Here is a 57,671-nt window from a genome sequence, read left to right as displayed (position 1 = left end):
GCCGAGGTAGCTCAGGCCCAGGTACAGCGCGACGATCGCCACGCTGACCGAGGCGAAGAACTCCAGCACGGTGGACGACAGGAACGCGATGCGCAGCACTTTCAGCGTGCGCTCGCGCACGCCCTCGGCGGCAGCGGCGATCCCGCGCAGTTCGTCGTCGCCGCGCCCGTACAGGCGCAACAGGCCCAGGCCCTTGAGCCGGTCGGCGAAGTGCCCGCCCATCCGCGCCAACTCGCGCAACTGACGGCGACCGGCGGCCTCGGCGCCCCAGCCCACCAGCATCATGAAGATCGGCACCAGCGGCGCGGTGAACAACAGGATCAGACCGACCACCCAGTCGCTCCACGCCACCGCCAGCACGATCAGCAGCGGCACCACGCTCACTTCCCAGCGCGCGGGCCGGTAGCCGGCGTAGTAACCGTCCAGCGCATCGCCATGCGCCAGCAGCAGCTCGCCCAGTTCGCCGTTGCGCTGCCCACGCAGCCACAGCGGCCCGCGCTGCAGCAGTTGCCGGTACACGCGGCGACGCAGCTCGAGTTTGGCCGCATCGGCGACATCGCCGGCAGCCCGCTGCGCGGCGGCGCCGAGCCCGGCACGCAGGACCAACACCAGCGCCAGCAGGCCGAAGACCGGCAGTGTCTGCGCCAGGTCGCGGCGCTCGACCAGCAGCGCCTGCACCAGCCAGGCGATGGCGCCGGCCTGCACGATCAGCAGCGCGCCGGACGCGCTGATCGCCGCCGCAGCCAGGCGCTGGCGGCCGCGCGCGGCCACGGCCAGGGCCTCCAGCCAGCGCATGCGCTGCTGCCGCTGCTGCGGCGTATCGGCGGGCAGTGCAGTGGACGGCTCGGCGGAATCGGTCAAAACGGGCTCGGCGCGGCGAACGAAGTCGCCAGTTTAGCGGGAAGGCGCTTCCGGACCGGAACCGCCGTGGCCGCCACGATGCCGGGCACCCCGGTCCCGCACATTGATCTGAATCAAGGTCGAACGCGCCGCAGCGGCGGAAGATCGCCTCCAATCTCCCGCCACTCGGCCACCCAGATGCACATCTTCCACGAGGTAGCACAGCCATGATCGACACCACTGTCGTAGAGCTGTCGCGGCTGCAGTTCGCCATGACCGCGATGTACCACTTCCTGTTCGTCCCGCTCACCCTGGGCCTGTCCTTCATGATCGCGATCATGGAGAGCGTGTACGTCATGACCCGCAAGGACGTGTGGCGGCGCATGACCCTGTTCTGGGGCGTGCTGTTCGGCATCAACTTCGCGATGGGCGTGGCCACCGGCATCGTCATGGAGTTCCAGTTCGGCATGAACTGGTCCTACTACAGCCACTACGTCGGCGACATCTTCGGCGCGCCGCTGGCGATCGAAGGGCTGATGGCGTTCTTCCTGGAGGCGACCTTCATCGGCCTGTTCTTCTTCGGCTGGAGCAAGCTCACCCCGGTCAAGCACCTGATGGTGACCTGGCTGATGGCGCTGGGCACCAACCTGTCGGCGGTGTGGATCCTGATCGCCAACGGCTGGATGCAGAACCCGACCGGCGCGGTGTTCAACCCGGACACCATGCGCATGGAAGTGGTGGACTTCATGGCGGTGGTGTTCAACCCGGTGGCGCAGGCCAAGTTCGTGCATACGGTCAGCGCCGGCTACGTGACCGGTGCGGTGTTCGTAATGTCGATCAGCGCGCTGTACCTGCTGCGCGGCAAGCACCGCGACATCGCCCGGCGTTCGTTCGCGGTGGCCGCCGCGTTCGGCCTGGCCTCCTCGCTGTCGGTGGTGGTGCTGGGCGACGAGAGCGGCTACGCCGCCAACGAGCACCAGAAGATGAAGCTGGCCGCGATCGAGGCGATGTGGGAAACGGAGCAGGCGCCGGCCGACTTCACCGCCTTCGGCATTCCCAACCAGGCCACCGGCAAGAACGACTACGCGATCAAGGTGCCGTACCTGATGGGCCTGATCGCCACGCGCTCGTTGAACACGCCGGTGCCGGGCATCCTGGAACTGGTCAAGCGCGCCGAGCACCGCGTGCGCGGCGGGCAGATCGCCTACGGCGCGCTGCAGCGGCTCAAGGCCAACCGCAACGACGCCGAGGCGCGCGCGGTGTTCGATCGCCACTGGCAGGACCTGGGCCACGGCCTGCTGCTCAAGCGCTACCGCGAGGACATCCTCAACGCCACGCCGGAGGAGATCGCCAAGGCCGCGCTGGACACGGTGCCGCGCGTACTGCCGCTGTTCTGGACGTTCCGGGTGATGGCCGGCCTGGGCTTCTACCTGATCGCCTTCTTCGCCGCCGCGCTGTGGTTCTCGTGCAAGCACAATTTCGAGGACAAGCGCTGGTTCCTGAAGCTGGCGCTGTGGACACTGCCGATGCCGTGGATCGCGATCGAGTGCGGCTGGTTCGTGGCCGAGTACGGCCGCCAGCCGTGGGCGGTGGAAGGCGTGCTGCCGACCTTCTATGCCGCCTCCGGCCTGGCCCTGCACGACATCCTGATCACCCTCGCCGGCTTCGTGGCGATCTACACCACGCTGCTGATCATCGAGATCAAGCTGATGCTCAAGGCGATCCGCAAGGGGCCGGACGACCTGCCCGCCCTGCTGCAACCCGCCCCGCGTCCCGTCACCCCGATCGCCGCGCCTGCGGCCGCCGGCCACCTCTGATTCCGGCAGGAGACACACCATGGACTTCATTGCATTGGACTACACCACGCTGCGCGTGATCTGGTGGCTGCTGCTGGGCATCCTGCTGATCGGCTTCGCGGTGATGGACGGTTTCGACCTGGGCGTCGGCGCGTTGCTGCCGTTCGTGGCCAAGACAGACGCCGAACGCCGGCTGGTGGTCAACACCATCGGCCCGGTCTGGGAAGGCAACCAGGTCTGGTTGATCCTGGGCGGCGGCGCGATCTTCGCCGCCTTCCCGCCGCTGTACGCGGTGAGCTTCTCCGGCTTCTACCTGGCCATGTTCGTGATCCTGTTCGCGCTGATCCTGCGCCCGGTCGGGTTCAAGTTCCGCGGCAAGCTGCCCAGCCAGCGCTGGCGCAACGGCTGGGACTGGGCGCTGTTCGTCGGCGGCTTCATCCCGGCGCTGATCATGGGCGTGGCGGTGGGCAACGTGCTGCTGGGCGTGCCGTTCCATTTCGACGACACCCTGCGGGTGTTCTACACCGGCAGCTTCTTCGGCCTGCTGATGCCGTTCGCCCTGCTCGCCGGCCTGCTCAGCGTGAGCATGCTGGTGGCGCACGGCGCGGCGATGCTGGTGCTGAAGACCGACGGCCCGGTGGCCGAGCGCGCGGCGCGCTACGGCAGCATCGCCGCCCTGGCGGCCTGCGCGCTGTTCGCCGGCGCCGGAGTATGGGCGGCCACCGGCCTGCCCGGCTATGCGGTCACTTCGCAGGTGGTCACCGACGGCGCCACCAACCCGCTGCTGAAGACCGCCGTGCTCGGCGAGGTCGGCGGCTGGATGCACAACTACAAGACCATGCCGCTGACGGCCCTGGCCCCGGCCGCCGGCCTGCTCGGCCTGCTGCTCAGCGCGGCGCTGTTGCGCAAGCGCCGCGGCGGCCTGGCGTTCATCGCCTCCGGTGCGGCCATCGCCGGCATCATCCTGACCGTGGGCTTTGCGATCTTCCCGTTCCTGCTGCCGTCCTCCAGCCAGCCGGGCTCCAGCCTGACCGTGTGGGACGCCTCCAGCAGCCACCTGACCCTGTGGATCATGCTGCTGGCCACCGTGGTGTTCCTGCCGATCATCCTCGGCTACACCACCTGGGTGTACCGCGTGCTGAAGGGCAAGGTCACCGCCGCCTCCCTGGACGACAACCCCAACGCGTACTGACGCGCCCGCAAGGAGAAACGATCATGTGGTACTTCGCCTGGATTCTCGGTGTCGGCCTGGCCTCCACCGCCGCCATCCTCAACGGGATGTGGTTCGAGGCCCGCGAGCGCAACGCCGCGGACGCGGCCGACGCGACGGAGTAAAATTTTTTTGCAAAGGCGCTTGCCGAATGCGGAAGACCTCCGTATCATGTGCGGCTCCTTCGGGGTGTAGCTCAGTCTGGTAGAGCGCTACGTTCGGGACGTAGAGGTCGCAGGTTCGAATCCTGTCTCCCCGACCAGTTTCAAGGTCACAAGAAGCCTGGAAAACCACAGTTTTCCGGGTTTTTTTGTGTCTGCAATCCGGTGCGGCCACGCAGCGCGGCCACCCCCGCCGCCGCCCGCCTCCGTCTTCTCGAAGCAACCTGGCCTTGACGCCCGGGTCCGGCGCCTCGCCACAATGGCGACGGGGAACCGGCGCATGCATCACGACCTGCGTCTTCGGCGACGACACGCGCCGAAGACGAGGCGGCGGGCATGTCCGTTTCGACGCTCACGACTCAGACAAACGGACACGACACCATGAAACTGCAAGCGACGCTCTGTCTCTCACTGATCGCGCTCTACTGCACGCCCGCAGCCGCGGTGACCGAAACCGACAAGCAGGTGGACCGACTCGGCGTGCAGGGCGTACAGGGCGGCGCGACTGCCTACTTCAGCGTCAAGGATGCGCTCTCCACCACCTGCAAGTTCGACATCGTCTACCTCAACCTCGGCGACGAGTTCGGCAAGGCCGCCTATGCGAGCCTGCTCGCCGCGCAGACCTCGGGCAAGAAGCTCTCGCGCTTCGAGTATTGGCAATCCGCTCCAGGCGAAACATGCACGCTCTCGCTGGTCGAATCGCACAGCTGATCGGCACTGACTACGGCCGCGCTCAGCGCAACCGCGCCTTCAACAGCGGCCGCAGCAGGTAGTTCAGCACGCTGCGCTTGCCGGTCAGGATGTCGACCTCGGCCACCATGCCCGGGATGATCGGCAGCGCTTCGCCACCGCGGCGCAACTGGCTGCCGTCGGTGCGGATCAGCACCTGGTAGAACGACTCCTTCCCATGCGGGGTCTGCTCCTCGATGGTGTCGGCGCTGATCTGCTCGACCGTGCCGTTGAGCTCGCCGTAGATCGTGTAGTCGTAGGCGGTGATCTTGACCCGCGCCCCCATACCCGGCACCAGGAACGCCACGTCGCGCGGTTTGATCCGCGCCTCCACCAGCAGCCGCTCCTCCACCGGAATGATCTCCATGATCGGCTCGCCCGGCGGGATCACGCCGCCGCGTGTATTGATCAGCACGGTGTTGACCCGTCCACGCACCGGCGACAGGATCTCGGTGCGGCGCAACTGGTCGTGGCGCTGGCGCACGATCGGCTCCAGTGCACCGAGATCCGCCTTGCGCTTGGCCAGTTCGGTATACGCCTCCTGGAAGTAGCTGTTGCGCAGCTCGCCGAGCCGGCCCTGCAAGGTGGCGATGTCCTGGCTGAGCTTGAGCGCCTCGACCTGGCTGACCGCGCCCCTGGCCACCAGCGGCCGCACGATGTTCAACTGATCCTGGGCCAGGCGGATCTGCCGCTGGATCGCCTGGCTGCCTTCGGCCAGCTTGCTGCGGCGCGACTCGAACAGGTCGCGCTCGGAACGCTGCAAAGCCTGATTGGAGGCGACCTGCTCGGGGAACGCGATGCGGTCCTTGCCCAACACTTCGGCGTCCAGGCGCGCGATCGCCGCATGCAGCACCTGCTCCTGGTTGACCGACTCCTGATAGTTGGTCAGGAAGTGGGTGCGTTCCAGGCGCACCAGCGGCTGTCCCGGCTTGACCAGCTCGCCTTCCTGCACCAGCAGCCGGTCAAGGATCCCGCCCTCCAGGCTCTGGATCTTCTGCATGCGGCTGTAGGGCACCACGCGGCCATCGCCACGGGTCACCTCGTCCAGCTCGGCCCAGGCCGCCCAGGCCAGGAAGATCGCCACTGTCGCCAACACGGTCCACAACAATGGCCGGTACAGCGGATGGGTGGAGGCCAGCAGCGGATCGCCCAGCCGCCGCCGCAGCGCGATCGAGGTGCGCTCAGCCATGGCCGCCCGCCAGTGCCGGCGCCGGCACCTGTACCCGGCTGCCCTGCAGCACCTGCTCCACCGGTCCATCCACCACCACGCGTCCTTGCCGCAGCACCACGGCACGCCGGGTCAGTTCGAGCATGCTGCGCTTGTGCGTGCTCAGCACCAGCGTGCGCGTGCCCAGCCAGCGCTGCAGGTAGGCGATGACCAACTGCTCGCTGTGCTGGTCGAACGCCGCGGTGGGTTCGTCGAGCAGCACCACGCCGGGATCCTGCAGCAGCAGCCGCGCCAGGCCCAGCGCCTGTCGCTGTCCGCCGGAAAGACTGGTGTTGCCCTGTATCGGCAGGTCCAGGCCGAAGGGATGCGCGCGCACGAATGCCCCCAGCCCCACCCCGTCCAACGCCGCGTACAGCTCGTCGTCGCCCAGCGCCGCGCCGTGCAGGTTGAGGTTGTCGCGCAGGCTGCCGTGGAACAGGGCCACGTCCTGCGGCAGGTAGCCGATGTTGCGCATGCGGTCGGCCGGGTCGATCTGCGCGATCGCGACGTCGTCGAGCAGTAGCCGCCCCGATTGCGCGTCGACCAGGCCCGCCAGCAGGCGCAACAGGGTGGACTTGCCGGCGCCGTTGCCGCCTAGCAACGCCACGCGCTCGCCGGCGCCGATTCGCAGCGCCTGCACGTCCAGCGCCGGCGGCTGATCGCCATGGCGCAGCGTCACCGCATCCAGGCGATAGTCGCCCTTCAGCAGCAGCTTGTGCACGAAGCGTTTGCCGGCCGGCCGTTCCTGCGCTGCGCCCAGCAGCTGGTCCAACCCCTCCATCGCCACCCGGGTATGCTGCCAGCGCCCCAGCACCGCGGCCGCCTGCCCGAGCGGTGCGATCGCGCGCGCGGCCAGCAGCGAGCAGGCCACCAGCGCACCGACGGTCATCTCGCCCTGCTGGATCCGATAGACGCCGAACACCACCACACCGACGTAGGCCAGCTGCTGCACCACCGAGGCGGCATAGCTGAGCGCGGTAGTCAGCGAATGGGTCTTCATCGCCGAGGCCGCCAGTTGCGCTGTCAGCCCCTCCCACAGGCCCTGGCAGCGACCCTCGGCACGCGCGGCCTTGATCGATTCCAGATGCTCGAACGCCTCCAGCAGCAGGCCGTTCTTCATCGCGCCCTCGCGCAGGTTCTGCCGCGACAGCGCGCCGAGCAGGCGCTGCGCCAGCAGCCCGGGCAGCACCATCAACACGCAGGCGACCAGCGGCACCCACACCACGTGGCCGCCGATCAAGGCGATGATGGCCAGGAAGATCGCCACGAACGGCAAATCGCTGATCAGCGCTGCGCTGGACGTGGTGTAGAACTCGCGCACCGACTCGAACTCGCGGACCTGCGTACTGAAGGCCCCCATCGACCCCGGTTTGGCCGCCATGCGCATGGCCAGCACGCGCGAGAACAGCAGCGTGGACAACTGCAGGTCCAGGCGCTTGCCCAGCACCGCCAGCAACTGCCCGCGCAGGGTGCGCAACACGCCTTCCAGCACGATCGCCAGGACCACGCCGCTGGCGAGGATCCACAAGGTATCGAAGGCCGCGTTGGGCACCACGCGGTCGTAGACCTGCATTGCGAACAGCGCGGTGGCGATCGCCAGCAGGTTGGCGACCATCGCCGCCGTCGCCACTTCGGCGTAAGAGCGCCACAACTTCGTCAGCGGGCCGTAGAACCAGTGCTCCGCGTCGCTGCCGGCATAGCCGCCGATGCGTCCATCGTCGCGAAAGCGCGGTTTGGCGAATACCGCCGAGCCGCTGTACAGCCGCTCCAGTTCGGACAGCGGCATGGTCTGCTCGCCGCCACTGGCATGCGGCAGCAGCACCCGAGCATTCTCCGACTCGATCGCCTCCAGCAGCAGGGTGCGACCATCGTGCAGCAACAGCAGCGCGGGCAGCAGATAGGCGTCCATCCCCGCGAGCGGATAGTCCAGCACGTCGGCATTGAGATCGGCACGGCGCAGTGCCCGGGGGACCAACCGCAAGGGCAGTCGCCCCTGATCCAGCGCAATGCCATCCACCAGTTCGGCATCGGTCAACGGCCGCCCCAGGCGCTGGCACAGCAACAACAGGCCAGGCCGCAGGCCATCCACGTCCGCTGCCTGCGGGGCGCCGATCGACACCGCCGAATTGTCCTCAACCTGCATGGGCGCTCTCCCGGAACATGGCCTGCAACGCCCCGACCTGCGCCGCGGCACGGTAGCGCAGGCGCTTACGTTCGATCCGCAACGCGATCAACTGGCGTTCGGCCTCCAGCCGCTCGCGCTGTACGTTGAGCAGTTCGATCACCTCGCGCCGGCCCACGCTCAACTGCTCGCGGTAGAGCTCGGCCACCTCCACCGCCTGCTGCGCCTGTTGCAGCAGTGCCTGCTCGCGCCCGCGCAGCGCATCGCCGGCATCGGCCAGCGTCTGCACGGTGCGCAGGATCTCGCGGCGCACGGCATCCACGTTCCACTGCGCCGCTTCTAGGCGCTGCCGGGCGGCCTGCGGGCGCAGGAACGTCGACATGCCCTGAAAGACGTCCATGCTCAGACGCAGCGAAATGGTCGAATCGTTCTGCAGGCGCCCGCCGACGTCGCGGCGCAGCGCGGCGGCTTCCAGATTCAGTTGCGGCTTCAACGCCGCGCGGGCCTCGCGCACTTCCGCTTCGGCGGCACGCACCTGTTCGTTGGCCTTGCGCAGCAAGGGCGAAGCGTCCACCGTCCGCGGCAGCTGCGCCGGCGCCAGTTGCGGCAGGTCCGGCAGATCCGGTTCGAGCAGACCCTCGGCCTCCGTGCCAACCAGCAGCAGGAACTGATTGCGTACCTCCTGCAGCGTGCCCTGCTCGGACGCCAACTGGTCCTGCCCGCGCGCCAGTTCCAGCCGCGTGCGCTCCAGTTCGCTGCGATCGGCGTAGCCACCGCTGCGCGCTTCGCTGAGGTCGGCGATGGCCTGCAGGCGTTGCAGATGCGCCTGCACCGCCTGCAGCCGCTGCTGCGCCAGCAGTACGTCCAGGTACACGTCCACGATCGCCAGCGCGGCATCGTCGGCGGCGACCTCCACCCCGGCGTCCTGCCCACGCTGCTGCGCCCGTGCCGCCGCGACCCTGCTCGACACACGGCCCCAGTCGTACAGCATCTGCGAGAGGTTGACGTCATAGACCACCTCGCCGGGATCCATTGCCTTGGGCCCGGCGCCCACCGACAACGCCGGGTAGTAGCCGCTGCGTGCGATGCGCACGTCGGTGGCGGCACGTGCCGCCTCGGCCATCGCCGCGCGCAGTTGCGGCTCGCTGCTCAGGCCTTGTTGCACCGCCTGGGCCAGCGACATGGCGAAGGCACCTGGCGGTACCGCCAGCAACAGCCAGACGCAGGCGCTGGCCGCCCGGCCAGGCCGGCGCACGCGCCGGCCGTGCGTGCAGGTCTCCCCCATCAGGCCGTCACCACCGCAAGCGTGTTGTCCTCCACCAGCAACGTGGCGCTGCCGAAGCTGTAGACGTGGTAGGTGATGCCATCGATCGCCTGTGTTGTGCCGCTGTCGACGGCACCGACGACGTTGAGCACATCCGCGCTGTCGCCGGTGATCTGCAAGGTATCGTTGCCGTCGGTGATCGCCAGCACCTCCGACGCGGTCAGGGTCAGGGTACTTCCGGAGTCGCCCTTGCCCAGGTCGATACGCTCGATGTTGGACAGCGTGCCCACGCCTGCCGCGTTGTAGTCAAGGTCGATGCCGTTGGCGAACAGCACCGTATCGAAGCCGGCGCCACCGTCGATGCTGGTGAAGTTGGTCGCGGTGATCTGGATGGTGTCGTCGCCATTGCCGGCCAACACCTGATCGCCGCTGCCGATGTTGAAGATCAGGTCGCTGCCGTCGCCGGCGAGGATGCGCTCGCTGCTGCCGTCGGCGCCGGACAGGATGTCGATGCCGCCGGTGCCGTTCACGCTGATGGTGCCGATGCTCAGGGCCGCGCCGCTACCGGACAGGCTGATGCCATAGCGCGCACTGTCGTTGCCCAGCGTGTCGGTGGCGACCACTTCGAAGGCGACCTGCGCGCCAAGGTTGAGCACGCCGGACGCGGTGAGCCCGAGTTGGCTCAGGACGCTGGGACTGAGCAGGTTCAAGGCGAAGTCACCATTGGCGTCGGCCTGGATGGGCGTGAGTTCGACATTGAGCGCCGGAGTGATGACGCGGATCGCCAGGCTGACATTGGGGTCGGCGTTGCCGCTGAATCCGAAGGTCGCCGGCAGCAATGCGAAGTCCACCCCGAAGTCGCCCAGCGTCAGCGGCTGCGCGATGTTGGCGCCAACCCCCAGCGAGGCGACCGAACTGGTGTTGCCCGCCGGATCGGCGCCCACCACGGACACCTGCGCGTTCAACAACTGCGACCAGCTCAGGCCGATATCCAGGCCGGTGAGCAGATCCAGCGAGGCCAGGCCGCTGTTGTCGGCCGTCAGCGTGGCCGTGGCCTGCACGCCGCCCACATTGACGTTGACCGTCAGTGCAGTGCCCGGTTCGCTGGAAATCGTCAGCAGATTAGCGACCAGCGACAGCACCGGAGTGGCCGGCGGGATCGTATCGATGGTGAAGCCGACCGAGGACGAGGCCGGGCCCCCGTTGAGATCGGCGGTGACCGTCGCGGCGCCCTGCGGCAACGCGGCGCCGCCGCTCGGCGGCAGCACCGAGACCACCACGTTGCCGGCAGCGAGGTCGCCGCTGGTGAGCGTATGCGGGACATCCACCACGTAACCGTTCTGGCCGGCGAAATGCACGGTGACCACCTGGCCGACCAGCATGTTCGGCCGCAGTTGCACCACCACCTGGATGCCGTCGCCGATTTCCGCAGCGTTGATCCAGGTATCGCCGGCCTCGGGCACGCTGAGCAGCGGCGGCGACAGATCCGGGGCAGTGAGCAGTGCGGGCGGGCTGACGTTGCCGGCGGCATCGACCGCCACCACCGACAGTGCCTGCCCGATCACCAGCGCCGGCACCAGCGGCAGGCTGAAGGCGCCATTGCCATCGGCCTGGATCAACAGTGGATTGGCGGTATCGCCGTTCACCACCACACGCAGTTGCGCGTTGGCTTCGGCGGTGCCGGTGAGCAGGCTGCCGTCCAGGCTGATCGTGACCAGCGGTGCCGCCGGTGCCAGCGCATCCACCGTGGTGGTCGCCGGAGGACTGACATTGCCGGCGGCATCGGTGGCCACGGCATTTACCACCGTGCCGTTCGGCAAGGCCGTGCCCGGTGTGACGCTCCAGTTGCCGGCGCCATCGGCGGTGGTCTGCCCGATCAGCGTGCCGTTGCCGTCGGTCCCCGTGACGGTCGCACCCGCCTCCGCCGTACCGACAATCGCCGTGCCATTGCTCGGCTGCAGCACCGGCGCGGCCGGTGCCAGCGCATCGACCGTGGTGGACGCCGGCGGGCTGGCATTGCCGGCCGCATCGGTCGCCACGGCATTTACCACCGTGCCGTTCGGCAAGGCCGTGCCCGGTGTGACGCTCCAGTTGCCGGCGCCATCGGCCGTCGTCTGCCCGATCAAGTTGCCATTGCCATCTGTGACGGTGACCGTCGCACCCGCTTCGGCAGTACCAACGATCGCCGTGCCGTTGCTCGGCTGCAGCACCGGCGCCGCCGGTGCCAGCGCATCGACCGTGGCGGAGGCCGGCGGGCTGGCATTGCCGGCCGCGTCGGTGGCCACAGCATTCACCACCGTGCCATCCGGCAACGCGGCGCCCGGGGTCACGCTCCAGTTGCCGGCGCCATCGGCCGTCGTCTGCCCGATCAAGTTGCCATTGCCATCTGTGACGGTGACCGTCGCACCCGCTTCGGCAGTACCAACGATCGCCGTGCCATTGCTCGGCTGCAGCACCGGCGCCGCCGGCGCCAGCGCATCCACCGTGGTCGTCGCCGGCGGACTGACGTTGCCGGTCGCATCGGTGGCCACGACGTTGACCACGGTGCCATCGGGCAACGCGGCGCCCGGGGTCACGCTCCAGTTGCCCGCGCCATCGGCAGTGGTCTGTCCGATCAGCGTGCCGTTGCCGTCGGTCACCGTCACCGTCGCCCCCGCCTCGGCGGTACCGACGATCACCGTGCCGTTGCTCGGCTGCAGCACCGGTGCCGCGGGTGCCACCGCGTCCACCGTGGTGGTCGCCGGCGGACTGACCGTGCCGGCGGCATTGCTGGCGACTGCCGTGATCACCGTGCCGTCCGCCAGCGGTGTGGCCGGGGTGAAGCTCCAGTTGCCGGACGCATCGACGATGGCCTGGCCGATCGGTGCGCCATTGCCGTCGGTCAGGGTGATGGTCGCACCCGCTTCCGAGGTACCGGCGATGACGCTGCCGTTGCTGGCGTCGATGACCGGTGCCGCCAGCAGATCCGGCGCCTGCACGCTGGCCGGCGGACTGGTGTTGCCGCCCGGATCGGTCACCACCACGGTCAGGGTCTCGCCATCGGTCAGCGGCGGCTGCAAGGGCACGGTGAAGGTGCCATCGCTGCCGACCACGGCCGTGACGTCCGGCACGCCGTCGCCATTGGTATCCACGCCCACTGTGGCGCCCGCCTCCGCGGTGCCGGTGAGGCTGCCGCCATCGGCCGAGACCTGCAGATTGCCGGCCGCCGCCGGCGGCGTGGTGTCGGGCGCGTTGACGCTGGCGCCGGGGCCGATGTTGCCGGCCGTGTCGGTCACCACCACCGTCAGCGGTTCGCCATTGGTGAGTGGCGGCTGCAGCGGTACCGTGAAGGTGCCGTCGCTGCCGACCACGGCGGTCACGTCCGGCACGCCATCGCCATTGGTATCCACACCCACCGTCGCGCCTGCCTCCGCCGTGCCGGTGAGGCTGCTGCCATCGGGCGCCACTTGCAGATTGCCGGCCGCACCGGGCGGGGTGACGTCCGGCGCCTGCACCATCGCCGGCGGGCTGGTATTGCCCACCTGATCGATCACCACGACCGAGACCATTTCTCCATCGATCAACGGAGTAGGCAGGGCAACAATGAAGGTGCCACTGCTTTCGGTCATCACGATATGGTCCACCTGTCCGTCGCCATCGGTGTCGACGTGTACCCAGGCACCAGCCTGCGCGGCTCCGGTCAACTGCAAGCCGTTCTCCGCGATGCGCAAGTTGCTGGCGGCCGCTGGCGGCACGGGCGACGCTGGGGGCGGCGAGGCCGGCGGCTGCGCGATCAGGTTGCTGTCGTCCTGCTTGCTCATGCTGCCCAGTGCGCCAGCGCCCGCCGCTACCCCGCCAGCCAGCAGCAATGGCCCGAGGAGGCCGCCAGATGATGCGCCTATGCCCGCCGCAGTCAGTGACTCGAATCCTGCCTCGACACTCAATGGCGCATATGTGCCCAGCAATGCGCCTGCTTCGCCAGTGCCGGAGAACTGCACCGCAACCAGACGCTCTTCCTGAGTCAGGAACAATTGGCTTGGTTCAGGGGCTGGATCAAAGAAGTGGGCAACGCGCAGCATTTCGCCGCTTTTCATCCGCACGATCAGATCATCGCCCTCACGCGTGTACGCCGCGATAGCATCAGGCGGCATGTCAAGCACCACACGACTGGGCTGATCCAGATGAACTACACCGTCTGATGGCAGCGGGATAGCCTGGGCGCGCGCGGGGTCCGCATCGTGCGGGACAACCTTGACCTGGATACTCATGACGAACACTCCTTTCGCGAGGATGGGCGGAAGCGGGCGAGCGTGAGCCGATGGCCTGGGGCAATCGACGCGCCTGGGCGCCGTGCCGGCCGATGCGCAGGCAACACCTCACCTACGCGGCCCTATCGGTCCACGACAAGCTTTGGATCGGTGATCAAGCAACGCAGCGCACGCACTGCCGCGCGCCACGTCGGGGTGGACGCAGCTAGCGTCGGGGTCGTTGCGAGGGAGAAACCCGGGGATGAGGCCGGCGGCGGCGCTGGGCCACGTGACGGGGCGAACGAGACAAACGGGCGGTGTCCAATGACATCACGGGCACTCCTTGTGAAAGCAAAACAGTTCGAACGGCAGGACGGCAACACCATGTGCAGTGACTCTGCGCCGACATGCCTCGCCTGCATTGCGAGGTGCCACCTTCAGGTCCGGATCGATCGTGCCGCATACCCGCCAAAGAACTGGCGTTACGCGGTCCCCCCTTCCGTTTGCACGCACCGATCTTTGCCAACGACGACACACATGGGCAATAAATCGGCACAAATACGTGACACAACTGTGTTTAGCACCACACTCCAGCGACGCTTTTTTCACAAAGCCCGCTGCGGGTTTTTCAAGGTTATTGCGCAAAGCAATAAAAAAATGACGCCACCGGCATGGCCCGGTTCTGCGCGGCTGCGTGCGTCCCTCCATCGGCTGCGTTCGCCGAACCGCGCCGGCAAACGATTGCATCGACAGGCGCAGGCGACACCATGCGGCCAGCGCGCCTGCGCAGCGCCCGGCCCTGTCATGACGATCGGCCCACCGAACCTGGACGGTCGGCAGCGCGACGCGTGGCGTCGCGCGCCGCCGGTGCGGCACTCTCTGGCTCAGTACACCGGCAAACTGATGAAACTGGCCTGCTGCGGCGTGTGCCAGATCCGCTGCGTCGCCTTCTGGTAATCGCCGGGCTTGGCGAAGTAGATGTTGGGCACGTAGGTCTGCGGATTGCGGTCGTACAGCGGGAACAGGCTCGACTGCACCTGCACCATCACCCGGTGGCCGCGCTCGAAGGTGTGATTGGCCGTCGGCAGGCCGAAGCGGTAGGCCAGCGGCTGGTTCGGAGTGAGGGGCGCCGGATGCTCGAAGCTTTCGCGGTAGCGGCCGCGGAAGATCGCCAGCGACACCGGCAGCTCGTAGCCGCCCAGCTTCGGTTCGGAGGCCATCTGGTCCGGGTACACGTCGATCAGCTTCACCACCCAGTCGCTGTCGCTGCCGCTGGTGGAGGCCTGCAGGTTCACCTGCGGCGCGCCGGCGATGCGCAGCGGTGCCTGCAGCGGTTCGCTGACGAAGGTCAGCACGTCCGGGCGGCCGTCGACGAAGCGCTGGTCGTGCACCAGCCAGGTGGTCCACATGTCGCGGTCGCCGAAAACAACCGGGCGCGGCACGAACGGCACCGGCTTGGCCGGGTCGGACACGTACTCGGTGTACTCGCCCTGCCCGGCCTGGGGCGCCTCGAACGAGACGCGGCCGCCGGCCTCCAGGTACAGCGGCTTGCTCTGCGCCGGGCAGCCCTGCGCGCAGCTCAGCGGCCAGCGCTGCAGGCGGTCCCAGTGGTTGGCGCCGGTATCGTAGATCAGCACCGGCGGCGTGTCGGCCTTGGGCGCGCCGTCGACCAGGTACTGATCGAAGAACGGCTTGAGCACGTCGCGGCGGAACTGCAGCGCGGTGTCGCCGTCGAACTGCAGCGCGCCCAGCGAGGCGCCCTCGTAGTTGACCTGACTGTGCCGCCACGGCCCCATCACCAGGTAGTTCTTGTCGTTGCCGGTGTCGCGCGGCTCCATCGCCTCGTAGCTGTGGATCGCGCCCCACATGTCTTCCTGGTCCCACAGCCCCTGCAGCCACATCGTCGGCACCTTCAGCGGGGTGCGCGCCATCACCTTGTCCAGCGCCTGCTCCTGCCAGAACGCATCGTAGGCCGGGTGCTCGGTGAGCTTGCGCCACCACGGCAACTGCTCCAGCCCGGCGGCCTTGGCGTAATCGCCGGCCGAGCCGGCGCGCAGGAAATTGCTGTAGTCGTCGTAGCCCTGGCGCGGAATGCCCTCGCCCTTGCCGCGCCGGGTCATCTGGCCGGTGAAGTAGTCCAGGTTGACCTGGCGGAAGGCGCCGTAGTTGAGCCAGTCGTCGCCCATCCAGCCGTCGATCATCGGGCTTTCCGGCGCGGCCACCTTCAGCGCCGGATGCGGATCGGCCAGCGCCATCACCACGGTGAAGCCCTCGTAGGACGAGCCGATCATGCCGACCTTGCCGTTGGATTCGGGCACGTGCTTGACCAGCCAGTCGATGGTGTCCCAGGCGTCGGTGGCATGGTCGACCTTGGTCGGGTTGAGCGGCCCGCGCAGCGGCCGGGTCACCACGTAGTCGCCCTCCGAGCCGTATTTGCCACGGATATCCTGGAACACGCGGATGTAGCCGCCGTCGACGAACACCTCGTCGCCCTGCGGCAGCAGATCGCGCATGTGCGGCGAGGCCAGCCGGCTGGCACGGCCGCTGGCGTCGTAGGGCGTGCGGGTCAGCAGCATCGGCGCGCCGTGCGCGCCCTTGGGCAGCACGATCACCGTGTGCAGCTTGACCCCGTCGCGCATCGGGATCATCACCTCGCGCTTGACGTAGTCGTTGGCCGCGGTCGGCGCGACGAAGGGCTTGCCGGTGATGTCCGGGGTCATCGGCGCGGTCTGGGCGAACGCGGTGCCGGTGGTGGCGAGGGCGACGGCAGCGGCGAGCAGGCAGGGAGCGAGGCGGCGCATGGGCATTGGATCCCGAAAGGAGGCGAATCCGCGACGCTAGGCGACGGCGCCTCACTCGGCAAGTGACAAAGGCTGGGTCGCCGACCCTCGCCGTTGGCGCCGCGGGCACGCGAGCGCGCAGGCACGCCATGCCAATCAGCTCAGGTGGCTGCCCTGCCCCAGCTCCACCGACGCGACGCAGATCACTCCCTTGCCAGGCAGCTCAGGCGCCCGACCGACCAGGATCGCAGCGCCTCAGTGCCGCACCTGGCCTTCGCCGCGCACCACGAAGCGCTCCACGGTCAGCGCTTCCAGGCCCATCGGGCCGTAGGCGTGCAGGCGCGTGGTGGAGATGCCGATCTCCGCGCCCAGGCCCAGTTCGCCGCCGTCGGAGAAGCGCGAGGAGGCGTTGACCATCACCACCGCCGCGCGCAGCGCCTGCACGAAGGCCTCCGCTTTGGCCGCATCCGCGGTGGCGATGACTTCGGTGTGATCCGAGCCGTAGCGGCGGATATGCGCGATCGCGGCGTCCAGGTCGGGCACCACCGCGACCGCCAGGATCAGGTCCAGGTACTCGGCGGCGTAGTCGTCGTCGCTGGCAGGGTCGATGTCCGGCAGCAGCGCGCGGGTGGCGGCATCGCCGCGCAGGGCGACACCGCGTGCACGCAGCGCCTGCGCCGCCAGCGGCAGAAAGCGCGCGGCCACGTCGGCGTGCACCAGCAGCGTTTCCAGCGAATTGCAGGCGGCCGGCCGCGTGGTCTTGCCGTCGATGAGCAGCTTCGCCGCCAGCGCCAGGTCGGCCGAGGCGTCGACGAACAGATGGCACACGCCCTTGTAGTGCTTGATCACCGGCACCCGCGCATGTTCGGCGACGAAGCGGATCAGGCCCTCGCCGCCGCGCGGGATCGCCAGGTCGACGATGTCGTTCAGCTGCAGCAGCTCCAGCATGGTCTCGCGGCGCAGATCCTCGACCAGGGTCAACGCGGCCTCGCCGATGCCGGCGGCGCGAAGCGCCCGGCGCAGTGATGCGGCGATGGCGGTATTGGAGTGGATCGCCTCGGAGCCGCCGCGCAGGATCACCCCGTTGCCGGCCTTGATGCACAGCGCCGCGGCGTCGGCGGTAACGTTGGGGCGCGCCTCGTAGATCATCGCCACCACGCCCAGCGGCACGCGGATCTTCTGCACGCGGATGCCGTTGGGGCGCACGTCGTCGCGGGTTACCTGCCCCACCGGGTCGGGCAGGCCCGCCACCTCGCGCAGCGCCGCGGCGATGCCGTCCAGGCGTTTGCGGTCCAGCGCCAGCCGATCGAGCATCGCGCTGCCGACCTCCTTGGCCCGCGCCGCCTCCAGATCGCGCGCATTGGCGGCGAGGATCGCTTCGGCATCCGCCTCCAGCGCCGCCGCCATCGCCTCCAGCAGCGCCTGTTTGGCCGGCGACGACAACTGCGCCAGCGCTTGCGCGGCATCGCGGCAGTGCAGGGCCTGGGTGCGGATGGAGGTCATTGGGCGGCTCCGGTGGATTCGGGATTCGGGATTCGGGATTCGGGATTCGGGATTCGAAAAGGCTAGGCGCTACGTTGGGAAATGAAAGGCGGCGCGCACATTGGAGCAGAATCCGCGGCGCCGTCGCGGCTGGTGCGGGGCTCGACGCAGTTACGCCGACTCCCCATTGCCGACTCCCGATTCCCGCACCACCACCAGATCGTCGCGATGGATCACGTTCTCGCCGTAGTTGTAGCCCAGGATCGCCTCGATGTCGCGCGAGTGGCGGCCGGCGATGCGGCGGATGTCCACCGCCGCGTACTGGCTGACCCCGCGCGCCAGGCAGCGTTCCCCGGCCGCGTCGCGCAGGCGCACCTCCACCATGTCGCCGCGGCGGAACTCGCCCACAGCACCGGCCACGCCGCCCGGCAGCAGCGAGGCGCCCTTGTCGAGCAGCGCGGCGGCAGCGCCAGCATCGATCAGGATCGCTCCCGGTTCCACCGGCACGTGACGCAGCCAGTACTTCCGCGCAGCGATGCGGGTGCGCGCGGCATGGATGCGGGTGCCGCGCAGGCTGTCCTGGGCCAGGCCGCGCAGCACCTCGGCGCTGCGGCCGTTGAACAGATAGGTCTCGATGCCGGCGGCGCCGGCCTTGGCCGCGGCCTCCAGCTTGGTGCGCATGCCGCCGGTGCCCACGCCGCTGCCGCTGCCGCCGGCCATGGCCAGCACCGCCGCGCTCAGTTCCTGCACCTCGTGCAGCGGTTGTGCCTGCGGGTCGCGGCGCGGGTCGGCGGTGTACAGGCCGTCGATATCGGTGGCGATGAACAGCGCATCGGCATCGACCAGGGCGGCGACGATCGCGGCCAGATTGTCGTTGTCGCCGAGCTTGAGTTCGTCCACCGAGACGGTGTCGTTCTCGTTCACCACCGGCAGCGCGCCCAGCCGCAACAGTTCGCCCAGCGTGGCGCGCGCATTGAGGTAGCGGCGACGGTTGCGCAGGTCGTCGTGGGTCAGCAGCACCTGCGCCACCGGCCGCTCGAAGAAGCGCTGCCACAGCGCGATCAACTGCGCCTGGCCGAGCGCGGCCAGCGCCTGCCGTGCCGCCAGCGCCGCACCGGCCTCGGCGGCCTTGGGCACGATGGCGCGCCCGGCGGCGACCGCGCCGGAGGACACGATCACCAGTTCGCGCCCGGCCGCCAGGTTGGCCGAGACGAACTGCGCCAGGCCCAGCGCGAAGCGCGGGGTCAGCCCGCCGCCGTCGGCGGCCAACAGGCTGCTGCCGACCTTGAGCACCGCGCGCCGCCACGGCGGCAGGCGTTGTTCGACGAAGGGCGATGGCGTCTGCGAGGTCATGGGATCAGCGCGTGTTCCATTCGTAGACGGTGAGGTCGGAGCTGCCGTGGATCGCCAGCGGATCGGCGGCGACGATCGCCTGCGCCTGCGCCAGGTCGTCCACGCCCTGCAGCAGGTAGGCGCCGCCGCTGCGATCGCTGAAACCGCCGGTCAGCGCCAGCAGGCCGCGTGCGCGCAGGTCGTCGAGGAAGTCCTGATGCGGCGCGACCACGCGCTCGTCGAAGCTCGGTTTGCGCATCGCCAGGACCAGGTAGTGCTTCATCGTACGGTGTTCCTTCTGCAATCGGTTTGCATGTTCGGCGTCGCAGCGAACGCTTTTTGTGGGAGAGGCTTCAGCCCCGACGCGTTATAGCGCCGAGGCGTCGCGGTTGAAGCCCTCCCACAGGCAATCAAGCGTCCAGCGCGCGCCAACGCGCCTGCAGCTCGTCCAGGCGCAGATCGGCAGCGGCGCCCGGCGAGACCCGCGCGGCCAGGCTGCCTTCCGGCGTGCGCCCCTGCCCTGCGCTGTCGGCGGATGCGGCGGCGGCCTGATAGGCCTCGCGGAACGGCACACCGGCCACTGCGGCTTCCACCGCCACGTCGGTGGCGTACATGCCCGAATCGATCGCCGCGCGCAGCCTGTCCTCGCGCCACTCCAGGTTGGCCAGCAGCGCCGGCAGCAGCTCCAGCGCGGCCAGGCCGCGGCCGAAGCCGTGGAAGATCGCGCCCTTGCTGCTCTGCAGGTCGCGGTGATAACCGGACGGCAGCGACAACAACTGTTCGATCTCGGTACGCGCGGCGGCCACGCTGGCGTGGGTGGCGCGCATCAGCTCGATCACGTCGGGGTTGCGCTTGTTGGGCATGATCGAGCTGCCGGTGGTGTACTGCGCCGGCAACGCGACGAAGCCGAACTCGCCGCTGGTGAACAGCGACAGGTCCCAGGCCAGTCGGCGCAGGTCCAGGGTGGCGCTGCCCAGCGCTTCCAGCGCGGCCATCTCGAACTTGCCGCGCGAGAGCTGCGCGTAGATCGGGCTGACCTGCAGGCGCGCGAAGCCCAGCGCGGCGGTGGTGTGCGCACGGTCCAGCGGCAGGTTGACGCCGTAGCCGGCGGCGGTGCCCAGCGGATTGCAGTCGACCAGGCGCAGGGTGTCGCGGGCGCGCAGCGCGTCGTCGATGAAGGCCTCGGCCCAGCCCGCCCACCACATGCCCGCCGAGGACACCACGGCGCGCTGGATGTGGGTGTAGCCGGGCACCGGCAGGTCGCGCTCGGCCCGCGCGCGGTCCAGCGCCACCTTGGCGATCTCCGCGCTCAGTTGCGCCAGCCGCGCCAGCTTGTCCTTCAGCCACAGCCGGGTGGCCACCAGGATCTGGTCGTTGCGGCTGCGTCCGGTGTGGATCTTGCGCCCGGCATCGCCCAGGCGTTCGGTCAGCCGCGCCTCGATCGCCGAGTGGCCGTCCTCGAAGCGCGCATCCAGCACGAACGCGCCGCTGCGGAAATCCTCGGCCAGCACCGCCAGCTCGCGCTGCAGCCCGGCCAGTTCGTCGGCGGACAGGATGCCGATGCGCTGCAGGCCTTCGGCGTGCGCGCCGCTGGCGGCGATGTCGTGCAGGAAGAACTCGCGGTCCAGGAGCACGTCGTCGCCGGCCAGGAAGGCCTGGATCTGCGTGTCGACGGCGACACCGGGTTTTTGCCAGAGGAGATTGGTCATTGGAGAGCCGGGATTGGGGAATGGGGATTGGGGATTCGGGAAGCGGCGCGCTGCGGCGGTGATGGATGCCGTGCTGAGGTGGCGCCCTACGCCGGCGTGTCCATCCGGGGAATCGAGGTCAGTTCGTCCACGCCCAGCGCCAGGTTGAGGTTCTGCATCGCCTGCGTCGCGGCGCCCTTGAGCAGGTTGTCGAGCGTGGCCACCAGCACCAGCCGCTTGTTGCCCGGGGCCAGGGTGAAGCCGCCGAGCTGCACGCCGTGACGGCCGGCGATGCGGCTGACCCAGGGTGCCTCGTCGATCACCTCGATCAGCGGCTCACCGGCGTAGCGCGTGCGATACAGCTGCTGCACCGCCTCCAGCTTGAGCGGCTGCTGCAGCCACAGGTTCACGGTCATGGTGATGCCGCGGAAATGCGGCGCCACGTGCGGCATGAATTCCACCGGCACGCCGAGCTGCGCGGACACCTCGCGCTCGTGCATATGATCGGTCAACGCGTACGGCATCAGGTTGTCGTGCAGCAGCGCCGGGTTGTTCTTGTCCGACGGCGTGGTGCCGGCACCGGAATAGCCGGACACGCCGAAGCACTGCGGCGGCCCGGCGAGTTGCTCGCGCAGCGGCGCGATCGCCAGCTGCATCGCGGTGGCGTAGCAGCCCGGATTGCTGATGCGGCGCTGTCCGGCATAGCCGGCGCGGGTCAGTTCCGGCAGGCCGTAGTACCAGGCCGGATCGAAGCGGTAGTCCGCGGACAGATCGACCACGATCGGGTCGGGCGCACCGGCGGCGACCGCCGCATCCAGCGCCGCCACGTAGGGCGCGGCCTTGCCGTTGGGCAGCGCCAGCACCACCACGTCGGCGCGCTTGGCCGCCACCGCGTCCGGGTCGAGATTCTCGTAGCGCAACTCGCCTTCGTAAGCGTCGTGGTGCGCATCGACGCGCTGCCCGTCCAGCTCGCGCGAAGACAGGAAGGCCAGCCGCAACTGTGGATGCGCGGCGATCAGGCGGATCAGTTCGGCGCCGGTGTGGCCACGGGCGCCGACGATGCCGATGGAATGAATGGAAGTGCTCATGCGTGCGAATCCAGGCGGAACTGCAGGTGGCGTTTCACCCCGGCCCATTCCGTATCGATGATGGAGAAGATGACGGTGTCGCGCGGGGTGCCGTCGGCGTGGCGCTTGTGGTTGCGCAGCACGCCGTCCTGCTTGGCCCCCAGCCGCGCGATCGCGGTGCGCGAGGCATGGTTGAACCAGCTGGTCTCGAACACCACGCTGAGGCAGCCGAGCGTGTCGAAGGCATGGCCAAGCAGCAGCAGCTTGGCCTCGGTGTTCAGGCCGCTGCGCTGCACCCGCGGCGCGTACCAGGTGTAGCCGATCGACAGCGTCGGCACCTGTGGATCCAGGCCGTAGAAACGCGTGCTGCCGACGATCTCGCCCTGCGCATCGCGCACCACGAACGGCAGCACCCGGCCCAGCGCCTGCACCTCCAGCGCGGCAGCGACGTAGGCGTCCACCCGCTCCGGCGCCGGCACGTTGGTGAACCACAGCGCGTCCAGGCCGCTGCCGCGCAGCGCGGCGCGCAGCCCCTCGGCATGCGCCGCCTGCAGCGGCTCCAGGCTGACGTGGCGGCCGCGCAGCGTCGGCACCTGGCGCCAGGATTCGGGAAGCTCGGGATCGATGCTGGACATGGCCTGGGTTCTCTGGACGATTCCGCTCAACCCTGCAGGGTCGGCGTGCGCGTGGCGCAGTGCGCCACGCAGTGCTGGATCTGCTCGAAGGTCTCCAGGCCGTACCAGAACACCTTCCACTTCTCCTGCTTGAAGCAGCCGTCGGACTCGGCGTAGTAGAAGATGTTGACCTGGTTGTTGTGGCGCGAGCGCCAGAACAGCTGCGGCGTCTCCTCGCGCATCACGTTCCACACCGCGCGGCCCAGGCCCTCGCCCTGCGCGTCGTCGAGCACGGCGAACTTGTCCAGATAGGTGTAGCCGCCCTCGTCGGTCAGGATCACCGCGGTGCGGTAGTTCTCGCTGACGTAGGCGCGCAGCAGCTTGGTGGTGTCGAAATAGTCCGGCACCAGGGTGCGGCCGAAACTGGATTCGATCAGGGTCTTCAGCCGCGGCAGGTCCAGCTCGCTCCACGCCGTGGCGCGCAGCACCTTCTCGCCGCGCCGCACCAGGGTGCCCGAGCCCTTGTGGGTGAACAGCTCCTTGGCCAGGTCGGCCGGGCGCGTGATCGACACCGACGACTCCAGCGGCAGCCGGTCCAGCAGGTCCTTGATCTGCTCGATCTTGACCTTCATGCCGCCATGAATCCACGGCTGCGCGATCAAGTGGTCGTACTCGGTGGACAGGTTGATCGAATCGATCACCGTGCCCTTCTCGTCGAGCAGGCCGCCGGTGCCGGTGAGGAAGATGATCTTGTACGGCTGCAGTTCCTGCACCAGTTCGTTGGCGGCGAAATCGGCGTTGATGTTGAGGATCTGCCCGCTGGGGGTCTCGCCCAGGCTGGTGATGACCGGGATCGAGCCGGCCTGCAAGCTGGCCTCGATCGGTGCCAGGTTCACCGCGGTGACCTCGCCGACCAGCCCGTAGGTGTCGCGGTCCAGGTACTGCGCCTCGAACACGCCGCCGGTGATCGAGGTGGCGCGCGCGCCGTTCTGCTGCAGCGCCTCGACCAGCTTCAGATTGGAAGCCTGGAACACCCGGCGCACGATCGCCAGCGCTTCCGGCGAGGTCACCCGCAGGCCGTTGACGGTCTGCTTGTCGATGCCGGCGGCAGACAGCTCCGCGTCCAGCTGCGGGCCGGCGCCGTGCAGCACGATCGGAGTCAGGCCCACTTCCTGCAGGAACGACAGCGAGGAGGTCAGCGCCTCAAGGTCGTCGCGCAGCACCGCGCCGCCGACCTTGACCACGGCGAAGCGCTTGGCGTCCAGTTGCGAGAAGCGCTTGAGGTACTGGCTGATCTCCTTCGCGCTGGCCATGCTCGAGAGCAGGCGCACGATGGTCTGGCGGGTTTGGCGGTTGGCGTGCATGGCGTGGGGCGATGTCCGAAGGAATCCAGGGTGGAGCCGATCGCAGGATCGGTCCGGGCGACGTGGAAAGGCGCGCGGCTCAGCGCGCGCCGTTGATGATGCGGTGCACCGAGGCGGCGTAGCGCTGCAGTTGCTCCAGCGTCACGAACTCGTCGGCGGTATGCGCCTGGGCGATGTCGCCCGGGCCGTAGACCAGCGCGGTGTAGCCGCCGGCGGAGAACAGCGAGGCCTCGGTCCAGAAGTCCACCGCGTTGCCGATCGGCAGCTCCAGCGCATCGGCGACGTCGCGCGCGGCCAGGCGCTTGTCCTCGGCGCGCGCAATGTCTCCCGACGGCAGGCTCGGCCCGCGGAAGGTCTCCTCGAAATGCGCCGCGGCCGGCTCGGCGAAGCCGGCGAAGGTCGCCAGCAACGCATCCACATCCATCGACGGCAGCGGCCGGAAACCGAAGCGCAGCTCCGCCGCCGGCGCGATCATGTTGGCCTTGATCCCGCCCTCGACCCGGCCGATGTTGAAGCGCAGCCCGGTCAGCCCGCCGAAGCGCGCGTGCGCCAGCGACTCCACATGGTCCAGCGCACGTCCGCCCCAGCGCATTGTCTGATGCAGGGCGCTGGCCGCGGCATCCTGCTTGCCGGAGGCATGCCCGGCGCGGCCGGCGAAGCGCATCAGCACCGAACTGATGCCGCGGTGCGCCAGCACCGCCTCGCTCATGGTCGGCTCGGCCACCAGCACTGCCTCGTAGGCGATGCCGCGGGCCAGGAACGCAGCGATGCAGCGCGGGTCGTTGGCTTCCTCGTCGCTGGAGAACAGGAACGCGGCATCGCCGTCGCCGGCATTGGCCGCGGCCAGCAGCGCCGCCGCCGCGCCCTTGATGTCGCACACGCCCAGGCCGACCACGCGATCGTCCAGGCGCCGCATGACGTGCGGATCGGCGCTCCAGTGCGGCGAATCCGGCACCGTGTCCAGGTGCACGTTGAACAGGTACTTCGGCGTGCCGCGCACCGCGTACAGGCTGACCGCGCCGGCGCCGTGGTCGATCACCTCCACCGCGAAGCCGGGCAGCTGCGTGCGGAGGTAGTCGAAGATGCCATCGGTGCCGATCGCCCGCGGCGGATTGCGGGTGTCGAAGGACACCAGCGTCTGCAGGTGATCGAGCGTGGAGGTGAGCAGATCGGTCATGGTGTGTCAGGCTGCCGTGGTGCTGGTGCGGTAGAGATCGGGATAGGCGATTTCCATCAACGACTGCGGCCGCGCCGGCGCGGCGAAGCCGTACTGCGCATACAGCGCATGTGCGTCGGAGGTGGCGAGCATGAAGCGACGCAGGCCTTGCAGTTGGGGGTGTGCCATCACCGCCGCCACCAGTTGCTTGCCGTAGCCGCGGCCGCGATAGGCGTCGAGCACGAACACGTCGGCGAGATAGGCGAAGGTCGCGCCGTCGGTGATCACCCGGGCGAACGCCACCTGCCCGACGCCATCGAGATGGCCGCCGAAGCACAGCGAACCGGCGATCGCCCTCTGCACCGTGTCCAGCGGGATGCCCAGGCTCCAATAGGCCTGCTCGCTGAGGAAGCGATGGATCAACGGCAGATCCAGTTCCTGCTTGTCGGTGCTGATGCGCAGTGCGTGCATGAGGTCCATCAGACAGGTCCTTCTCCCCTCGGGAGAAGGTGCCCCGCAGGGGCGGATGAGGGTACGAGCGAAGCCTGGTGAAGCCAATCGCGCTAGCAGGTGAAGATCCTGGCGAAGCTCGCGCAACCAACTAGTGCGAGGCTTCGCCCGGACCCTCACCCCAACCCCTCTCCCGGGGGAGAGGGGCTTTAAGCGTCAGCGATTCACTTGCGCGTACAGCGTCGAGCTCATGCCGAACAGCTTGATGAAGCCCTCGGCCTCGGCCACGCCCCAGTCCGCCGACTGCGCGTAGGTCGCGCCCTTGGCGTTGAGCAGGTGCGGCGACTTCACCGCCACCGCGTCGACGCGGCCGCCGCGGGTCTCCAGCGTCACCTCGCCGTTGACCATCGCCTGCGACGACTTCAGGAAGGCCTCCAGGTCGGTCTTCAGCGGATCGTGGTAGAAGCCTTCGTAGACCAGCTCCACCCACTTGCGCGCCACGTCCGGCTTGAAGCGGTTCTGCTGCTTGGTCAGCACCGCGTCCTCCAGCGCGCGGTGCGCGGCCAGCAGCGCCACCAGGCCCGGCGCCTCGAACACGATGCGGCCCTTCAGGCCGATCACGGTGTCGCCGGTGTACACGCCGCGGCCCACGCCGTAGGGCGCGAACAGCTTGTTGAGCCTGGCCAGGATCTGTTCGCCCGGCAGCGCCTTGCCGTCGAGCTCGACCGCCTCGCCCTGCACGAACTTCAGCTTCACCGTCAGCGGCTCGGTCGGCCACGCGCTGCGCGGCGCGCACCAGCCGCGGGCGCCCTCGCCCGGCGCTTCCCAGCGGTCGATCTCGCCGCCGGACATGGTCAGGCCGAGCAGGTTCTCGTTGATGGTGTATGCCTGCTGCTTGGCGCGCACGCCGAAGCCGCGCTCCTCCAGGTACTTCTGCTCGTAGGCGCGGGTCTGCGTGTGTTCCTTCTGGATCTCGCGGATCGGCGCGACGATCTCGTAGTCGCCCAGCGCCTTGACCGCCAGGTCGAAGCGCACCTGGTCGTTGCCCATGCCGGTGCAACCGTGGGCGATGGTCTTGGTGCCCAGTTCCTCGGCGCGCTTGAGCGCGGCATCGACGATCAGATAGCGGTCCGACACCAGCAGCGGATACTGGCCCTGGTAGCCCTCGCCCGCCCACACGAACGGCTTGACAAAGCCGGCCCAGATCGCCGGGCCACCGTCCACGGTGACGTGGCTGGCCGCGCCCAGTTCCGCGGCGCGCTTCTCGATGAAATCGCGCTCCTCGGCATCCACGCCGCCGGTGTCGGCGAACACGGTGTGCACCGCATAGCCCTTGGCCTGCAGGTAGGGAATGCAGAAGCTGGTGTCCAGACCACCGGAAAAGGCGAGGACGATGTCCTTGGTGCCGGGAGTGGGGATTGGGGAGTCGGGATTGGTGGAAGCGGTGCTCATGGTTGTTTCCTTATCACGCGTAAAAGTGGGGGCTAACGCTGTTGCTGTACCGATTCTCTATTCCCGATTCCCGATTCCCGCTTGCGAAGCAAGCGCCGCCATGATCGCCTTCTGCACATGCAGACGGTTCTCGGCTTCGTCGATGGCGATGCAGTTGGGCGAGTCCATCACCGCGTCGGTAGCCTTGACGTTGCGGCGCAGCGGCAGGCAGTGCGAGAACACGCCGTTGTTGGTCAGCGCCATCTTGCGTTCGTCGACGATGAAGTGCTGGTACTGGTCGCGGATCGGCTTCTCCGGGCCCCAGTTGCCGAAGAACGGCAGCGCGCCCCAGCTCTTGGCGTAGACCACGTCGGCGCCGGCGTAGGCGCTGTCGATGTCGTGGCTGACGCTCAGCGAACCGCCGCTCTCGGCCACGTTCTGCGCGGCCCAGCCCATGTAGCGCTCGTCGAGCACGTAGTCCGGGGTCGGGCACAGCAGGGTCACGTCCATGCCCAGGCGGGTGGCGATGGTCAGTGCGGAATTGGCCACCGCGGTGTTCAGCGGCTTGGGATGGTAGGTCCAGGTCAGCACGTACTTCTTGCCGCGCAGGTCGCGGGTGCCGAAGTGCTCCTGCAGCGCCAGCGCATGCGCCAGCTCCTGGCAGGGATGGGTGATGGTCTCCATGTTGATCACCGGCACCGGCGAATATTTGGCGAAGCTCTTCAGCACCAGGTCCTCGCGGTCCTTGGCCCAGTCGACGAACTTCGGGAACGCGCGCACGCCGATCAGGTCCACATAGCGACCCAGCACCCGCGCCACCTCGGCGATGTGCTCTTCGGTGTCGCCGTCCATCACCGTGCCCAGGTCGAACTCGATCGGCCACGCGTCCTTGCCCGGCTGCAGCACCACCGCGTGGCCGCCCAACTGGAACGCGCCCAGCTCGAAGCTGGTGCGGGTGCGCATGGACGGGTTGAAGAACACCAGCGCGATCGACTTGCCCTTCAGCTCGCTGCCGAGGCGGTTGCGCTTGAACAGCGCCGCCTGGGTCAGCAGCGCGTCGAGCTCGGCGCGGCTCCAGTCCTGGGTGTTCAAGAAGTGCTTCAGAGACATCGATCGATCCTTTGCAGCGGTGGGGACGCGGGGACGCGCGAGGCGTTCTACAGGGAGGTTCTTTACGGGTGAAACTTTTCCGGCCGATGAAAACGAAAAAACCCAGCCTCGGGCTGGGTTTTCAGAACGAACGGCACGACGCTCCGGTTACCCAGCGAGAATGTGGGATTCCGGTCGACGCGCGCGCGACGTCATGCCCGAGGCCATGCGTGCGGCGCTGAGATCGTGCTGGGGCAGGTTCGCTTTCATCGGCGCGCATCCTCGCACGCGCACGCCACAGGCGCAAGCGCGCGCGGCGCTCAGCGCGGGGGCACCACCACCGCGTCGGGCACGTACGGCGCCACCGAGACGCGGATACGCAGGCGGTTGCCCGGATCCTCGGGCAGCCGCGAGCGGTACTTGGTGCCCTTGTAGACATAGTCCACGTCGTAGGCGATGGGCCGGCGGAACTCGCGGCCGACCTCGACCATCCGGCAGTTGCGTCCGCCCTGCGGCGCCGTGGCCGGCGCAGCGGCCGGGGCCGGCTCCTCGTGGCGGCGGCTGAAGATGTCCTTCACCGAATCCATCAGCCGGTTCAAGCGGCTGTCGTCCTCGGCCGGCTTGGGTGCCGGCGCCGCCGGGGCCGGCGCGGGGGCCGGGTCGCACTGCTGCTCGGTGCGGGTGGCGCGTAGGGTCTGGTAGACCGGCTCCACGTTCAGCACCTGGGCGTAGTCCAGCTTGACGTTCTCGATCACCACCACCCGATTGCGCGCCTCGGAGTCCTGCGCCCAGGCCGGCGCGGCGGCGCAGGCAAGGAGGCCGACCAGCGGCAACAACGGGTTCGGGCGCATCGGCAGCAGCTTCGCAAGGGCAGACCAATGAGTGTAGGCATGGCGGCTTGCGTCGGGCTGAACGCGAGCCGACAGGCGCGACGCGCGCCCGCCTGGCGACGGCTGCCGGTAGAATCGGACGGTTTCCCCACCGCCGATGCCGATGAGCCTGCGCCTGCACAACAACCTGACCCGCCGGGTCGATGCCTTCGAACCGCTCGATCCGGTGGCCGGCCCGACGCTCTACGTCTGCGGCCCCACCGTCTACAACTACGCGCACATCGGCAACGCCCGCGGCCCGGTGGTGTTCGACGTGCTGGCGGCACTGCTGCGGCGCCGCTACGGCAAACTGCGCTACGCCCGCAACATCACCGACGTGGACGACAAGATCAACGCCGCCGCGCAGGCGCAGGGCGTGCCGATCTCGGCCATCACCGACCGCTTCGCGGCCATCTACCGCCAGGACATGGCCGCGCTGGGCGTGACCCCGCCGGACATCGAGCCGGCGGCCACCGCGCACATCCCGCACATCGTGGCGATGATCGAGCGGCTGATCGCCGGCGGCCACGCCTATGCCGCCGAGGGCCACGTGCTGTTCGCGGTGGCCAGCTTCGCCGATTACGGCAAGCTGTCGCGGCGCGACCCGGAGGAGATGCTGGCCGGCGCCCGCGTCGAGGTCGCCCCGTACAAGCGCGATCCGGGCGACTTCGTGCTGTGGAAGCCGTCCAGCGACGACCTGCCGGGCTGGGACTCGCCATGGGGCCGCGGCCGCCCCGGCTGGCACATCGAGTGCTCGGCGATGGCTGCCGCGCACCTGGGCGAGACCATCGACATCCATGCCGGCGGCGTCGACCTGCAGTTCCCGCACCACGAGAACGAGATCGCGCAGAGCGAATGCGCCCACGGCGGCGCCACCTTCGCCCGCGTGTGGCTGCACAACGGCATGCTGACCTTCAGCGGCGCCAAGATGAGCAAGTCGCTTGGCAACATCGAGACCGTGCACGACCTGATCGAGCGCCACCCGCCCGAGGCGCTGCGCTGCGCACTGCTCAGTGCCCACTATCGGCAGCCGCTGGACTGGTCCGACGCCCTGATCCAGGCCCAGGTGGCCCGGCTCGACGGCCTGTATGGAACGCTGCGCGATCTGCAGGCCATCGACGCCGAAGCCGTCATTCCGGCCGAGATCGAAGAGGCCCTCGACGACGACCTCAATACGCCGCTGGCGCTGTCGGTGCTGTCGAGCCTGGCGACCCAGGCGCGACAGGCACTGCGCGAGGCGGCGCCGGCCGGCGGCCCCGACCCCGCCGACGCCACGCAATGTGCGGACACGCTGCGCGAGGCCAAGGGCCGCCTGCTCGGCGCCGGCCTGGCCCTGGGCCTGCTGCAGCAGGATCCCCAAGTCTGGTTCCAGGGTGCCGGCAGCGACGACGACGCCCGCATCCAGGCGCTGATCGACGCCCGCAGCGACGCCAAGCAGGCCCGCGACTTCGCCCGCGCCGACGCCATCCGCCAGGAACTGGCCGACGCCGGCATTGTCCTGGAGGACACGCCGCAGGGCGTACGCTGGAAGCGTGGGTGATCGAGCCCTCGTAGAAAGAGGACGCACGGCTTTTCCCTTCTCCCTTCGGGACCACGGCCCCCTTTTGGGGGGAAGGTGCCCCGAAGGGGCGGATGAGGGTACGGGCGAAGCCTAGAGAGATGAGGCCGAGCGAATGGCCTCGACAGTTCGCGAAGCTTCGCCCGCACCCTCACCCCAACCCCTCTCCCGGAGGGAGAGGGGCTTTACATCGCTTGATCTTGGACTGCTATGACCGACACCGACTTTCCGCTCGAACCCACGCCCGCCGACGCCCAGGCCGCCATCGCCGAGGAGTTCGGCTTCTTCGGCGACTGGTCCGAGCGCTATCAGTACCTGATCGACCTGGGCCGCAAGCTGCCCGCCTTCCCCGAGCACTGGAAGACCGAGGAGCACCGTCTGCACGGCTGCCAGTCGATGGTGTGGATCGTGCCCGAGGGCAATGCCGAACGCCTGGTGTTCCATGCGATCAGCGACTCGGCGATCGTCTCCGGGCTGATCTATCTGGCGCTGCGGGTCTATTCCGGGCGCAGCGCCGCGGACATCCTCGCCACCGCGCCGGACTTCGTCGCCGCCATCGGCCTGGGCAAGCATCTGTCACCGACCCGCAGCAACGGCCTGGCCGCGCTGCTGGCCTTCATCCAGGACACCGCGCGCGCCCAGCAGGCATGAGCGCGCCGCTGCCCACCCCACCGCAGACCTTGCGCACGCTGCTGGCGCACCCCGGCTTCGCCCTGGTGCTGGCCTACCGCATCCTGGCGATGCTGTCCTACCAGGTCGTCGCGGTCACGGTCGGCTGGCATATCTACGAGATCACCCGCGATCCGTTCTCGCTGGGCCTGATCGGGCTGGCCGAGATCCTGCCGTTCTTCTGCATCGCCCCGTTCGCCGGCTACCTGGTCGACCACCTGCCGCGCCGCTACCTGGGCATGCTCGCCAGCGTCGGCCTGGTCGCCACCGCCGCGGTCCTGCTGGCGGTGAGCCGCGGCTGGCTGGCGGCGCAGGGCGTGTGGCCGATCTACGCGGCGATCGCCCTGACCGGCGCCGCGCGTGCGTTTCTGTCGCCGGTGTACAACGCGCTGTTCGCCCGCGTCCTGCCGCGCGAGGCCTATGCGCGCGGCGCCAGCGTCGGCAGCGTCGCGTTCCAGGCCGGCATGGTGATCGGCCCGGCGCTGGGCGGTCTGCTGGTCGGCTGGGGCGGCAAGAGCCTGGCCTACGGCACCGCCATCGGCGCCTCGAGCGCGGCGCTGTTGGCGCTGTGGCTGCTGCGCGTGTCCGAGCCGGTCCACGAAGGCCCGCGCGCACCGATCTTCCGCAGCATCGCCGAAGGCGCGCAGTTCGTGTTCTCCAACCAGATCATGCTCGGCGCGATGGCCCTGGACATGTTCTCGGTGCTGCTGGGCGGCGCGGTGTCGATGCTGCCGGCCTTCATCCACGACATCCTGCACTACGGTCCCGAGGGCCTGGGCATCCTGCGCGGGGCGCCGGCGCTGGGTTCGATCCTGGTCGGCGTGTGGCTGGCACGGCACCCGCTGCAGCGCAATGCCGGACGCGTGCTGCTGCTGGCAGTGGCCGGTTTCGGCCTGTGCACCATCGCCTTCGGGTTGTCGCGGCACTTCTGGCTGTCGGCGGCGATCCTGCTCGCCTATGGCATGTGCGACGGCGTCTCGGTGATCGTGCGTTCGACCATCCTGCAACTGGCGACACCAGACGCGATGCGCGGACGCGTGTCCTCGATCAACGGCATCTTCATCGGTTCGTCGAACGAACTGGGTGCGTTCTACGACGGTGTCATGGCGCGGCTGATCGGGTTGGTGCCCGCCGTGGTACTTGGCGGCTGCGTGACCTTGGGCGTGGTCGGCGTCACCAGCTGGAAAGCGCCCAAGCTGCGCAATCTGGATCTGCGCGACCTGCAGTAGGGGTGACTGATGGCGAGTGCGGGTCGGACGCGAGACAGCCCGGCCCGGTCGTGCATCACGCACCCTGGCGCCGGCGCGTGCGCACCGCGCCAGTCATCCTTCCATTCGCCACAACGACCGCGCTCAGCGCGCGGCCGCCACCGCGCGCACCTGCGCCTCGTCGTCGGCCCAGGCATGCGCGCAATCCGGCACGCCGGCCGGCTGCACCAGGCCGCCCTGCCCCGCCAGGAACCGGCAGGTGGCGGCGAACACCGCCGGCACGGCGTGCGAGCGGATCGGCGAGGCCAGCACGTGATTGTCCGCCCCAGGAAAGTCCACTGCCTGACGCAAGGCCGGTGGCGTTCCCAACTGCTTGAACATCGCCTGCAGCGCCGCCACCGACACCGTGCGGTCCTGGTGCTGCGGGTCGCGGTAGTAGTAGCCGAGGAACACCGGCACATGGATGCGCGCATAGGTCGCCGGCCGCATGCCGCCGCGGGTCAGCGCCGCCAGCGCGCGGTAGCCGTCCAGGTGCGTGGCGTCGGCCCAGTAGGCACTGTCGACCGGATAGCGGAGGATCGGATCGCCACCGTTGTGCGTCCACGCCAGCAACTGCGCGCCCCACGGCCACAACATCGGCTGCAGCTGATCGCCGTATTCGCGCACCAGCGGCGACCACAGCACCAGCGCCTGCACCTGGCGCGGATTCGCCGCCACCGCCTGCGTCGCCAGCGCACCGCCCATCGAATTGCCGATCACCACCACCCGGTCGCCCAGCACCCGGGTCACCGCCAGCGCCTCGGCCGCACCCGCGAGCAGGCGCCCGGCATCGACGCCGCGCAGCGCATCGGCCGCGACCAGGCCGTGCCCGGGCAGGCGCGGCAGATACAGATTGCAGCCGAAGCTGCGCGCCAGCCGCACGTGGGTGGGCGCGCCCTCGCCCTGGCTGGCGGTGAAGCCATGCAGATAGACCATGGCGCACGCGCGTCGCCCGGGATGCGCCGGATCGGCCCAGACGATCCGCGCCTGGTTGTCCGGGCGCAGCCCCGGCGTGGCACGTTCGCGCGCATCGATCCAGGCCTGCAGCGCCAGCGGATCCTGCGGCACCGCCGGCGCCGCCACCTGCGGCAGGGCCACGCTGACCCGTGGACCCAGCGCAATGACCGCGAGCAATGACAGGGCGATCAGGATCGGCCAGCGCCAGCGACGACGGGGTTTGCGCGCACCCGATCCGGCCACGTCGGAATGACCGTTCAAGCGCGACGCTCCGTTATCGAACTGAGCGAGGATACATAATGGAAATAATTTTCAAGCAGTGACATTGATTGTCGGCGTCGACATGGCGATGTACCACAGTCGCCATTATGCGACACCGTCATGACAGGCGCATTTAAAGCCTTTCCAAAGCCACGCGCAGCACTGAAATTCCGATGACAAGCGACTGAATTTCATGGCGTATTTTTTCACCAACCAGTACCGGTAAAACGCATTTTGTAGACAAGATGGAAAGCCAGCAAACACAGAAAGGAAGGCGAAAGAAGGCCCCGAAATTATCTCCTCCGAATTAAGTTTCAGCCCGCTTCTAGAAAATGGACGCGCCTCGAAACGCGCGGCTCCCATATGAAACACGGATGGAATCAGCCGAATGGAACATTCGCTTTTTCGTGACGCGGCAGTGGACGCCCGGAGCCAGGCATGGCTGGGGACGGTACGACTGGCAACGCCGCTTTCGACCCGGGCCTGGACCTTCGTCGCCCTCGGCATGGCCGCCGCCATTGTGCTGTGGCTGTTCTTTGGCCATTACACCCAGCGCGTCCATGTCACCGGACTCCTGGTTCCGCGCGCGGGCTTGATCAGCCTGACCGCCAATACGCTCGGCGTGATCGATCACGTCGGCGTCGCCGAAGGCGATCGGGTCGCGAGCGGACAGGTCCTGGTCTCGCTGTCGGGCGAGCACACCAGCAAGGCACTCGGCAACACGGCGGCCAGCGTCAGCGCGCAGTTGCAACGCCAGGCCGGCAGCCTGCGCCAGGACATCGGCGATACCCTGCAGTTGCAGGACAAGCAGGCAGAGGACAACCGCACGCAGCAATCCGCGCTGAAGGAGCAACTGGTTCAAATCGATGCGCAGATCGCCATCGAGAAAAAACAGATGCAGTTGGTGCAGGAGCTGGTGGACAAGTGGTCGGGCCTGGTCGCCGGTGGCTACATCCCGGCGCTGCAGGTCGAGCAGGAGCAATCGGCGTTGCTCGCCGACGAGTCGCAGCTGAGGTCGTTGCAGCAGCAACGCGCCAGTACGCAGCAGCAACTGAGCGTCCTCAACGATCAACTGACCCAACTGCCACTGGCCGTGTCCGCCAAGCTCAACGACCTGCGCCGGCAACTCGCGCAGGTCGAACAGACCCTTGCGCAGAACGAAGCGGCACGCGCCAGCGAACTGCGTGCGCCGGCCAGCGGCACCGTCTCCACCTTGCTGGTCAAACCCGGCGCTTCGGTCGCACTTGGCCAACCGCTGCTCGCCATCGTCCCGGACGGCTCGACCCTGCAGGCGCAGATCCTGGTTCCCAGCCAGGCGGTCGGCTTCGTCCATCCGGGCATCCAGGTCACCCTGCATTACCAGGCATTCCCTTACCAGAAATTCGGCCTGCACCACGGCGTGGTGCGCAGCGTCTCGCGCAGCGCACTGACGCCGGGCGAAGTCACCTTGCTGCTCGGCGGCGGCAATCCGCCCTCCTCCGACCCCCTGTACCTGGCCCGCGTGGATCTGGCGGATCAGAACGTCGAAGCATATGGACGCAAGGAACCCTTGCGCCCGGGCATGGCGCTGGACGCGGACATGTTGCTGGACCGGCGCCGGATCGTCGAATGGATCTTCGAGCCGCTGTACGGCATGGGCCATCGCTGGAGCAGTGGCGCGTGAACGCGGCCCCCACGCATCACGGCACGACGGCACAGACTGCGAGCGCGCAGGACGCGCGCGCCGCGAAACTGCGCTTCTGGCGTACGCGCGTCCTGCCAAACGTGCTGCAGGCCGAAGCCGCAGAGTGCGGCCTGGCCTGCATCGCGATGATCGCCGGCTATCACGGACACCATACCGATCTGCCCGCGCTGCGACGCCGCTTCAGTCTGTCGCTGAAGGGCATGACCGCGCGACGCCTGATCGAGATCGCGCATGCGCTTGGGCTGCAATGCCGGCCACTTCGGCTGGACCTGGAAGAGCTCGGTCAGTTACAGACGCCCTGCGTGCTGCACTGGGACATGGATCACTTCGTGGTGCTGCGCAGCGTCGGCAAGCACGGGATCGTCGTACACGACCCCGCGGTCGGCGTGCGCAACTTGAGCATGAGCGACGTCGGCAGGCACTTCACCGGCGTGGCAATCGAGTTTTCCAGAGGGCCGACCTTTCAGCGCCAGCGCGAGACGCCGCCGGTGTCGCTGCGCGCGCTCGCCGGCTCGGTGCAGGGCCTGGGCCGCGGACTGGCGCAGATCTTCGGGCTGGCCCTGGTCCTGGAAGTCTTCGCGCTCCTGGCGCCCTTGTTCATGCAACTTGTGGTGGATCAGGTGATCGCCGATGGCGACCACGACCTGCTCACGTTCCTCGGCCTGAGCTTCGCACTGCTGATCGTGCTCGAAACACTCGTCTCGGCCTTGCGCAGCTGGACCGTGATGTGGCTCAGCACGCACTTCAACCTCGGCTGGACCGGTAATGTGTTCCAGCATCTGTTGCGTCTGCCGCAGTCCTACTTCGGCACGCGCCATCTCGGCGACATCGTGTCCCGCTTCGGTGCGATCGACACGATCCAGCAGACGCTCACCACCCGCTTCGTCGAGATCCTGCTCGACGGGCTGCTCGCCAGCGTCACCCTGGTCGTGCTGTTCGTCTACAGCCCATTGCTGTCGGCCATCGTCCTCGGTGCGGTCGCCGTGTATGCGGCACTTCGGCTGCTGTACTTCCGCGTCTACCGCGAGGCCAACCTCAGCCAGATCACCGTCACCGCCAAGCAGCACAGCCGATTCCTGGAGGCGGTCCGCGGCGTGCAGACGATCCGCCTGAACAACCAGGAGGCCGAGCAGACCGCGCGCTACCTCAACGCTGCGACCGACACGCTGAACACGTCCATCGCCGTGCAACGCCTGGACATGCTGTTCACCGCATTGCAGAACCTGGCGGCAGGCGCGCAGCGCCTGGGCGTGCTCTGGCTGGGTGCTTGGCTGGGATTGAAAGGCCAGTTCACCGTCGGCATGTTGACCGCCTTCGTGGCCTACGGAGACCAGTTCAGCAGCCGCGTCGCCAGCCTGGTCGACTATGCGATCGAACTGCGCATGCTGCGTCTGCAGGCCGAAAGACTGGCCGACATCGTACTGACGCCACCCGAGGCCCACGCCACCAGCGAGCACGCGGGTCCGCTGCCGCAGCCCAGCATCGCCTTCAACAAGGTCAGCTTCCGCTATGCCGAAGGCGAGCCCTGGATCCTGCGCGAGTGCAGTTTTGCGGTGCAGGCAGGCGAATCGGTCGCCATCGTCGGCCCATCCGGGTGCGGCAAGAGCACCCTGGTGAGAGTACTGCTCGGCCTGCTCGATCCGCAACAGGGCGCGATCGAGATCGGTGGCCTCGATCTGCGCCGGCTCGGCAAGTCCCGCTACCGCGCGATCACCGGCAGCGTGATGCAGGACGACCATCTGTTCACCGGTTCGATCGCCGAGAACATCAGCATGTTCGACGTACTCGCCACGCCGCAGGACATCGAGGAGGCCGCCTGCCTGGCCGGCATACACGAGGACATCATGGCCATGCCGATGGGCTACCACAGCCTGGTCGGCGACATGGGATCCTCGCTCTCCGGCGGCCAGCAACAACGCCTGTTCCTGGCGCGCGCGCTGTACCGGCGCCCGCACATCCTGGTGCTGGACGAGGCGACCAGCCATCTGGATCTGGCGCTGGAACGCCAGCTCAACCAGGCGATCAAGGCCCTGAACATCACCCGCATCGTCATCGCGCACCGCCCCGAAACGATCGCGCACGCCGATCGCGTCATCGAATTGCACGAAGGAGCAGTCCGCACACGCCAGCCTGCGGCGCATGCGCCACGCGCGCCCGTCACCTCCTAGCTTGCCGCCGGCACGGCGGCCAGTTCGCCGTGCCACATCGTCCCATCCCGTATCGCCAACGTGAGGTCGCCATCGTGTCAGCGCCGGAAGCGTCGTCCCTGCAAGTCGTCAACAATTTCGTCGAAGTCCAGCATCTGCCGGAACTGCTGCGCGGTCGCGGCGGCTGGTCCTACGGCATCTATCCAGGATTGCTCGGCGACGCCGCGCCGTCCTGGCATATCCATCTGTGCGGCAGCCGCAAGGCGCACGAGCGCGCCATCCACGACGACGTCCTCGCGGCGACCCCGGGCATGGAGGCGCTCCACGAGGTCTGGACGCAGATCAAGGACAACCTCGCGCAGGACTACGGCCTGGTCCGCGCCTACGTGACCGGCCACACGCATGGACAGGACGGCGTGGCGCATCACTACGCCAAGCCGTCGGATCAGGAGCGTGTCGCCTTGCTCTATGCCAGCGCCGAATGGAAAGACGACTGGGCGGGTGAAACCGTGTTCTACGACACTGCGCGCGAGTGCATCTCGATCCGCCCGCGCCCTGGTCGGCTGGTGTTGTTCGACGGCGCCGTCACCCGTGCCTCGCGTGCCCCGGCGCGGGAGTGCCCGACGCTGTGCTCGACCATTACCTTCCATATGCGGCGTGTCCGGCGCTGATACCGACCCACCGGGAACATCCACCATGTCGTCTGCCTGCCTGCGCTGCATGTTGACCACGACCGCACTGCTGTCATGCGCCATGGCGCCCTGCATCGCCTCGGCGAGCGGTTTGGGCGGCACGCGTGCCGATCTTGGTGAACCGTTGCAGATCCCCATCGCCGATCCGGACGGACATCCCTGGACCTTGCAGGGACGGCTGTGCCGCCCTGTCGGTGTCCGCCGCCCGCGCGTCGTGGTCATCGCACACGGCTCACCGGCCAAGGCATCCGATCGACCCGGCATGACGCTGGAAACCTGCGATGGCGAATCGGCGCGCTGGTTCCTGCGACGCCACTACGCCGTGGCATTGGTCCTGCGCCTCGGCTACGGCGCCACCGGCGGTCCCTGGAGCGAGGGCTATGACGGCTGCGACCGCGCCGACTACGTCAAGGCCGGCTTGGAAACCGCACGCCAGCTCAAACGCATCGTGGACGTCCTGACCGCGCTGCCCGACTACAGCCCGACCGGCGCCGTCGTGGTCGGCCAGTCGGCGGGCGGCTGGGGCACGTTGGCGTACGAGACCCTGCCGCATCCCAACGTCGGCGCATTCGTCAACATGGCCGGCGGGCGCGGCGGCCACTTCCACGACCGGCCCAACAGCAACTGCCATCCTGACAGGCTGATCGCGGCAGCCACCACGTTCGGCCAACAGGCCACCACGCCGATGTTGTGGATCTACACGGCCAACGACAGCTTCTTCGGGCCTGAACTCGCCGCGTCGCTGCATCGCGCCTTCACCGAGGCAGGCGGCCATGCCGTCCTGGTGACGCCGGCCGCCTTCGGCGATGACGGTCACCACCTGTTCTTCGGCCACGGAGGTTCCACGATCTGGGGACCGGCCGTGGAGCGCTATCTCGGCTCGGTCGAGGCTCCGGCGTCTCCCTGATCCGCCATCACCCACATCCTCCCATTCCCAGCAGGGCTGCACGATGACCATGCAATCGCTTCGGGACCTGATCCAGACCGTCGGCCTGCACACCAGCGCCGAGAACATCCCCCTCATCACCAAGAAGGGTGGCTCCTACCTCTGGCTGTTCGATCTGCGCCGGGTGTTCATGCGACGCGCTGCGCTTGAGCAGATCGCCGCAGCGTTCTGGGAGCGCAACGCCGCGCGCCCACCCTTCCAGCTCGGCGGCCTGGAAACCGCGGCAATCCCGCTGCTCACCGCGCTGCTGTTGACCGCCCCCAAAGAACGCGGCCCGGTCAACGGCTTCATCATTCGCAAGGATCGCAAGACCACAGGGATGGGCAACGCCATCGAGGGCGATGTGCTCGACCTGCCCATCGTGCTGGTCGACGACTCGCTCAATTCCGGCAACAGCGCTGAGAAGGCGCGTGCGGTGATTGCGGCGGCCGGACACGCGCTCGACGAGGTGTTCGTGGTGGTCGATTTCCTGTCCAAGGCCGGCATGCAGTGGCGCAAGACGCACGCGATCTCGGTGCAAACACTGTTCACGCTCAAGGATTTCGACCTGCCGCCGGAACAAAGCGCGCCGCCGCCCACCCAGGCGTATCGCGAACTGTGGCGGACGGCGACGCCGGGAGGCTTCGCCTTCCACGTGGTCCCCAAGTCCGCGCCGCTGCTGGTCGGCGACATGATCTACCGCGGCTGCGACGCCGCCAAGATGCAGGCGTTCTCCGCCGAGACCGGCGGGTTGGTCTGGGAATACCCGGTGACCGGTGCGGCGTACACCAAGAAGGGCATCTGGTCTTGCCCCGCCTACCATGACGGACGCCTGTACTTCGGCGCGTACAACGGCACCGTCTACTGCCTCAATGCGGCCAGCGGCGAGGAGATCTGGACACATCCGGACGGCGACTGGGTCGGGGCTTCGCCGCTGCTGGTGCCGCGCCACAAGCTGATGTACGTGGGCATCGAATATGTCCGCCCATGGGCGCAGGGCAGCCTCGCCGCCTATGCGATGGACACCGGCGAAAAGATCTGGGAGCACCAGGTGCAGAAGCTGCAGCACGGATCGCCCGGTTACTGGGAAGGCGGCGACCTGGTGATCTGGGGCAGCGCGGACCATGAGACGCTCGCGCTCGACGCCAGGACAGGACGCATCGCCTGGCGCTTCAAGACGCGGCGCTCGGTGAAGTACGCGCCGGCGGTGGACGAACGTCGCGGGCTGACCGCCTTCGCCTCGTTCGACAAGTCCATCTACGTGCTGGATGTCGCCACCGGCGAAAAGCGTGGCGAGTGGCAGACAGACGAAATCTGCTACACCACGCCGCTGTTCGCCGGCAACAAGCTGTTCTGTGGCTCGGGCGACCGCCATCTGTACGTGATCAACATCGACACGATGCAACTGATCAAGAAGATCAACCTGCGCTCGCGCGTGTACGCCTCGCCCAAGCGGATCGGCAACCGGGTGATCGTCGGCAGCAACGGCGGCCGCGTCGTCGAGATCGACATCGACACGCTCGAAACCGTGGGCGTGCTGCAGTTGCCAGACGCAGTGACCAACGGTGTCGCGATCTCGCCTGACGAACGGCGCATCTACGTGTCCACCTACATGAACCATCTCTATGCCTTTGAGCGCCTGAGCGACGTGCACGCGCAGTCCGCGTGCCCCGCCCTCGCCGCATCCTGACGTGCGGCACGCGTGAACGGGATCGGTCCACGCATGCGGCGCCTTCGTCGCGTACGCGGATCAGCCGAAGCGAGGACGGCCTCTTCCCCGCATACCTGTTCGAGGATCACCATGAGAACACTCGATATCATCGAAATCGACCTGGTCGCAGGCGGGACGCGCACATCGATCGGCGCACACCCGCTGTCCAGTTCGATCCACCATGCCAAGGCGCACAACAAGACCCACCACGCCAAGGCCAGGATCCATCACCACCACGCCGCGATGCACAAGTCCGCGACCATGCAGATGGCACGGATGGAAGAGGTCGAACCGATCGGTGAAGGCGGTGAGGGCGGCGAAGGCGGAGAGGGAGGGGAAGGCGGTGAAGGTGGCGAGGGAGGTGAAGGTGGCGAGGGAGGCGAAGGCGGTGAAGGCGGTGAAGGTGGTGAGGGAGGCGAAGGCGGCGAAGGCGATGGCAGCGGCGGTTACGACGACGGCGACGATGCCGACGGCAACGGCCCGGCCGATACCAGCATAGGCAGCAGCCATACGACGTCCGATGGCAGGACGGTCTCGATCACTTACCAGAACACCCAGGACGGCTCGAGCAGCAACAACCCGGTCACCTCCAAAATGGCCTCGACCCTGGGCTCGGTGCTCGACGGCGACCAGAGCGTCGACAGCATCGATATCTCGGCCACGACCAACGGCAGCCACAACCCCAATTCCGCCCACTACACGGGCAACGCCGTCGACATCAACATCATCAACGACGTCCATGTCGGGACGAGCGGCGAAGGCCTCCAGAACGCCCAGGCGCTGGAGAATGCGGCGATGGCCAATCCCAACGTGAGCTACGTGGAAGGCCCTGCGGGCAATTTCATCCGCTCCAGTCCCACCGCGGACTGGACCGCCGCCAGCCGCGAGACCGGCGACACCACCCACGTCCACATCAGCGTCTTCAAGTAACACGCACCCCACCCTCTCCCGGGCCGGCGCACGCCAGCCCGGGAGACAATCGCCCATCGGAGCTCTGCGTATGAAGTCTTTCTGGTTACCGCGCATCTGCATGACCCTGGCGCTCGCCGTCGCCGTGCAAGGATCGTCGCAGGCGAAGCAAGCCTCGTCTCACGCAGGCGGAGAACAGGCGATCGCCTATGTGCTGAAGAACGACATCGTCCTGTCGAGGCTGTTCGCGGACTGTCCTGCGCTGAAATTTGTTCGCACCGGCGCCGAAGGGAGCAACGCCTTCCTGATCGAAGGCAACTGCGACATCAAGAACAACCCGGAGGAGGATGCCGACTGCCCGTCCTATCACGTCCATGCGACCGGGACGATGGATACCCCGTCGCATTGGACGGTCCGCCGCCTGGAGCTGGCCTTGGTGTGCTCCAGCGAGGGGGCGACGACCACCCAGCAGATGTAGCCGCCGGATAGGCGCTGACGCCATTGCTGCAGGACGCAGTGCGGGGAACCGCACGGTGCCCGCTCCCGCGGTTCGCCCTGGTGTTGCAGCCCACGCGCGGCGCAGCGTGCGACATGGCGGCGTCGTCCTTGTCGCCTGGCGCAGCCGCATGCTCCACGTTTCTTGCGTTCGAACGCCTCCCCACGCGCAAGACCGGGCCTACGCCCTGCCCGCGCCCTGGGACGTGCCGCACGCAGCATGAACCGATCCGATCGTCGGCCACGCCGCGCGCAACGGATCAGCCGAAGCGGGAACGGCGCTTTTCCCGCACCTCTGTTCAAGGATCAACATGAGAACGCTCGATATCATCGAAATCGATATGGTTGCAGGCGGCACGCGCACATCCATCGGCGCGCATCCGTTGTCCAGTTCGATTCACCACGCCAAGGCGCACAAGAAAACCCACCACGCCAAAGCCAAGACCCATCACCATCACCACATGGCGATGCACAAGACTGCGACGGCCCAGATGGCCATCAGCGACGAAATCGCACCGGTCGAATCGGAGGGCGGTGGCGAGGGCGGTGAAGGCGGTGAAGGCGGTGAAGGAGGCGAAGGCGGTGAGGGAGGAGAAGGTGGCGAGGGAGGCGAAGGCGGTGAAGGCGACGGTGGCGACGGTGATGGTGGCGACGGAGACGGCGACGGTGGCGACGGTGATGGCAGCGATGGCGACGGTGCCGGCAGCAACGACAAGCCCGCGACGTCCGCGTCGGCCAGCGGCACCACGGTGACCTATACCGCGGCCGATGGCACCACGCATGATGTCACCGGCACCCATCCCAACCGCGACAACAACCCGCTCGACATCCGCTCCGGCACGTTCGCGGACAATCACGGCACGCTCGGCGACGACCGCGGCTTTGCGATCTTCTCCAGCCCGCAAGCCGGTCTGGACGCCGCGGCGGCCAACATGGACCGCCTCAACAACAACGCCGGTGGCACCGCCACGCTGAGTGACCTCATCACCAGCTGGTCGCCGCCGAGCGAAAATCCGACCTCGGAGATGATCACCACGATCACCACCAATTCGGGCCTGAATCCGTCCGATCAGTGGTCATCGTTGAACAGCGACCAGCGCAACGCGTTCATCACCGCCTACGGGCACCGCGAAGGCTGGGATCCCAACAACCACTAATTCATCCTTGGGCGGGGCCGGGAGCGCTCCCGGCCTCGCCCACGCGCGATCCACCACCGGAGATGCCCCATGCCACACCGCTCCTTTTCGCTGTTCGGCATCCTTGTATTCGGCATGGCCGTCGCACAGGCCAACGCCACCGGCAACGACGCCGCTGCCTGTACCCGCGGGCTCCACCAGGCCTTCGCTGCCTCCAGTAATGCGTCCACCCTACCCGCTCCATGCACGCACATCGGCCCGGTCGCGCTTGGCATGCACAAGCAACAGGTCCTGGCCTTACTCGGCCAGCCTGACATCACCCGCGACGATGCCGAGCATCCGGACACGCTCAGCGTGATGTACCTGTACCCGCGCGATTTCAAAGCGCAACTGGCTCGGCATCCGCGTCCGGTTGGCACGCTCGTCTACAGTCAGCTGGCCTTACGCTTCCGTAATGACCGTGTCATCAACCTAATCGCCTTCGCCGATCTGAAAGTTCCCCTGCCCTTCGACCTGCTCGGCCAGCCGGTCGGCACCCACATCGATCGCCTCCTCCAGGCGATCGGTGGCAATGCGCAATGGAACGCCAGCCGAGACTATGTGCAGTTCGCCGCCATGCCGCTGGCCGTGGATGTGGATCCGGACACCTCGGCCATCGTCGGGCTGAACATCGCAGCCACCAAGGAGGACCTTTACAACTTCAGTCCGCTCGGCCTGGATCTCGTCAAGGACGCGAAAAGCGCTCTGGTCAACGGGGTGCGCTGAAGGCGCCGCCGCCCATGCTGAGGGACAGCCACCTCGACGCATCACCCGCACAGCCGCAGGTGGCCCAGCAGCAGGATCGGCCCATGGCCGAGCATCACGTCGATGCCGCGGGGCCGATTTGGGGAGGCGGCATCGCCTCCGCGGCGTGCGGCATCGCCGACAGGCGAACTGCCTAGACCGGCGATGAGGTGACCAAAACGCAAAGCCCCGCGCGAGCGGGGCCTTGCCTTGACACGTCGGGGCGGCGCGGACTCAGTCGCCCTGCTGCTTCTGCAGATGTTCCCAACGCTCCTGCGCGTCGATGGTGCGCTCGGCGGTCAGACGCGCTTCCAGGCGCTCCAGGCCGATTTCCTCGCCCGTGTCCACGCAGTAGCCGTAGTCGCCGGCGTCCAGACGCTTGAGGGTGCTGTCGATCTTGCCGATCAGCTTGCGGTAGCGGTCGCGGGTCCGCAGTTCCAGCGAGTTCTCGGTCTCGCGGGTCGCGCGCTCGGCCTCGTCGCCGATGTCGCGGACCTCGTCGCGCAGGTTCTCGATGGTCTGCTTGGATTCCTCGACCAGGTCGGCGCGCCAGGTGAGCAGGCGCTGGCGGAAGTACTCCTGCTGCAGCGCGCTCATGTACTCCTCGTCCGCCGCCGGCTTGTAGCCCTTGGGCAGGATCGGGCGGCCGGTGGCCTCGTCGGTCTTGTACTCGACCACCTTGTACTTGGCCGGCTTGGCCGGGGTGTTGGACTTGGCGGTCACGGCCACGGCGACCTTGCCGGTGGGCTTGGCGACCGGCGCCTTCGGGGTGGATTCGGACTTGGTGGGGGTTTTCGCGGAGGATTTCGAAACGGACACGGGATTCTTTTGTGGCGGGGTCGACGGCGCGGCGGACTTGGCGGCAACGGGCTTGGGGGCCGGTGCTGCGGCAGGCGCGGCGGGCTTGACCGGGACAGGCTTGGCCGCAGCCGGCTTGGGCGCCGACTTCGGTACGGAGGTGGTCACCGCGGGTGCAACGGGGGCGGTGGCCGGTTTGGATTTGGCGGGAGCGGCCGCGGTCTTGACGACCTTGGCGCCAGGCTTGGCCGCGGGCGTCTTTGCTGCCGGCTTGGCGGCGGGCGCTGGCTTGGCGGCGGCCTTGGCCGGAGCGACCGGCTTGGCAGGCGCCTTCTTGGCCGGGGCCTTCTTGGCGGGAGCGGACTTGGCCGGCGACGCAGCGACCGGCTTGGCCGCCGGCTTCTTGGCCACGGCCTTGCTGGCCGATTTGGCCGGCGCGGCCTTGGCTGCCGACTTCGCAGGCGCGGCTTTCTTCAGCGGTTTGCTGGCGGCGGACACCGTCGCTTTCTTGGCGACGGGCTTGGCAGGCTTCTTGGCGGCCTGGACGGCCTTCTTTGCAGGTTTTTTAGCAGCCACGAACGCTCTTCCTTGGTCTTCCCGGGGCCCGGGAAAGCGGGCCTTTATAGCCTACCCTACCCCCCGCGGCAACAACGCGGCGTATACGCCGAGCGACCCGCCTAGTCCAGCACAGTGGCATATCATGGTGATGTGATCGCCCGCGCTCTCATCGCCCTGCTGCGCCTGTACCAGCGCTTCATCAGCCCGCTGCTGGGACCGCGCTGTCGTTTCGTGCCCAGTTGCTCGGCGTATGCGGTGACCGCCATCGCCCGTTTCGGCGCATTGCGCGGCGGCTGGATGGCCGCCCGCCGCGTCGGCCGCTGCCACCCCTTCCATCCTGGCGGGTTCGACCCGGTGCCCGACCCCATGGCGCCGCCACCCTGCCGCTGCCAAGGAAAACACTGATGTCCGCTTCCACATTGATCGTCAACGCGCGCCTGGTCAACGAAGGCCGCGAAACCCAGGGCGACCTGCGCATCGCCGACGGCCGCATCGCCGCGATCGCCCCGCAGCTGGCCGCGCGCGAGGGCGAGACCGTGGTCGATGCCGCCGGGCGCTGGCTGCTGCCCGGCATGATCGACGACCAGGTGCACTTCCGCGAACCCGGCCTGACCCACAAGGGCGACATCGCCACCGAATCGGCCGCGGCGGTGGCCGGCGGCCTGACCAGCTTCATGGACATGCCCAACACCAATCCGCCCACGCTCGACGCCGCCGCGCTGCAGGCCAAGTACGACGCCGCGCGCGGCCGCGCCTGGGGCAACTACGGCTTCTACCTGGGCGCCAGCAACGACAACCTGGCCGCGATCCAGACCCTGGACCCGAAGACCGCGCCCGGCATCAAGGTGTTCATGGGCGCCTCCACCGGCAACATGCTGGTCGACAACCCGCAGACCCTGGACGCGATCTTCCGCGACGCGCCGACGCCGATCATCACCCACTGCGAAGACACCCCGACCATCGACGCGACCCTGGCTGCGTTCAAGGAAAAGTATGGCGAGGCGCTGACCCCGGACATGCACCCGGACATCCGCTCGCGCGAGGCCTGCCTGAAGTCCTCGCAGCTGGCGGTGTCGCTGGCGAAGAAGCACGGCACCCGCCTGCACGTGCTGCACATCTCCACCGCCGACGAGCTGGCGCTGTTCACCCCCGGCCCGATCCAGGGCAAGCGCATCACCGCCGAGACCTGCATCCATTTCCTGCGCTTCGACCGCGCCGACTACGCCACGCTCGGCAACCTGATCAAGTGCAACCCGGCGATCAAGGACGCCAGCGACCGCGAGGCGCTGATCCGCGCGATCGCCGAGGACGTGATCGACGTGCTCGCCACCGACCACGCCCCGCACACCTGGGAAGAGAAGAGCAAGCCGTACGCGCAGGCGCCGTCGGGCCTACCGCTGGTGCAGTACGCGCTTGTCGCGGCGCTGGAGTTGGTCCACGAGGGCCGGCTCAGCGTGGCCCAGGTGGTGCACAAGTTCGCGCACGCGCCGGCGCTGCTGTTCGACGTGCACGAACGCGGCTTCCTGCGCGAGGGCTACCACGCCGACCTGGTGCTGATCGACGACACCGCGTTCACCGTGCGCCGCGAGGACGTGCTGTCCAAGTGCGGCTGGTCGCCGTTCGAAGGCCGCAGCTTCCGCTCCAGGATCGCCGCGACCTGGGTCAACGGCGTGCTGGCCTGGGATGGGACCCGCCTGGTCGGCACCCCCAACGGGCAGCGCCTGGCGTTCGACCGCTGATGCGCGGCGCCCTGATGACCGGCGCCGCACTAGCGCTGGTCCTGCTGACCGCACCGCTCGCCCCGGCGCTGCACGCGCAGACGCCGGCCACGGCCGGCGCCGAAGCGCGCAGCGTGTTCCCGCGCAGCGCCTCGCAGGGCGCGCTGGTGATCGGCAAGGTCGCGCCCGGCAGCCGCGTGCAGTACGCCGGACGCACCCTGCGGGTCAGCGACTACGGCAGCGTGGTGTTCGGCATCGGCCGCGACGAGCGCGGTCCGCTGCGCATCGCGGTGCAGCGCCCGGATGGCGGGACTGAGACCGTCGAGATCGCGGTGACGCCGCGCGACTGGCCGCTGGAACAGGTCAACGGGGTGCCGCCGAAGACGGTGAACCCGCCGCCGGCGATCGCCGAGCGGATCAAGCGCGAACAGGCCCAGGTCACCGCCGCGCGCGACCGCGACGACCCGCGCACCGATTTCGCCGCACCCTTCATCTGGCCGGTGCAGGGCCGCATCAGCGGCCGCTTCGGCAATGCCCGGGTCTACAACGGCCAGCCCGGCGCCGGGCATTCGGGCATGGACATCGCCGTGCCCACCGGCACCCCGGTCAAGGCCCCGGCCGCCGGCGTCATCACCTTCGCCGCTCCCGACCTGTACCTGACCGGCGGCACCGTGCTGCTGGATCACGGCTACGGCGTCAGTTCCAACTTCCTGCATTTGTCGCGAATCGACGTGAAGGTCGGCGACCGCATCGCCCAGGGCCAGGTGATCGGCGCGGTGGGTGCCACGGGCCGTGCGACCGGGCCGCATCTGCATTGGGGGATGAATTGGTTCGATGTGCGCATCGATCCGTTGTTGGTGCTGGAGCGGACAAAGCAGCCGTAAAGCGCTGGTGGATCAGGTGCGTTGGCGCGCGTGGCCGGGAGGCCGCACCCTCATCCCGCCCCCTCTCCCAATGGGAGAGGGGCAAGCGCTCTCCCTTCTCCCCTCGGGAGAAGGTGCCCCGAAGGGGCGGATGAGGGTACGGGCGCAGCCTCGCGCACTGCGCTGGCGCGCAGCCTTTCAGCTACGCCGACGTGGGCACCTCAAGCAGGCGCCCCAGCACCACATGCGAGGGGCTGTTGGCCAGATCCAGCGGCATGACCAGCTTGGGATTGGGATGCGGCAACGGCGCGCCCGGCGCTTCTTCGCCGGCTTCGCGCAGCAGGCTGCCGTTGTCTTCCACCTGATCGGTGACCGGCGCCAGCGGCGGCAGGCCCAGGCCGGCGCGGACCGCGTTGGCGCGGCTGAGCAGGTCGTCGTCGGCGACCGTGGTCAGTGCCGAGGCGGCCAGGCTGGCCGGCGCGCCCTCCACCGCCGCCAGGCGCTGCGCGATGTCGCCCAGCGCCTGCTGCCGGTGCGGATGCAGCAGTTGCCACACTTCTTCCCACAGCGCCTTCCAGTCCAGATCCGGGAACGGCATGTGGGTCGGCCCGCTGAGCACGATCTGCGGCGCCAGCCGGCCCGGCGGCGTCGCATCGCATTCGGCCAGCGCGCGGTATACCACTTCGCTGCACACCATGTGCGAGGGGTTGTCGCGGACCAGATGGTCCAGCGCCTCGCGCACCACGATCCGCGCCAGCCAGTGCTGCGGCCACTTGCCGCGGATGGCGACCAGCAGGCCGAGCGTGGCCAGGCTGTCCAGCGGGTACGGGACGCCCAGCAGCGACTGCGCCTTGGCTAGCACGCTGGCGCGATCGGCGTCGTCCAGCGCCACGCAGGCGTAGCTGAGCGGCCGGTAGGCGTCGATGATCAGGTAGTTGGTGGTGTCGGTCAGCCGCTGCGACAGCGGATAGCGGCGCACGCCGCTGGCCGCCGCCTCGATCAGGTCGCCCTGATCGGCAACGATGGCGGCATGGCTGTAGATGCTGTCGCCGCACCAGGCGATCAGTTCGGACACCGGGCCGCAGCCCAGTTGCAACAGGATGTCGCCGACCTGCAACTGATCGGGAGCGAACGCGGGCAAAGCGGGCTGTGCAGTCATGGCTGAGGCTCCTTGGTGGGTGACGCGGTAGATGGGGAAACGCTGACGCGGTTGCGGCCGGCGGCCTTGCTGGCGTAGAGCGCGGCATCGGCCCGCTGCAACAGCGTCGCCGCGCTCTCGCCGCGCTGCCATTGCGCCACGCCGACGCTCAGCGTGCATGACAGCGCCTGGCCTTCGCGCGGCAGCGGCTGCGCCGCGACGTGCTGGCGGATGTCCTCGGCCACGCGCCGCGCGGCCTCCAGGGTGGCGCCGGGCATCAACAGCAGCATCTCGTCGCCGCCCTGGCGGCCGAGCGTGTCGGTGCTGCGCAGGCGCGCCCGCGCGCAGGCGGCGACCCAGCGCAGGCAGGCGTCGCCGCCGGCGTGGCCGTGGATGTCGTTGATGCGCTTGAAATGGTCGATATCGATATAGGCCAATGCCAGCGGCCGGTCGCCGCGCGCGGCGTCCTGCAGCGCCTCGGCCAGACGCTGCTGCAGGGCGGCGCGGGTGAGGATGCCGGTGAGTTCGTCCACGGTCGCCATGCGGCTGGCGCGGTCGCGGTCGCGACGCAGCTCCAGGATCTGCTCGGCCAGACCGAAGGTCACCAGCAGGCAGGAGATTGCCAGGGCCAGGCTGATGCCGTGCGCCAGCACCGGCGCGGCCAGATCCAGGCGCAACCACCCGGTCAGCTCCAGGCAGCGCAGCACGCACAGCATCCACAGCGGCGTCCACGAAGCCAGCAACGGCCAGGCGTAGCGTTGCCCGCGCAAGGCCAGCAGCAGGCAACACGGCAGCAGCAGCGCCGCACCGACGATCAGCCCGAGATTGCCCAGCACGCTCAGCACCGCCGCGTCCGACAGCAGGCAGGCCACAGCGATGCCGAGCAGGAACAGCGCGCACAGCCGCAGCACCCGGTCCAGCCGCGGCAGTTGCCGGCGCATCTCCAGTTGCCGGCGCTGGAAGGTGATGATGAAGAAGCCGCCGAGCGCGGCGACGATGCGCATCGGCGTCGGCGAGGACGCGAACACGCTGGCCAGGCCCGGCACCGCGCGCGCCTCGCCGCCGAGGCCGAGCAGGTACAGCAGCACGCACATCACGTTGGCGGTGAAGTAGCCGTAGATCGGCTCGCGCAGACGCGCCCACAACGCGATCGCCAGGATCGCCAGCACCGCGGTCGAGCCGAGGATGAAGGCGCGCCAGCCGACGTAGTGCAGATCCTCGCGCTGCACCTGGGCCAGCGGCGCGATGCCCACCGGCATCGGCATCGCCGCCGGCGCATGCACCCGCAGCCAGATCGAGGCGCCGGCCGGCAGCCCCTGCGGCAAGGCGATCACCAGGGCCCGGGTGGAGTAGCGCAGATCGGCGTCGGCGCCGTAGATCGCGTGACGGGTTGGCGTGGCGCGTCCCGGCACCCAGGCCTCGACCCGGGTCAGATACGGCGACTGCAGCACCAGTTGCGGCTGGCCCTCGCTGCCGATCGTGCGGTCGGCGCGGATCCGCCACCAGGTGGGCTGCTTGCTGCGCTCGTACAGGATCGCACCATGGCCGGCATCGGCGAACGCGGTATCGTGGCGCCCCGCCACCACCTCCGGCGGCGGAGGGTCGGCGGCCAGCCGTTGCAACAACAGTTCCTGCCCCAGCGCCGACCCGACCAGCCCCAGGCACAGCAACAGGCAGCACCAACGGCACAGGCGCTTCAATCGATGACTTCCAAGTGGGATCGGCGTCGAGGGTAGCGCAAGCCGCGACGGCGCTCGTATCCAAATTCACGACCCCGTCACGCCAGAAAGTGGGGTGGCACACGGCGCGCAGATCCATGCCGCAGTGCGGCGACCGTCCGCCGGCGCCGGGTCTGGAGCGCCTGCAGCCGTCGCGTTTTGGCCTGGGAATCGCCCTCCACGCCCCCACCAACCGGCGCGCCGCACGTGCGGCGGATCCGCGATCGTGATGGAAGCGGCACAACCGAGCTCTGGCTGCGACATCGGCCGGCATCGGCGCGCGAACGCCCCTACCATCGCCGGTCCGCTGACGACGCCGGATCAGGCGACCGGATGACACCGGTATCATTTCAGGCGTGGCCGCGGGCCCTTATCCTTGAGCGGAGGCTTCCCATGACCGTATCGCGCTGGTTGCTGCTTTCCTCCACCCTCGCCCTGGCGGGCGGGTTTGTCGCAGACGCCCCGGCCCTGACCGGCACCGCGTCGCGCCCGCAACTGACCAGCAGCGAGGCGGCCAACCAGACCGTCGCCCGCCACCTGGCCCAGGCCGGACCGATCGGCGCGCTGGTTACCGACAACTGGGATCCGAGCGCCGGCGTCGCGCTGCTGCAGGCCGACTACGCGGTGGCCGCCGACGGCAGCACCCGCTACCGCACCGTGCAGGCCGCGGTGGACGCCGCGGTCGCCGCCGGCGGCAGCATGCGCCGCTACATCAGCGTGGCGCCGGGCACCTATACCGAAGTGGTCTGCGTGCCCGCCGCGGCGCCGCCGCTCACGCTGTTCGGCCTCGGCGGCAGCCCGGCCAGCACCACGATCCGTTTCGGCAACGCCAACCCCACCCCGAAACCCACCGGCAGCGCCACCCATCCGTGCGCCAGCAACGCCGCCAGCAGCACCGTCGGCACCTCCGACAGCGGCACCGTCACCGTGCGCGCGGCGCAGTTCCAGGCGCGCAACCTGGCGATCGTCAACAGCTACGTCGAGGGCACCTACAGCGGCAGCAACCAGTCGGCGGTGGCGCTGGCGTTGCGCGGCGACAAGGCAGTGCTGGAGAACGTGGTGCTGACCGGCAACCAGGACACCCTGCTGATCAGCGCCGGCAGCGCCAACACGGTGATCCGCGCCTATTTCAAGGGCGGCACCATCGAGGGCGACACCGACTTCATCTTCGGCTCGGGCGTGGCGGTGTTCGCCGGCAGCACCATCCGCTACACCGCCGCGCGCCGCGGCGCCAACGATGGCGGGGTGATCTTCGCGCCCAGCACCCGCCCGGGCAGCAGCTACGGCTTCCTGGCGATCGGCAGCACCTTCGATGCGGTCGGCAATCCGGGCAGCGGCACGGTGTGGCTGGGCCGGGCCTGGGACGAGAGCGTGGGCAGCCTGTCCAACTACGTCGACGGCACCTCGCCCAACGGCAAGGTGGTGATCCGCGACTCGACGCTGGGCGGGCACATCCGCAAGAGCGCGCCGTGGAACGCCTCGACCATCGGCCGTCCGTACTGCAGCAGCAACTGCAGCACCTCGGCCAATCGCTTCTACGAGTACGCCAACAGCGGCGCCGGCAGCGCGCCCTGAGGCATGCCGGCGCGGAGGGCGGGCGGGCTCTATCCCAGCCCGGCCCACCAGGCGCGCCACAGCGTCGCCATCTGTCCCGGCGGCCTGGGTATGGCGGCCGCCTGCTGCACCATCCGCGCACGCGCCAACACCGACAGGATGCGCCGCGGACGCGGCCCGCGCACGCGGCGCGGCCACGGCTTCAGCAATGCCTGCGCCCAGCGCTGGCGCTGCTGCGCCTCATCGCCGCCGCGCAGCGCCAGCGGCGCGGTGGCGGCGCCGCCCTCGAGCAGGCGCTGCGCCAGCACCTGCAGCGCGACCGGCACCGCGGCGCCCTCGGCCGAGGCCTCGAACAACGCGCGCTCGACCGCGACCACCGCCTGCGCGAACGGCTCCAGCCGCTCCAGCGCATGCGCGGTGTCGGCCGCGGCCGCGCGCGACTGTGGCAGGCTCGGCAAGGCCTCGGCCAGTTGTGTCCACGGCGCAGCCACCGGCTCCAGCACCCGGCCCAGCGGATGCCGCGAACGCTGCCCTGCCCAACTGCGCAGTTCCTCGCCCCACCACGCCAGCTTGGCGTCGGCCGGCAGCGGGTCGCCGGCGATGTTGAGGATGTCGTCGAACTCCTGCAGCAGGGCGAACCAGGCCACGGTGCGGGCGCGCTGCGGCGCCGGCACGAACGCCTCGGCCACGGCCCATTCCGGCCAGCGGCGGCGCCATTTGTCGAGGAAGGCATCCAGGGCGGACGAACTGCTCATGCGATCGGTGAATCCGGAGTCAGGCGCGCGCGCCGACGGCATCGCGCAATGGGAGAGTGAGCGCGGCTGCCGCGCAGAACGCGCAGTGTACGTGCGCGACCGGTGGATGCCGAGCGGCGTCGGCGTGCAGGCCGCGACACGGCGGTCATGCATCACCGCGAACGCGGCGACAGCACCGGTTTCAGGACGCGGCTGCGCTGACCGGCCAGGCCGCGGCGTCGTACAACTCGGCCGGCGCGGCGACCATCGCATCGGCGCGCCAGGCCAGCGGATCGTCTTCGTCCAGCCGATAACCCCACAGCACCGCCACCGAGGCCATGCCGGCGGCGCGAGCGGCGAGGATGTCGCGTTCGTCGTCGCCGACGTAGACCACTTCCTGCGGCGCCACGCCCAGGCGCTGCGCGGCGACCTGCAGCGGCAGCGGATGCGGCTTGCGCTCGGGCAGCGTGTCGCCGCCGATCAGCACCGCGCAGCGCTGCTGCCACTGCAACTGCGGCAGGATCAACCGCGCCAGCGCCTCGGGCTTGTTGGTGACGATGCCCCACACGCTGCCGGCCTCTTCCAGGCGTTGCAGCAGTTCCGGGATGCCGTCGAACGGCTGCGAATGGCGGCCGATCAGCGCCTCGTAGTGGCGCAGGAAGGCCGGAATCAGCGCATCGCGCTGCGCGGCGGGCAGATCCGGGAAGGCGACGCCGAGCATCGCCCGCGACCCCTTGGACACCACCGGCCGCAACTGCGCCAGGGTCAACGCTGCACGGCCATGCTCAGCCAGCACCGCATTGGCCGCGGCCAGCAGATCCGGCGCACTGTCCAGCAACGTGCCATCCAGATCGAACAGCGCAACCCGCGGATAACCCCGCCGCGGCAGCGGCGCTTCCCTATTCCCCATTCCCGATTCCCGGCTTTGCAGCACACGCCAGGTAATTGACCTCGGTGCGCGAGGACAGCCGCGCGCGATTGCGCCACGGCTCATATGCCAGGCCGCTGACGTCGCGCAGCTGCAGCTCGGCCTGGCGCAACCACGCGGCCAGCTCCGCCGGCTTGATGAAATCCTGGTAGCGATGGGTGCCGGTGGGCAGTAGCCGCGCCACGTATTCGGCACCGACGATGGCCAGCGCGAACGCGGCCGGGGTGCGGTTGAGGGTGGACAGGAACAGCTGTCCGCCCGGCTTGAGCAGGGTTGCGCAGGCGCGCACGATCGCCGCCGGATCGGGCACGTGCTCGAGCATCTCCATGCAGGTGATCGCATCGAAACTGCCCGGCTGCGCCGCCGCCAGGTCCTCGACCGACTGCACGCGGTAGTCGACCTCGACCCCGGATTCGAACTGGTGCAGCCGCGCGACCTTGATCAGCTCCGGCGACAGGTCGATCGCGGTGACCTGCGCACCCTCCTTGGCCAGCGCCTCGCTGAGCAGGCCGCCGCCGCAGCCCACGTCCAGCACCGTCGCGCCGCGCAGCGGCAGGCGCTCGGCGACGTAGCGCAGACGCACAGGATTGAGCGCGTGCAGCGGCTTCTGCGGGCCGTCGGCATCCCACCAGCGGGTGGCCAGGGCGCCGAACTTGTCCAGTTCGGCCTGATCGAAGTTGGCGGAGGCGTTGGCGGCGGAAGCGGTCATAACGGATTCTCGTTGGGGCCGCGCACGCGGCGCGGCACGGCGAACATAGCGGATCAGGCGTGGATGCTGCGGATACGTTCGCGCCACTCGCGCGCATTGGCGACCAGCGCGTCGACGTCCATGTCCACCAGCACGCGCTGGCTGAGCTTGGGTTGGCCGGCGATCCACACATCGCTGACCTGCTGCCGACCGGTGGCGTACACCAGTTGCGACAGCACGTTGTGCAGCGGCTGGGTCTCCAGCGCCGACAGGTCCACGCAGATCAGGTCGGCCTGCTTGCCCGGCTCGATCGAGCCGATCGTCTCGCCGAAGCCCAGCGCACGCGCGCCGCCCAGGGTGGCCGCGCGCAGCGTGCTGGCCGCGTCCAGCGCGGTGGCGTCGTTGGCCACGGCCTTGGCCAGGATCGCCGCGGTGCGGTTCTCGCTGAACATGTCCAGGTCGTTGTTGCTGGCGCAGCCGTCGGTGCCGATCGCCAGGTTCACGCCCGCACGCTGCAGCGCGCAGGCCGGGCAGAAGCCGGAGGCGAGCTTGAGGTTGGATTCGGGGCAATGCACCACGCTGACCCCGCGCTCGGCGCACAGGTGGATCTCGGCGTCGGTGAGCTGGGTCATGTGCACCGCGATCAGGCGGTCGTTGACCAGGCCCAGACGGTCCAGCCGCGCCAGCGGGCGCTGCCCGTACTGCTTGAGCGAGTCGGCGATTTCCTGCGCGGTCTCGTGGGTGTGCAGGTGCACCGGCACCTCGAGCTGGTCGGACAGCATCCGCACCCGCTCGAAGTTGGCGTCGTTGACCGTGTACGGCGCATGCGGGGCGAAGGCGATGCCGACCAGCGGATCGTCGCGCCACTGGTCGTGCACCTCGCAGGCGCGGGCGAAGTACTCGTCGGAGGTCTTGGCCCAGGCGGTCGGGAAATCGATGATCACCGTGCCGACCCGCGCGCGGAAGCCGTGCTGCTTGTACACCGCGGCCTGCACGTCGGCGAAGAAGTAGTTCTCGTTGGCGCAGGTGGTGCCGCCGCGCAGCATCTCGGCGATGGCCAGCGCGGTGCCGTCGGCGACGAACTCCGGGCCGATCACCGCGGTCTCCACCGGCCAGATGTGCTGCTGCAGCCACACCATCAGCGGCAGGTCGTCGGCGATGCCGCGCAGCAGGGTCATCGGGTTGTGGGTATGCGCGTTGACCAGCCCCGGCAGCAGCGCCGCGTCCGGGCGCGAGACGGTGCGCGCGGGGGCGAAGCGCGTGCGCGCCTCGGCCGTGGGCAGCACCGCCACGATCTCGCTGCCGCGCACCGCCACCGCGTGGTCTTCCAGCACCACCGCATGCGGTTCGATCGGGACCACGTAGCCGGCTTCGATCAGCAGGTCGCAGGATTCGGGTATGGAGGTCATCGCAGGGACTCTGGAAAAGGGAGGGTCACGGTGCCGGTGCCGCCTGGGACTGGCGGATGCGTCGCTGGTACACGCGCATCACCCCCCACTGCAGCAGAAAGACCGCCAGGAAGCCGAAGCGGCCCAGCCACGGTGCCACCATGCCCACGGGGATGCATAACGCGAACACCACCGGCGAGACCGCCGCGCGCAGCTTCATCGCCTGCGCCTGCAGCGGGCCCAGCCGCTGCGCCAGGCCTTCCTTGCGCACCGCATAGGCATGCAGCCAGTACCCGGCCAGGCCGATCGCCGCCAGATGCGCGCAGTACACCGCGAACGCCTCGTGGTTGCCGAAATAGTCCGAGTACAGCGCGGTGGAGAACGGCAGCAGGCCGATCAGCAGCAGCTGCAGCACGTTGAGCCAGATCAGCCGGTCGTCGAACTGGCGGATGTGCCGGCACAGCTGCAGGTGCGACTTCCAGAACAGCGCGGTGACCAGGAAGCTGACCGCAAAGCCGATGAACAGCGGCAGCATCCGGTGCAGGGCGGCGAGGATGCCGCCGGCCGCCGCGACCTCGGCGTGTCCGGGCACCTTGATTTCCACCGCCAGCAGGGTGATGGCGATGGCGAAGACCGCATCGCTGAAGAACACGACGCGGTCGTGCGGGTACTTGCTGTCGGCGCTGTCGGCGTGGCTGGTCGTCACGGGCGTTTCCTGGGAGCGAGGTGGTCCATCACCGCCGCACGGCGATCCGGCGCATGCGCTGCCTGGCCGCCGCACGCCAGCGCGTGCGCATGCCCGCGGCCGGCGGCGGCCGCGGGCATGCCGACTTACTTGACGCGCGAAACGTATTCGCCCGAACGCGTATCGACGCGGATCACTTCTTCCTGGCCGACGAACAGCGGCACGCGCACCACCGCACCGGTCTCCAGGGTCGCCGGCTTGCCGCCGCCGCCGGAGGTATCGCCGCGCACGCCCGGGTCGGTCTCGACGATCTTCAGTTCGACGAAGTTCGGCGGGGTGACCTGGATCGGCGTGCCGTTCCACAGCGTCACCACGCAATCCTCCTCGCCCTTGATCCACTTGGCGGCGTCGCCGACGCCGGCCTTGTCGGCCTGCACCTGCTCGAAGGTTTCCTGCTGCATGAAGTGCCAGTACTCGCCGTCGCTGTACAGGTACTGCATGTCGGTGTCGACCACGTCGGCCGCTTCCACGCTGTCGGTCGCCTTCATGGTCATTTCGACCACGCGCCCGGACTTGATGAAGCGGTACTTGACGCGGGTGAACGCCTGGCCCTTGCCGGGCTTGACGTATTCGGTATCGGTGATGATCGCAGGCTCGCTGTTGACCAGGATCTTCATCCCGTTCTTGACGTCGTTCATGCCGTAGCTGGCCATCTGAAACTCCTCGGGTAAGGCAAACCCGCCGCGTTCGGCGGCCGGCCGGATAGAATGGAAGCTCCGCCGCAACGGCGGGCGCTCGTGTGATGACCGCCTATGATAACCGCAGCCCCCCGCCCGATGCAGCCGTCCCC

General features: G+C 68.7%; 48 protein-coding genes and 1 tRNA gene (1 of these 49 running past the window's edge). 21 read left to right on the top strand and 28 right to left on the bottom strand.

Annotation, left to right across the window (positions count from 1 at the left end; translation table 11 throughout):
- Positions 1–795: the 5' end (the start) of a thiol reductant ABC exporter subunit CydD gene (gene cydD, locus CEK66_RS15740; RefSeq protein ID WP_226978640.1), read on the bottom strand. Its footprint begins 924 nt before the window's first position; 795 of the gene's 1,719 nt are visible here — the first part of the coding sequence; it begins with the start codon at positions 793–795; its stop codon lies off the left edge, out of view.
- A gap of 272 nt (positions 796–1,067) precedes the next feature.
- Here cydD and CEK66_RS15735 point away from each other — a divergent pair, with 272 nt between their 5' ends.
- The 5 genes from CEK66_RS15735 (at position 1,068) to CEK66_RS15715 (ending at position 4,718) form a co-directional block, all read left to right on the top strand.
- On the top strand, positions 1,068–2,657 hold the full coding sequence (locus tag CEK66_RS15735; protein WP_017910523.1) for a cytochrome ubiquinol oxidase subunit I: 1,590 nt from the start codon (positions 1,068–1,070) through the stop codon (positions 2,655–2,657).
- A gap of 19 nt (positions 2,658–2,676) precedes the next feature.
- Positions 2,677–3,828 (top strand): cytochrome d ubiquinol oxidase subunit II, encoded by a 1,152-nt coding sequence (gene cydB, locus CEK66_RS15730; protein WP_152237528.1) that lies wholly within the window; start codon positions 2,677–2,679, stop codon positions 3,826–3,828.
- Positions 3,829–3,851: 23 nt separating this feature from the next.
- Positions 3,852–3,971 carry a cytochrome bd-I oxidase subunit CydX gene (gene cydX, locus CEK66_RS15725; RefSeq protein ID WP_152237527.1) on the top strand — a complete coding sequence of 40 codons (120 nt, stop codon included), beginning with the start codon at positions 3,852–3,854 and terminating at the stop codon, positions 3,969–3,971.
- A 60-nt stretch (positions 3,972–4,031) separates the two neighbouring features.
- Positions 4,032–4,108, top strand: a tRNA-Pro gene (locus CEK66_RS15720).
- 280 nt (positions 4,109–4,388) lie between these two features.
- Complete coding sequence (locus CEK66_RS15715; protein WP_226978639.1) at positions 4,389–4,718, top strand: hypothetical protein; 330 nt, start codon at positions 4,389–4,391, stop codon at positions 4,716–4,718.
- 22 nt (positions 4,719–4,740) lie between these two features.
- Here CEK66_RS15715 and CEK66_RS15710 read toward each other — a convergent pair whose 3' ends face one another.
- The 17 genes from CEK66_RS15710 to CEK66_RS15630 all read right to left on the bottom strand — a co-directional run bounded on the left by CEK66_RS15710 (position 4,741) and on the right by CEK66_RS15630 (position 28,859).
- Entirely contained in the window at positions 4,741–5,925 is a 1,185-nt protein-coding gene (locus CEK66_RS15710; protein WP_152237526.1) for an HlyD family efflux transporter periplasmic adaptor subunit, read from the bottom strand.
- Positions 5,918–8,086 carry a type I secretion system permease/ATPase gene (locus CEK66_RS15705; RefSeq protein WP_152237525.1) on the bottom strand — a complete coding sequence of 723 codons (2,169 nt, stop codon included), beginning with the start codon at positions 8,084–8,086 and terminating at the stop codon, positions 5,918–5,920. Before CEK66_RS15705 ends, CEK66_RS15710 begins: the two co-directional genes overlap by 8 nt.
- Positions 8,076–9,248, bottom strand: coding sequence for a TolC family protein (locus tag CEK66_RS15700; protein ID WP_226978638.1), 1,173 nt, complete (start codon positions 9,246–9,248; stop codon positions 8,076–8,078). The genes CEK66_RS15705 and CEK66_RS15700 overlap by 11 nt, the downstream gene beginning before the upstream one ends.
- 101 nt (positions 9,249–9,349) lie before the next feature.
- Positions 9,350–13,576, bottom strand: coding sequence for an Ig-like domain-containing protein (locus CEK66_RS15695; RefSeq protein ID WP_152237523.1), 4,227 nt, complete (start codon positions 13,574–13,576; stop codon positions 9,350–9,352).
- Between the two features lie 863 nt (positions 13,577–14,439).
- Positions 14,440–16,356, bottom strand: a complete 1,917-nt coding sequence (locus CEK66_RS15690) for a CocE/NonD family hydrolase (protein WP_152237522.1) — start codon at positions 16,354–16,356, stop codon at positions 14,440–14,442.
- A 234-nt stretch (positions 16,357–16,590) separates the two neighbouring features.
- Positions 16,591–17,838 carry a glutamate-5-semialdehyde dehydrogenase gene (locus CEK66_RS15685; RefSeq protein ID WP_152237521.1) on the bottom strand — a complete coding sequence of 416 codons (1,248 nt, stop codon included), beginning with the start codon at positions 17,836–17,838 and terminating at the stop codon, positions 16,591–16,593.
- A 150-nt stretch (positions 17,839–17,988) separates the two neighbouring features.
- The gene (proB, locus tag CEK66_RS15680) at positions 17,989–19,170 is read right to left on the bottom strand and encodes a glutamate 5-kinase (RefSeq protein ID WP_152237520.1); all 1,182 of its coding nucleotides are present in this window, start codon (positions 19,168–19,170) and stop codon (positions 17,989–17,991) included.
- 4 nt (positions 19,171–19,174) lie between these two features.
- Positions 19,175–19,432, bottom strand: coding sequence for a YciI family protein (locus CEK66_RS15675; protein ID WP_152237519.1), 258 nt, complete (start codon positions 19,430–19,432; stop codon positions 19,175–19,177).
- A gap of 127 nt (positions 19,433–19,559) precedes the next feature.
- Positions 19,560–20,858, bottom strand: a complete 1,299-nt coding sequence (gene argH / locus CEK66_RS15670; RefSeq protein WP_152182301.1) for an argininosuccinate lyase — start codon at positions 20,856–20,858, stop codon at positions 19,560–19,562.
- 86 nt (positions 20,859–20,944) lie between these two features.
- A complete protein-coding gene (gene argC / locus CEK66_RS15665) occupies positions 20,945–21,925 on the bottom strand; it encodes an N-acetyl-gamma-glutamyl-phosphate reductase (protein ID WP_152237518.1) in 981 nt (326 codons plus the stop codon).
- On the bottom strand, positions 21,922–22,539 hold the full coding sequence (locus CEK66_RS15660) for a GNAT family protein (RefSeq protein ID WP_152237517.1): 618 nt from the start codon (positions 22,537–22,539) through the stop codon (positions 21,922–21,924). Before CEK66_RS15660 ends, argC begins: the two co-directional genes overlap by 4 nt.
- A gap of 26 nt (positions 22,540–22,565) precedes the next feature.
- The gene (locus CEK66_RS15655; protein WP_017909775.1) at positions 22,566–23,882 is read right to left on the bottom strand and encodes an acetylglutamate kinase; all 1,317 of its coding nucleotides are present in this window, start codon (positions 23,880–23,882) and stop codon (positions 22,566–22,568) included.
- A 79-nt stretch (positions 23,883–23,961) separates the two neighbouring features.
- A complete protein-coding gene (locus CEK66_RS15650) occupies positions 23,962–25,059 on the bottom strand; it encodes an acetylornithine deacetylase (protein ID WP_152237516.1) in 1,098 nt (365 codons plus the stop codon).
- Between the two features lie 6 nt (positions 25,060–25,065).
- Entirely contained in the window at positions 25,066–25,518 is a 453-nt protein-coding gene (locus CEK66_RS15645) for a GNAT family N-acetyltransferase (RefSeq protein ID WP_043095626.1), read from the bottom strand.
- 186 nt (positions 25,519–25,704) lie between these two features.
- Positions 25,705–26,940 (bottom strand): argininosuccinate synthase, encoded by a 1,236-nt coding sequence (locus CEK66_RS15640; protein WP_152237515.1) that lies wholly within the window; start codon positions 26,938–26,940, stop codon positions 25,705–25,707.
- A gap of 57 nt (positions 26,941–26,997) precedes the next feature.
- Entirely contained in the window at positions 26,998–28,029 is a 1,032-nt protein-coding gene (locus CEK66_RS15635) for an N-acetylornithine carbamoyltransferase (RefSeq protein WP_148828653.1), read from the bottom strand.
- A gap of 299 nt (positions 28,030–28,328) precedes the next feature.
- Positions 28,329–28,859, bottom strand: a complete 531-nt coding sequence (locus CEK66_RS15630; RefSeq protein ID WP_152237514.1) for a hypothetical protein — start codon at positions 28,857–28,859, stop codon at positions 28,329–28,331.
- A 142-nt stretch (positions 28,860–29,001) separates the two neighbouring features.
- Here CEK66_RS15630 and cysS point away from each other — a divergent pair, with 142 nt between their 5' ends.
- From cysS to CEK66_RS15615, 3 genes are all read left to right on the top strand, one after another.
- Positions 29,002–30,417, top strand: coding sequence for a cysteine--tRNA ligase (cysS, locus tag CEK66_RS15625; protein ID WP_193312683.1), 1,416 nt, complete (start codon positions 29,002–29,004; stop codon positions 30,415–30,417).
- Between the two features lie 228 nt (positions 30,418–30,645).
- Positions 30,646–31,086 (top strand): SufE family protein, encoded by a 441-nt coding sequence (locus tag CEK66_RS15620; protein WP_017912501.1) that lies wholly within the window; start codon positions 30,646–30,648, stop codon positions 31,084–31,086.
- The gene (locus CEK66_RS15615; protein ID WP_043095628.1) at positions 31,083–32,333 is read left to right on the top strand and encodes an MFS transporter; all 1,251 of its coding nucleotides are present in this window, start codon (positions 31,083–31,085) and stop codon (positions 32,331–32,333) included. Before CEK66_RS15620 ends, CEK66_RS15615 begins: the two co-directional genes overlap by 4 nt.
- Before the next feature lie 123 nt (positions 32,334–32,456).
- Here CEK66_RS15615 and CEK66_RS15610 read toward each other — a convergent pair whose 3' ends face one another.
- A complete protein-coding gene (locus CEK66_RS15610; protein ID WP_226978637.1) occupies positions 32,457–33,569 on the bottom strand; it encodes an alpha/beta hydrolase in 1,113 nt (370 codons plus the stop codon).
- Between the two features lie 505 nt (positions 33,570–34,074).
- On the opposite strand from CEK66_RS15610, the gene CEK66_RS15605 reads away from it, so the two are divergent.
- From CEK66_RS15605 to CEK66_RS15565, 9 genes are all read left to right on the top strand, one after another.
- The gene (locus tag CEK66_RS15605) at positions 34,075–35,232 is read left to right on the top strand and encodes an HlyD family efflux transporter periplasmic adaptor subunit (protein WP_152237512.1); all 1,158 of its coding nucleotides are present in this window, start codon (positions 34,075–34,077) and stop codon (positions 35,230–35,232) included.
- 101 nt (positions 35,233–35,333) lie between these two features.
- Positions 35,334–37,421, top strand: a complete 2,088-nt coding sequence (locus CEK66_RS15600) for a peptidase domain-containing ABC transporter (protein ID WP_255424706.1) — start codon at positions 35,334–35,336, stop codon at positions 37,419–37,421.
- A 74-nt stretch (positions 37,422–37,495) separates the two neighbouring features.
- Positions 37,496–38,071 carry a hypothetical protein gene (locus CEK66_RS15595; RefSeq protein ID WP_152237511.1) on the top strand — a complete coding sequence of 192 codons (576 nt, stop codon included), beginning with the start codon at positions 37,496–37,498 and terminating at the stop codon, positions 38,069–38,071.
- Positions 38,072–38,120: 49 nt separating this feature from the next.
- Positions 38,121–38,999: a hypothetical protein gene (locus CEK66_RS15590; protein WP_226978635.1), complete on the top strand. Its 879-nt coding sequence runs from the start codon at positions 38,121–38,123 to the stop codon at positions 38,997–38,999.
- Complete coding sequence (locus CEK66_RS15585) at positions 38,899–40,707, top strand: PQQ-binding-like beta-propeller repeat protein (RefSeq protein WP_226978634.1); 1,809 nt, start codon at positions 38,899–38,901, stop codon at positions 40,705–40,707. The genes CEK66_RS15590 and CEK66_RS15585 overlap by 101 nt, the downstream gene beginning before the upstream one ends.
- Before the next feature lie 111 nt (positions 40,708–40,818).
- Positions 40,819–41,658: a hypothetical protein gene (locus tag CEK66_RS20675; protein ID WP_051067633.1), complete on the top strand. Its 840-nt coding sequence runs from the start codon at positions 40,819–40,821 to the stop codon at positions 41,656–41,658.
- 70 nt (positions 41,659–41,728) lie between these two features.
- Positions 41,729–42,115, top strand: coding sequence for a hypothetical protein (locus tag CEK66_RS15575; RefSeq protein WP_017909791.1), 387 nt, complete (start codon positions 41,729–41,731; stop codon positions 42,113–42,115).
- A 328-nt stretch (positions 42,116–42,443) separates the two neighbouring features.
- The gene (locus tag CEK66_RS15570) at positions 42,444–43,289 is read left to right on the top strand and encodes a hypothetical protein (protein WP_152237510.1); all 846 of its coding nucleotides are present in this window, start codon (positions 42,444–42,446) and stop codon (positions 43,287–43,289) included.
- A 69-nt stretch (positions 43,290–43,358) separates the two neighbouring features.
- Positions 43,359–44,033 (top strand): hypothetical protein, encoded by a 675-nt coding sequence (locus CEK66_RS15565; protein WP_026144025.1) that lies wholly within the window; start codon positions 43,359–43,361, stop codon positions 44,031–44,033.
- A 252-nt stretch (positions 44,034–44,285) separates the two neighbouring features.
- Here CEK66_RS15565 and dksA read toward each other — a convergent pair whose 3' ends face one another.
- Positions 44,286–45,425, bottom strand: a complete 1,140-nt coding sequence (dksA, locus tag CEK66_RS15560; protein ID WP_152237509.1) for an RNA polymerase-binding protein DksA — start codon at positions 45,423–45,425, stop codon at positions 44,286–44,288.
- A gap of 114 nt (positions 45,426–45,539) precedes the next feature.
- Here dksA and yidD point away from each other — a divergent pair, with 114 nt between their 5' ends.
- From yidD to CEK66_RS15545, 3 genes are read left to right on the top strand one after another with little or no spacing between them, the layout of a single operon-like run.
- Positions 45,540–45,812, top strand: a complete 273-nt coding sequence (yidD, locus tag CEK66_RS15555) for a membrane protein insertion efficiency factor YidD (RefSeq protein ID WP_152237508.1) — start codon at positions 45,540–45,542, stop codon at positions 45,810–45,812.
- On the top strand, positions 45,812–47,146 hold the full coding sequence (locus tag CEK66_RS15550) for a dihydroorotase (protein WP_017912512.1): 1,335 nt from the start codon (positions 45,812–45,814) through the stop codon (positions 47,144–47,146). Before yidD ends, CEK66_RS15550 begins: the two co-directional genes overlap by 1 nt.
- Positions 47,146–48,009, top strand: a complete 864-nt coding sequence (locus tag CEK66_RS15545) for a M23 family metallopeptidase (RefSeq protein ID WP_152237507.1) — start codon at positions 47,146–47,148, stop codon at positions 48,007–48,009. Before CEK66_RS15550 ends, CEK66_RS15545 begins: the two co-directional genes overlap by 1 nt.
- A 181-nt stretch (positions 48,010–48,190) precedes the next feature.
- On the opposite strand, the gene CEK66_RS15540 is transcribed toward CEK66_RS15545, so the two are convergent.
- Entirely contained in the window at positions 48,191–49,147 is a 957-nt protein-coding gene (locus CEK66_RS15540) for a hypothetical protein (protein ID WP_226978633.1), read from the bottom strand.
- Positions 49,144–50,826, bottom strand: coding sequence for a diguanylate cyclase (locus CEK66_RS15535; protein WP_152237506.1), 1,683 nt, complete (start codon positions 50,824–50,826; stop codon positions 49,144–49,146). Before CEK66_RS15535 ends, CEK66_RS15540 begins: the two co-directional genes overlap by 4 nt.
- Positions 50,827–51,237: 411 nt before the next feature.
- On the opposite strand from CEK66_RS15535, the gene CEK66_RS15530 reads away from it, so the two are divergent.
- The gene (locus CEK66_RS15530) at positions 51,238–52,419 is read left to right on the top strand and encodes a putative acyl-CoA thioester hydrolase (protein ID WP_152237505.1); all 1,182 of its coding nucleotides are present in this window, start codon (positions 51,238–51,240) and stop codon (positions 52,417–52,419) included.
- Positions 52,420–52,448: 29 nt separating this feature from the next.
- Here the strand turns inward: CEK66_RS15530 and CEK66_RS15525 are convergent, their stop codons facing one another.
- The 6 genes from CEK66_RS15525 to efp all read right to left on the bottom strand — a co-directional run bounded on the left by CEK66_RS15525 (position 52,449) and on the right by efp (position 57,534).
- Positions 52,449–53,153 carry a phytoene/squalene synthase family protein gene (locus tag CEK66_RS15525; RefSeq protein WP_152237504.1) on the bottom strand — a complete coding sequence of 235 codons (705 nt, stop codon included), beginning with the start codon at positions 53,151–53,153 and terminating at the stop codon, positions 52,449–52,451.
- Positions 53,154–53,334: 181 nt separating this feature from the next.
- A complete protein-coding gene (locus CEK66_RS15520; RefSeq protein WP_152237503.1) occupies positions 53,335–54,042 on the bottom strand; it encodes a phosphoglycolate phosphatase in 708 nt (235 codons plus the stop codon).
- Entirely contained in the window at positions 54,032–54,769 is a 738-nt protein-coding gene (gene ubiG / locus CEK66_RS15515; protein WP_010343531.1) for a bifunctional 2-polyprenyl-6-hydroxyphenol methylase/3-demethylubiquinol 3-O-methyltransferase UbiG, read from the bottom strand. Before ubiG ends, CEK66_RS15520 begins: the two co-directional genes overlap by 11 nt.
- A 53-nt stretch (positions 54,770–54,822) precedes the next feature.
- A complete protein-coding gene (locus CEK66_RS15510) occupies positions 54,823–56,157 on the bottom strand; it encodes a TRZ/ATZ family hydrolase (RefSeq protein WP_148829305.1) in 1,335 nt (444 codons plus the stop codon).
- A 25-nt stretch (positions 56,158–56,182) separates the two neighbouring features.
- On the bottom strand, positions 56,183–56,842 hold the full coding sequence (locus CEK66_RS15505) for a TMEM175 family protein (protein WP_152237502.1): 660 nt from the start codon (positions 56,840–56,842) through the stop codon (positions 56,183–56,185).
- 125 nt (positions 56,843–56,967) lie between these two features.
- Complete coding sequence (efp, locus tag CEK66_RS15500) at positions 56,968–57,534, bottom strand: elongation factor P (RefSeq protein ID WP_010343528.1); 567 nt, start codon at positions 57,532–57,534, stop codon at positions 56,968–56,970.
- Positions 57,535–57,671: the final 137 nt, after the last annotated feature.

This window comes from Xanthomonas sp. LMG 12460, from assembly GCF_009192895.1.
Lineage (GTDB): Bacteria > Pseudomonadota > Gammaproteobacteria > Xanthomonadales > Xanthomonadaceae > Xanthomonas_A > Xanthomonas_A sontii.
This window is presented reverse-complemented; position numbering and strand designations above follow the sequence as displayed.

Bases quoted from the DNA above. Each gene is read 5' to 3' on its own strand.
- CEK66_RS15735 (WP_017910523.1), top strand. From the start codon at position 1,068: ATGATCGACACCACTGTCGTAGAGCTGTCGCGGCTGCAGTTCGCCATG.
- cydB (WP_152237528.1), top strand. From the start codon at position 2,677: ATGGACTTCATTGCATTGGACTACACCACGCTGCGCGTGATCTGGTGG.
- cydX (WP_152237527.1), top strand. From the start codon at position 3,852: ATGTGGTACTTCGCCTGGATTCTCGGTGTCGGCCTGGCCTCCACCGCC.
- CEK66_RS15715 (WP_226978639.1), top strand. From the start codon at position 4,389: ATGAAACTGCAAGCGACGCTCTGTCTCTCACTGATCGCGCTCTACTGC.
- CEK66_RS15710 (WP_152237526.1), bottom strand. From the start codon at position 5,925: ATGGCTGAGCGCACCTCGATCGCGCTGCGGCGGCGGCTGGGCGATCCG.
- CEK66_RS15705 (WP_152237525.1), bottom strand. From the start codon at position 8,086: ATGCAGGTTGAGGACAATTCGGCGGTGTCGATCGGCGCCCCGCAGGCA.
- CEK66_RS15700 (WP_226978638.1), bottom strand. From the start codon at position 9,248: ATGTCGCTGGCCCAGGCGGTGCAACAAGGCCTGAGCAGCGAGCCGCAA.
- CEK66_RS15695 (WP_152237523.1), bottom strand. From the start codon at position 13,576: ATGAGTATCCAGGTCAAGGTTGTCCCGCACGATGCGGACCCCGCGCGC.
- CEK66_RS15690 (WP_152237522.1), bottom strand. From the start codon at position 16,356: ATGCGCCGCCTCGCTCCCTGCCTGCTCGCCGCTGCCGTCGCCCTCGCC.
- CEK66_RS15685 (WP_152237521.1), bottom strand. From the start codon at position 17,838: ATGACCTCCATCCGCACCCAGGCCCTGCACTGCCGCGATGCCGCGCAA.
- proB (WP_152237520.1), bottom strand. From the start codon at position 19,170: ATGACCTCGCAGACGCCATCGCCCTTCGTCGAACAACGCCTGCCGCCG.
- CEK66_RS15675 (WP_152237519.1), bottom strand. From the start codon at position 19,432: ATGAAGCACTACCTGGTCCTGGCGATGCGCAAACCGAGCTTCGACGAG.
- argH (WP_152182301.1), bottom strand. From the start codon at position 20,858: ATGACCAATCTCCTCTGGCAAAAACCCGGTGTCGCCGTCGACACGCAG.
- argC (WP_152237518.1), bottom strand. From the start codon at position 21,925: ATGAGCACTTCCATTCATTCCATCGGCATCGTCGGCGCCCGTGGCCAC.
- CEK66_RS15660 (WP_152237517.1), bottom strand. From the start codon at position 22,539: ATGTCCAGCATCGATCCCGAGCTTCCCGAATCCTGGCGCCAGGTGCCG.
- CEK66_RS15655 (WP_017909775.1), bottom strand. From the start codon at position 23,882: ATGCACGCCAACCGCCAAACCCGCCAGACCATCGTGCGCCTGCTCTCG.
- CEK66_RS15650 (WP_152237516.1), bottom strand. From the start codon at position 25,059: ATGACCGATCTGCTCACCTCCACGCTCGATCACCTGCAGACGCTGGTG.
- CEK66_RS15645 (WP_043095626.1), bottom strand. From the start codon at position 25,518: ATGGACCTCATGCACGCACTGCGCATCAGCACCGACAAGCAGGAACTG.
- CEK66_RS15640 (WP_152237515.1), bottom strand. From the start codon at position 26,940: ATGAGCACCGCTTCCACCAATCCCGACTCCCCAATCCCCACTCCCGGC.
- CEK66_RS15635 (WP_148828653.1), bottom strand. From the start codon at position 28,029: ATGTCTCTGAAGCACTTCTTGAACACCCAGGACTGGAGCCGCGCCGAG.
- CEK66_RS15630 (WP_152237514.1), bottom strand. From the start codon at position 28,859: ATGCGCCCGAACCCGTTGTTGCCGCTGGTCGGCCTCCTTGCCTGCGCC.
- cysS (WP_193312683.1), top strand. From the start codon at position 29,002: ATGAGCCTGCGCCTGCACAACAACCTGACCCGCCGGGTCGATGCCTTC.
- CEK66_RS15620 (WP_017912501.1), top strand. From the start codon at position 30,646: ATGACCGACACCGACTTTCCGCTCGAACCCACGCCCGCCGACGCCCAG.
- CEK66_RS15615 (WP_043095628.1), top strand. From the start codon at position 31,083: ATGAGCGCGCCGCTGCCCACCCCACCGCAGACCTTGCGCACGCTGCTG.
- CEK66_RS15605 (WP_152237512.1), top strand. From the start codon at position 34,075: ATGGCCGCCGCCATTGTGCTGTGGCTGTTCTTTGGCCATTACACCCAG.
- CEK66_RS15590 (WP_226978635.1), top strand. From the start codon at position 38,121: ATGTTGACCACGACCGCACTGCTGTCATGCGCCATGGCGCCCTGCATC.
- CEK66_RS15585 (WP_226978634.1), top strand. From the start codon at position 38,899: ATGACGGTCACCACCTGTTCTTCGGCCACGGAGGTTCCACGATCTGGG.
- CEK66_RS20675 (WP_051067633.1), top strand. From the start codon at position 40,819: ATGAGAACACTCGATATCATCGAAATCGACCTGGTCGCAGGCGGGACG.
- CEK66_RS15575 (WP_017909791.1), top strand. From the start codon at position 41,729: ATGAAGTCTTTCTGGTTACCGCGCATCTGCATGACCCTGGCGCTCGCC.
- CEK66_RS15570 (WP_152237510.1), top strand. From the start codon at position 42,444: ATGAGAACGCTCGATATCATCGAAATCGATATGGTTGCAGGCGGCACG.
- CEK66_RS15565 (WP_026144025.1), top strand. From the start codon at position 43,359: ATGCCACACCGCTCCTTTTCGCTGTTCGGCATCCTTGTATTCGGCATG.
- CEK66_RS15550 (WP_017912512.1), top strand. From the start codon at position 45,812: ATGTCCGCTTCCACATTGATCGTCAACGCGCGCCTGGTCAACGAAGGC.
- CEK66_RS15545 (WP_152237507.1), top strand. From the start codon at position 47,146: ATGCGCGGCGCCCTGATGACCGGCGCCGCACTAGCGCTGGTCCTGCTG.
- CEK66_RS15540 (WP_226978633.1), bottom strand. From the start codon at position 49,147: ATGACTGCACAGCCCGCTTTGCCCGCGTTCGCTCCCGATCAGTTGCAG.
- CEK66_RS15530 (WP_152237505.1), top strand. From the start codon at position 51,238: ATGACCGTATCGCGCTGGTTGCTGCTTTCCTCCACCCTCGCCCTGGCG.
- CEK66_RS15525 (WP_152237504.1), bottom strand. From the start codon at position 53,153: ATGAGCAGTTCGTCCGCCCTGGATGCCTTCCTCGACAAATGGCGCCGC.
- CEK66_RS15520 (WP_152237503.1), bottom strand. From the start codon at position 54,042: ATGGGGAATAGGGAAGCGCCGCTGCCGCGGCGGGGTTATCCGCGGGTT.
- ubiG (WP_010343531.1), bottom strand. From the start codon at position 54,769: ATGACCGCTTCCGCCGCCAACGCCTCCGCCAACTTCGATCAGGCCGAA.
- CEK66_RS15510 (WP_148829305.1), bottom strand. From the start codon at position 56,157: ATGACCTCCATACCCGAATCCTGCGACCTGCTGATCGAAGCCGGCTAC.
- efp (WP_010343528.1), bottom strand. From the start codon at position 57,534: ATGGCCAGCTACGGCATGAACGACGTCAAGAACGGGATGAAGATCCTG.